The sequence below is a fragment of the Kocuria sp. UBA1838 genome, assembly GCF_002338785.1.
GTDB classification, from domain to species: Bacteria; Actinomycetota; Actinomycetes; order Actinomycetales; family Micrococcaceae; genus Kocuria; species Kocuria marina.
The window spans coordinates 22,964-78,483 of the sequence record NZ_DDIY01000019.1 but is presented as its reverse complement, the minus strand read 5'-3'; the positions used below and the strand labels follow the sequence as shown (position 1 = coordinate 78,483).

55 protein-coding genes, 1 tRNA gene, 1 pseudogene and 1 riboswitch are annotated in these 55,520 nt (G+C 68.9%); of the genes and pseudogenes, 10 read left to right on the top strand and 47 right to left on the bottom strand.

Annotation, left to right across the window (positions count from 1 at the left end; genetic code table 11):
- Positions 1-225 (top strand): annotated as a pseudogene (locus B3I25_RS12065) (16S rRNA methyltransferase); the annotation flags it as partial.
- Positions 226-432: 207 nt separating this feature from the next.
- On the opposite strand, the gene dapF reads toward B3I25_RS12065, so the two are convergent.
- The 17 genes from dapF to rpsO all read right to left on the bottom strand — a co-directional run bounded on the left by dapF (position 433) and on the right by rpsO (position 19,352).
- Entirely contained in the window at positions 433-1,377 is a 945-nt protein-coding gene (dapF, locus tag B3I25_RS12060) for a diaminopimelate epimerase (RefSeq protein ID WP_242670443.1), read from the bottom strand.
- A complete protein-coding gene (gene miaA / locus B3I25_RS12055; protein WP_144998833.1) occupies positions 1,370-2,311 on the bottom strand; it encodes a tRNA (adenosine(37)-N6)-dimethylallyltransferase MiaA in 942 nt (313 codons plus the stop codon). The genes dapF and miaA overlap by 8 nt, the downstream gene beginning before the upstream one ends.
- A gap of 7 nt (positions 2,312-2,318) precedes the next feature.
- Complete coding sequence (miaB, locus tag B3I25_RS12050) at positions 2,319-3,824, bottom strand: tRNA (N6-isopentenyl adenosine(37)-C2)-methylthiotransferase MiaB (RefSeq protein WP_131333964.1); 1,506 nt, start codon at positions 3,822-3,824, stop codon at positions 2,319-2,321.
- Positions 3,825-3,898: 74 nt separating this feature from the next.
- Complete coding sequence (locus B3I25_RS12045) at positions 3,899-4,663, bottom strand: regulatory protein RecX (protein WP_349676545.1); 765 nt, start codon at positions 4,661-4,663, stop codon at positions 3,899-3,901.
- Positions 4,664-4,680: 17 nt separating this feature from the next.
- Positions 4,681-5,826 (bottom strand): recombinase RecA, encoded by a 1,146-nt coding sequence (recA, locus tag B3I25_RS12040; protein ID WP_064845951.1) that lies wholly within the window; start codon positions 5,824-5,826, stop codon positions 4,681-4,683.
- 167 nt (positions 5,827-5,993) lie between these two features.
- Positions 5,994-6,215: a DUF3046 domain-containing protein gene (locus B3I25_RS12035; RefSeq protein ID WP_064845952.1), complete on the bottom strand. Its 222-nt coding sequence runs from the start codon at positions 6,213-6,215 to the stop codon at positions 5,994-5,996.
- A gap of 161 nt (positions 6,216-6,376) precedes the next feature.
- Positions 6,377-6,802 carry a helix-turn-helix domain-containing protein gene (locus tag B3I25_RS12030; protein WP_064845953.1) on the bottom strand — a complete coding sequence of 142 codons (426 nt, stop codon included), beginning with the start codon at positions 6,800-6,802 and terminating at the stop codon, positions 6,377-6,379.
- Between the two features lie 149 nt (positions 6,803-6,951).
- Positions 6,952-7,449 carry a CinA family protein gene (locus B3I25_RS12025; RefSeq protein ID WP_064845954.1) on the bottom strand — a complete coding sequence of 166 codons (498 nt, stop codon included), beginning with the start codon at positions 7,447-7,449 and terminating at the stop codon, positions 6,952-6,954.
- The gene (gene pgsA / locus B3I25_RS12020) at positions 7,446-8,078 is read right to left on the bottom strand and encodes a CDP-diacylglycerol--glycerol-3-phosphate 3-phosphatidyltransferase (RefSeq protein ID WP_064845955.1); all 633 of its coding nucleotides are present in this window, start codon (positions 8,076-8,078) and stop codon (positions 7,446-7,448) included. Before pgsA ends, B3I25_RS12025 begins: the two co-directional genes overlap by 4 nt.
- Complete coding sequence (locus tag B3I25_RS12015) at positions 8,075-11,014, bottom strand: FtsK/SpoIIIE family DNA translocase (RefSeq protein WP_286739404.1); 2,940 nt, start codon at positions 11,012-11,014, stop codon at positions 8,075-8,077. The genes pgsA and B3I25_RS12015 overlap by 4 nt, the downstream gene beginning before the upstream one ends.
- 82 nt (positions 11,015-11,096) lie before the next feature.
- On the bottom strand, positions 11,097-12,791 hold the full coding sequence (locus B3I25_RS12010) for a ribonuclease J (RefSeq protein ID WP_193519680.1): 1,695 nt from the start codon (positions 12,789-12,791) through the stop codon (positions 11,097-11,099).
- 15 nt (positions 12,792-12,806) lie between these two features.
- Positions 12,807-13,742, bottom strand: a complete 936-nt coding sequence (gene dapA / locus B3I25_RS12005; protein WP_167318654.1) for a 4-hydroxy-tetrahydrodipicolinate synthase — start codon at positions 13,740-13,742, stop codon at positions 12,807-12,809.
- Positions 13,743-13,751: 9 nt separating this feature from the next.
- Positions 13,752-14,387 (bottom strand): hypothetical protein, encoded by a 636-nt coding sequence (locus B3I25_RS12000; RefSeq protein WP_286739401.1) that lies wholly within the window; start codon positions 14,385-14,387, stop codon positions 13,752-13,754.
- Positions 14,384-15,142 (bottom strand): 4-hydroxy-tetrahydrodipicolinate reductase, encoded by a 759-nt coding sequence (gene dapB, locus B3I25_RS11995; protein ID WP_206399328.1) that lies wholly within the window; start codon positions 15,140-15,142, stop codon positions 14,384-14,386. Before dapB ends, B3I25_RS12000 begins: the two co-directional genes overlap by 4 nt.
- An 11-nt stretch (positions 15,143-15,153) precedes the next feature.
- Positions 15,154-16,557: a M16 family metallopeptidase gene (locus B3I25_RS11990; protein WP_082943244.1), complete on the bottom strand. Its 1,404-nt coding sequence runs from the start codon at positions 16,555-16,557 to the stop codon at positions 15,154-15,156.
- A 21-nt stretch (positions 16,558-16,578) separates the two neighbouring features.
- Complete coding sequence (locus B3I25_RS11985; RefSeq protein ID WP_064845961.1) at positions 16,579-18,837, bottom strand: polyribonucleotide nucleotidyltransferase; 2,259 nt, start codon at positions 18,835-18,837, stop codon at positions 16,579-16,581.
- A gap of 245 nt (positions 18,838-19,082) precedes the next feature.
- A complete protein-coding gene (rpsO, locus tag B3I25_RS11980) occupies positions 19,083-19,352 on the bottom strand; it encodes a 30S ribosomal protein S15 (RefSeq protein WP_035963435.1) in 270 nt (89 codons plus the stop codon).
- A gap of 326 nt (positions 19,353-19,678) precedes the next feature.
- On the opposite strand from rpsO, the gene B3I25_RS11975 reads away from it, so the two are divergent.
- From B3I25_RS11975 to B3I25_RS11965, 3 genes are read left to right on the top strand one after another with little or no spacing between them, the layout of a single operon-like run.
- Positions 19,679-20,137, top strand: a complete 459-nt coding sequence (locus B3I25_RS11975) for an S-ribosylhomocysteine lyase (protein ID WP_035963447.1) — start codon at positions 19,679-19,681, stop codon at positions 20,135-20,137.
- Entirely contained in the window at positions 20,134-20,910 is a 777-nt protein-coding gene (locus B3I25_RS11970) for a 5'-methylthioadenosine/adenosylhomocysteine nucleosidase (RefSeq protein WP_231885512.1), read from the top strand. The genes B3I25_RS11975 and B3I25_RS11970 overlap by 4 nt, the downstream gene beginning before the upstream one ends.
- On the top strand, positions 20,903-21,775 hold the full coding sequence (locus B3I25_RS11965; RefSeq protein WP_286739389.1) for an aldo/keto reductase: 873 nt from the start codon (positions 20,903-20,905) through the stop codon (positions 21,773-21,775). Before B3I25_RS11970 ends, B3I25_RS11965 begins: the two co-directional genes overlap by 8 nt.
- Before the next feature lie 19 nt (positions 21,776-21,794).
- Here the strand turns inward: B3I25_RS11965 and B3I25_RS11960 are convergent, their stop codons facing one another.
- From B3I25_RS11960 to rimP, 9 genes are all read right to left on the bottom strand, one after another.
- Positions 21,795-22,808, bottom strand: a complete 1,014-nt coding sequence (locus B3I25_RS11960) for a bifunctional riboflavin kinase/FAD synthetase (protein ID WP_131333207.1) — start codon at positions 22,806-22,808, stop codon at positions 21,795-21,797.
- Positions 22,809-22,856: 48 nt separating this feature from the next.
- Complete coding sequence (locus B3I25_RS11955) at positions 22,857-23,327, bottom strand: hypothetical protein (RefSeq protein ID WP_193519683.1); 471 nt, start codon at positions 23,325-23,327, stop codon at positions 22,857-22,859.
- Between the two features lie 41 nt (positions 23,328-23,368).
- Positions 23,369-23,740 (bottom strand): hypothetical protein, encoded by a 372-nt coding sequence (locus B3I25_RS11950; RefSeq protein WP_035963481.1) that lies wholly within the window; start codon positions 23,738-23,740, stop codon positions 23,369-23,371.
- Complete coding sequence (gene truB, locus B3I25_RS11945; RefSeq protein WP_286739385.1) at positions 23,740-24,942, bottom strand: tRNA pseudouridine(55) synthase TruB; 1,203 nt, start codon at positions 24,940-24,942, stop codon at positions 23,740-23,742. Before truB ends, B3I25_RS11950 begins: the two co-directional genes overlap by 1 nt.
- Before the next feature lie 4 nt (positions 24,943-24,946).
- Positions 24,947-25,402 (bottom strand): 30S ribosome-binding factor RbfA, encoded by a 456-nt coding sequence (gene rbfA / locus B3I25_RS11940; RefSeq protein ID WP_098053303.1) that lies wholly within the window; start codon positions 25,400-25,402, stop codon positions 24,947-24,949.
- Between the two features lie 218 nt (positions 25,403-25,620).
- Entirely contained in the window at positions 25,621-28,539 is a 2,919-nt protein-coding gene (infB, locus tag B3I25_RS11935) for a translation initiation factor IF-2 (protein WP_193519685.1), read from the bottom strand.
- A gap of 116 nt (positions 28,540-28,655) precedes the next feature.
- The gene (locus B3I25_RS11930; protein ID WP_064845966.1) at positions 28,656-28,988 is read right to left on the bottom strand and encodes a YlxR family protein; all 333 of its coding nucleotides are present in this window, start codon (positions 28,986-28,988) and stop codon (positions 28,656-28,658) included.
- A gap of 125 nt (positions 28,989-29,113) precedes the next feature.
- A complete protein-coding gene (gene nusA / locus B3I25_RS11925; RefSeq protein ID WP_035963501.1) occupies positions 29,114-30,091 on the bottom strand; it encodes a transcription termination factor NusA in 978 nt (325 codons plus the stop codon).
- A gap of 146 nt (positions 30,092-30,237) precedes the next feature.
- On the bottom strand, positions 30,238-30,729 hold the full coding sequence (gene rimP, locus B3I25_RS11920; protein ID WP_035963505.1) for a ribosome maturation factor RimP: 492 nt from the start codon (positions 30,727-30,729) through the stop codon (positions 30,238-30,240).
- Between the two features lie 96 nt (positions 30,730-30,825).
- Between rimP and B3I25_RS11915 the strand changes: the two genes are divergently transcribed.
- Complete coding sequence (locus B3I25_RS11915; RefSeq protein WP_286739375.1) at positions 30,826-31,836, top strand: hypothetical protein; 1,011 nt, start codon at positions 30,826-30,828, stop codon at positions 31,834-31,836.
- Positions 31,837-31,855: 19 nt separating this feature from the next.
- Here B3I25_RS11915 and B3I25_RS11910 read toward each other — a convergent pair whose 3' ends face one another.
- The 17 genes from B3I25_RS11910 to rpsB all read right to left on the bottom strand — a co-directional run bounded on the left by B3I25_RS11910 (position 31,856) and on the right by rpsB (position 48,956).
- Positions 31,856-32,662, bottom strand: coding sequence for a sulfite exporter TauE/SafE family protein (locus B3I25_RS11910; protein ID WP_064845970.1), 807 nt, complete (start codon positions 32,660-32,662; stop codon positions 31,856-31,858).
- Between the two features lie 21 nt (positions 32,663-32,683).
- A complete protein-coding gene (locus B3I25_RS11905; protein ID WP_064845971.1) occupies positions 32,684-34,510 on the bottom strand; it encodes a proline--tRNA ligase in 1,827 nt (608 codons plus the stop codon).
- 98 nt (positions 34,511-34,608) lie between these two features.
- A complete protein-coding gene (locus tag B3I25_RS11900; protein ID WP_231885514.1) occupies positions 34,609-35,427 on the bottom strand; it encodes a GNAT family N-acetyltransferase in 819 nt (272 codons plus the stop codon).
- Positions 35,428-35,465: 38 nt separating this feature from the next.
- Entirely contained in the window at positions 35,466-36,632 is a 1,167-nt protein-coding gene (gene ispG, locus B3I25_RS11895; RefSeq protein ID WP_064845973.1) for a flavodoxin-dependent (E)-4-hydroxy-3-methylbut-2-enyl-diphosphate synthase, read from the bottom strand.
- 175 nt (positions 36,633-36,807) lie between these two features.
- Positions 36,808-37,464, bottom strand: coding sequence for a methionine ABC transporter permease (locus B3I25_RS11890; RefSeq protein WP_035963525.1), 657 nt, complete (start codon positions 37,462-37,464; stop codon positions 36,808-36,810).
- Positions 37,464-38,516: a methionine ABC transporter ATP-binding protein gene (locus B3I25_RS11885; RefSeq protein ID WP_064845974.1), complete on the bottom strand. Its 1,053-nt coding sequence runs from the start codon at positions 38,514-38,516 to the stop codon at positions 37,464-37,466. Before B3I25_RS11885 ends, B3I25_RS11890 begins: the two co-directional genes overlap by 1 nt.
- On the bottom strand, positions 38,513-39,397 hold the full coding sequence (locus B3I25_RS11880; RefSeq protein ID WP_286739367.1) for a MetQ/NlpA family ABC transporter substrate-binding protein: 885 nt from the start codon (positions 39,395-39,397) through the stop codon (positions 38,513-38,515). Before B3I25_RS11880 ends, B3I25_RS11885 begins: the two co-directional genes overlap by 4 nt.
- A 96-nt stretch (positions 39,398-39,493) precedes the next feature.
- Positions 39,494-39,608: riboswitch (SAM riboswitch) on the bottom strand.
- 53 nt (positions 39,609-39,661) lie between these two features.
- The gene (gene dxr, locus B3I25_RS11875; protein WP_064845975.1) at positions 39,662-40,921 is read right to left on the bottom strand and encodes a 1-deoxy-D-xylulose-5-phosphate reductoisomerase; all 1,260 of its coding nucleotides are present in this window, start codon (positions 40,919-40,921) and stop codon (positions 39,662-39,664) included.
- Between the two features lie 162 nt (positions 40,922-41,083).
- Positions 41,084-41,347, bottom strand: a complete 264-nt coding sequence (locus tag B3I25_RS11870) for a GlsB/YeaQ/YmgE family stress response membrane protein (RefSeq protein WP_035963529.1) — start codon at positions 41,345-41,347, stop codon at positions 41,084-41,086.
- A 161-nt stretch (positions 41,348-41,508) separates the two neighbouring features.
- Positions 41,509-43,149, bottom strand: coding sequence for a solute symporter family protein (locus tag B3I25_RS11865; protein WP_064845976.1), 1,641 nt, complete (start codon positions 43,147-43,149; stop codon positions 41,509-41,511).
- Entirely contained in the window at positions 43,146-43,535 is a 390-nt protein-coding gene (locus B3I25_RS11860; protein ID WP_193519692.1) for a DUF485 domain-containing protein, read from the bottom strand. Before B3I25_RS11860 ends, B3I25_RS11865 begins: the two co-directional genes overlap by 4 nt.
- A 161-nt stretch (positions 43,536-43,696) precedes the next feature.
- Positions 43,697-44,440: a DivIVA domain-containing protein gene (locus B3I25_RS11855; protein WP_286739363.1), complete on the bottom strand. Its 744-nt coding sequence runs from the start codon at positions 44,438-44,440 to the stop codon at positions 43,697-43,699.
- Positions 44,441-44,525: 85 nt separating this feature from the next.
- The gene (locus B3I25_RS11850) at positions 44,526-45,500 is read right to left on the bottom strand and encodes a phosphatidate cytidylyltransferase (RefSeq protein WP_064845979.1); all 975 of its coding nucleotides are present in this window, start codon (positions 45,498-45,500) and stop codon (positions 44,526-44,528) included.
- Positions 45,500-46,057 carry a ribosome recycling factor gene (gene frr / locus B3I25_RS11845; protein ID WP_035963538.1) on the bottom strand — a complete coding sequence of 186 codons (558 nt, stop codon included), beginning with the start codon at positions 46,055-46,057 and terminating at the stop codon, positions 45,500-45,502. Before frr ends, B3I25_RS11850 begins: the two co-directional genes overlap by 1 nt.
- 119 nt (positions 46,058-46,176) lie before the next feature.
- Positions 46,177-46,953, bottom strand: coding sequence for a UMP kinase (gene pyrH, locus B3I25_RS11840; RefSeq protein WP_064845980.1), 777 nt, complete (start codon positions 46,951-46,953; stop codon positions 46,177-46,179).
- 200 nt (positions 46,954-47,153) lie between these two features.
- Positions 47,154-47,984, bottom strand: a complete 831-nt coding sequence (tsf, locus tag B3I25_RS11835) for a translation elongation factor Ts (protein WP_286739360.1) — start codon at positions 47,982-47,984, stop codon at positions 47,154-47,156.
- 114 nt (positions 47,985-48,098) lie between these two features.
- Positions 48,099-48,956 (bottom strand): 30S ribosomal protein S2, encoded by an 858-nt coding sequence (gene rpsB, locus B3I25_RS11830; RefSeq protein ID WP_286739358.1) that lies wholly within the window; start codon positions 48,954-48,956, stop codon positions 48,099-48,101.
- A 367-nt stretch (positions 48,957-49,323) separates the two neighbouring features.
- Between rpsB and B3I25_RS11825 the strand changes: the two genes are divergently transcribed.
- On the top strand, positions 49,324-49,941 hold the full coding sequence (locus B3I25_RS11825; protein ID WP_349676544.1) for a M23 family metallopeptidase: 618 nt from the start codon (positions 49,324-49,326) through the stop codon (positions 49,939-49,941).
- A 30-nt stretch (positions 49,942-49,971) separates the two neighbouring features.
- On the opposite strand, the gene B3I25_RS11820 is transcribed toward B3I25_RS11825, so the two are convergent.
- The 4 genes from B3I25_RS11820 to B3I25_RS11805 all read right to left on the bottom strand — a co-directional run bounded on the left by B3I25_RS11820 (position 49,972) and on the right by B3I25_RS11805 (position 53,392).
- Positions 49,972-50,045, bottom strand: a tRNA-Ile gene (locus tag B3I25_RS11820).
- Positions 50,046-50,114: 69 nt separating this feature from the next.
- Positions 50,115-51,269 (bottom strand): glycosyltransferase, encoded by a 1,155-nt coding sequence (locus B3I25_RS11815; protein ID WP_286739353.1) that lies wholly within the window; start codon positions 51,267-51,269, stop codon positions 50,115-50,117.
- A 21-nt stretch (positions 51,270-51,290) separates the two neighbouring features.
- Positions 51,291-52,241 (bottom strand): DMT family transporter, encoded by a 951-nt coding sequence (locus B3I25_RS11810; RefSeq protein WP_286739352.1) that lies wholly within the window; start codon positions 52,239-52,241, stop codon positions 51,291-51,293.
- 239 nt (positions 52,242-52,480) lie between these two features.
- Positions 52,481-53,392: a phage holin family protein gene (locus B3I25_RS11805; protein WP_082943366.1), complete on the bottom strand. Its 912-nt coding sequence runs from the start codon at positions 53,390-53,392 to the stop codon at positions 52,481-52,483.
- Between the two features lie 241 nt (positions 53,393-53,633).
- On the opposite strand from B3I25_RS11805, the gene B3I25_RS11800 reads away from it, so the two are divergent.
- From B3I25_RS11800 to B3I25_RS11785, 4 genes are all read left to right on the top strand, one after another.
- Positions 53,634-53,927 carry a hypothetical protein gene (locus tag B3I25_RS11800; RefSeq protein WP_064846729.1) on the top strand — a complete coding sequence of 98 codons (294 nt, stop codon included), beginning with the start codon at positions 53,634-53,636 and terminating at the stop codon, positions 53,925-53,927.
- Positions 53,924-54,319, top strand: coding sequence for a M20/M25/M40 family metallo-hydrolase (locus B3I25_RS11795; protein WP_064846730.1), 396 nt, complete (start codon positions 53,924-53,926; stop codon positions 54,317-54,319). The genes B3I25_RS11800 and B3I25_RS11795 overlap by 4 nt, the downstream gene beginning before the upstream one ends.
- Before the next feature lie 90 nt (positions 54,320-54,409).
- Positions 54,410-55,024 carry a hypothetical protein gene (locus tag B3I25_RS11790; protein ID WP_286739349.1) on the top strand — a complete coding sequence of 205 codons (615 nt, stop codon included), beginning with the start codon at positions 54,410-54,412 and terminating at the stop codon, positions 55,022-55,024.
- Positions 55,025-55,069: 45 nt separating this feature from the next.
- Positions 55,070-55,321, top strand: coding sequence for a hypothetical protein (locus B3I25_RS11785; RefSeq protein WP_286739347.1), 252 nt, complete (start codon positions 55,070-55,072; stop codon positions 55,319-55,321).
- Positions 55,322-55,520 lie beyond the last annotated feature (199 nt).

Sequence of the window (55,520 nt, the reverse complement as noted above, 5' to 3'; positions counted from 1 at the left end):
TGGTCCAACCCGCCGATCCGCGTGGGGAAGCAGGAACTGCACGACATCCTCATGATGTGGCTCCCCCGCCTCGCGCCCGGTGGTACGGCGTGGCTCGTGGTACAGAAGAACCTGGGTGGGGACTCACTGCAGCGCTGGCTCGCGGCCACCCTGGGTGAGGGGTATTGCGTGGACCGGGCCGCAACCGACAAGGGCTTCCGCGTCATCACCGTCCAGCGCGCCTGAGGCGCGCGGAGGCACGCATGCCGGGCCGGGAACCGGGGTTGCGTGTACGGCGTTGGAAGCCACACCCCCGGGCGTTGGGTCGGAAACAGGAGCCAGGGGAGTCGGGCTGGGAGCCGGCGCGCAGCGTCGTCGTCGGACGATGCATGCAACAGGGCCGCGCGGCGAGGCCCTCCCGACTCAGCCCACCGCGGCACGAACGCGACCGACTCAGACGAGCTCGGCGGTGGCCACCACGCGCACCGGACCCGCGAGGACGACATGCTCGGTGCCGTCCGGAGCGGGCACGAACGTCACGGACAGCACGCCCCCGGGGACACGCACGAACCAGCGGTCCGGGGAGTCGGGACCGCCCCAGAACCGGGTGGCCGCCGCGGCCGCGCACGCTCCCGTGCCGCACGAGTACGTCTCGCCGACACCCCGTTCGTGGACGCGCATCTCGAGGCGACCGAACTCGGAATCGCCATCGTCCGAGGGCACCACGAACTCCACGTTGGTCCCCTCGGGAGGGGTGGGTTCCACGACGGGCGCGGTGTGTAGGTCCAGCCCGTCCAACTTCTCGCCCTCGGACAGGGCCACGACCGTGTGGGGATTGCCCATGCTGATGGACACCCCCGGGCGCGGGACCGTGAGGCCCTCCGCATTCACGAGGCAATCCGAACCGCGCTCGCGCGCGGCGTCCCCATCCTCGAAGCTCCACGGACCCATGTCCACGGCGTAGCCGTCGGACGTACGCGCTACGGTGCGCATCCCCGCGCGCGTGCCGATGCGCAGTTGGGAACCGCGCGGGAGGCTCACGAGCCCCTCGCGCACGAGGTGGTCCACGAACACCCGCACCCCGTTACCGCACATCTGCGCCACGGAACCGTCCCCGTTGCGGTAGTCCATGAACCACTCGACGTCCGGGTGCGCTTCGGCGAGCTCGCCGGCATCGGCCACGTGCTCGGTGCGCACGGCGCGGATCAGGCCGTCACCGCCCAGCCCGAGGTGTCGGTCGCACACCGCCGCGACCGTGTCCGGTGAGACGTCCAGGGTGCCGTCCCGGTCCGTGAAGACCACGAAGTCGTTTCCCGTGCCGTGCGCCTTGGTCACGCGCACGCCCGCCAGTTCCTGCCAGTTCACGCTGCCTACCGTCCCCTCGGTCGTGTCAGTCATCGCCGCCATCATACTGAGCCCGGACGACGTCCATTGCCCGTTCCGGCAGCGCGGACGGTCCCGCGGGATCGTCCGCCCGCAACCAGTGCACGCGAGGATCCGCCCGGAACCACGTGCGCTGGCGCTTCACGAACCTGCGGGTGGCGGTCACGGTCTCGTCCCGGGCGCGCTCGAGCGTACTCGTGCCGTCGAGCACCGCGAGCAACTGGGGGTACCCCAGGGCCTTCCCAGCGGTGGGGCTCTCGCGCAGCCCCCGGGCCGCGAGCGCTCGTACCTCGTCCAGCCACCCCCGCTCGAGCATGGTGTCCACGCGGCGGGCCACCCGCTCGTTAAGCACGTCCCGCTCCATGGCGAGACCGATCTGCACCGTGGGCCGCACGTACCGGCGCTCGGGCATGAACGACGTGAAGGGCCGTCCGGTCAGCCGATGCACCTCGATCGCCCGGACCAGTCTGCGGTCGTCCTTGACCGTGGCCGCCGATTCGGGATCCACGTCCGCGAGCCGCTGCAGCATGCGGGCATGCCCGTGCTCGTGCAGCTCGGCTTCGACCCGCGCTCGCAGCTGCGGATCGGTTCCGGGGAATTCGATGTGGTCGAGCACCGCGCGCACGTACAGTCCCGAGCCGCCCACGAGGACGGGCACGTTGCCGCGTTCCTCGATCTCGGCGATGACGGTGCGAGCGCGAGTCTGGAACGCGGCGACCGACGCTTCCTCATGCAGGTCCAAGATGTCGAGCAGGTGGTGCGGCACTCCCCCGCGTTCCTCCGGGGGCAGCTTGGCGGTCCCGATGTCCATGCCCCGGTAGAACTGCAGGGCGTCCGCGTTGACGATCTCCCCGCCCACGCGCTGGGCGATCGCGATCCCGAGGTCCGACTTCCCGGTCCCCGTGGGCCCCACGACCGCCACGACCGGGCGTTGCGTCCCCCGGGTCATACCGCGCTCAGGGCTTTCGCAGCGACGGCATGCCCAGCCCCACGGCGGCGGGTTTGCCCGAGGACGACGGCGCACCACACGATTCCGCCTGAGCGGCCTCCCACGCGTCCCCGCCGCGGGAGCGCCGCACGCTGTACTCGTTCGCGTCCCGCGGGTCCGCGAGCAGGTGGTACGTGGCGGCCCCGGTCACCGGAACCGTGACGAAATCACCCGGGCGCGGTTGTGCGGCTCCGTCCGGGACACTGAAGTGCACGAGCCGCTGATCCGGGCCCCGCCCGCTCAGTCGGTGCGTGGCTTCGGACTTCCGCCCCGATTGGGCGCTCACGAGCACCTCCGTGCGCGTGCCCACGAGCTCGCGGTTCAACTCCGCGCTGATCCGGTCCTGCAGGGCGGTCAACCGTTCGAAGCGTTCCTGCACCACGGGGGCGGGGACCTGGTTCGCCATCTCCCCGGCGGGAGTGCCCGGGCGCACCGAATACTGGAAGGTGAACGCGGAGGAGAACCGGGAGGCCTCCACGACGTCCAGGGTGTCCTGGAAGTCCTGCTCGGTCTCCCCTGGGAAGCCCACGATGATGTCGGTGGTGATCGCGGCGTGCGGGATCCGCTCACGCACCCGGTCCAGGATGCCCAGGAACTTCTTGGAACGGTACGAGCGCCGCATGTCCTTGAGGATCCGGTCCGAACCGGACTGCAGCGGCATGTGCAACTGAGGCATCACGTTGGGGGTCTCCGCCATGGCATCGATCACGTCGTCCGTGAAGGCCGCGGGGTGCGGACTCGTGAAGCGCACCCGCTCCAACCCCTGGATGTCCCCGCAGGCGCGCAGCAGTTTGGCGAACGCCCCGCGGTCACCGAACTCCACGCCGTACGAGTTCACGTTCTGCCCCAGCAGGGTCACTTCCACCGCACCGGAGTCCACGAGCGCCTGGACTTCGGCGAGGATGTCCCCGGGACGGCGGTCCTTCTCCTTGCCGCGCAGCTGGGGGACGATGCAGAACGTGCACGTGTTGTTGCACCCCACCGAGATGGACACCCACCCCGCATAGGCCTGTTCCCGCTTGGTCGGCAGTGCCGACGGGAACGTCTCGAGGGCTTCCAGGATTTCCACCTGGGCCTGCTCGTTGTGCCGGGCGCGTTCCAGCAGGACCGGCAGGGACCCGATGTTGTGGGTCCCGAAGACCACGTCCACCCACGGGGCCTTATCGACGATAGTGGCGCGGTCCTTCTGGGCGAGGCAGCCGCCCACCGCGATCTGCAACCGTTCGTTGCGCCGCTTGACGGGGGCCAGCTGACCCAGCTGGCCGTACAGCTTGTTGTCCGCGTTCTCCCGGACGGCACACGTGTTGAACACGACCAGGTCCGGATCACGGTTCACCGCGGGAACGTATCCGGCGCTCTCGAGCAGTCCCGTGATGCGCTCGGAGTCGTGGGCGTTCATCTGACATCCGAGAGTGCGCACCTCGTAGGCGGGTGCATCGGTGGCGATCACGGGTTCCTGCACGGCATGGGGCATCTGAGTCACCTCACCATTTTAGGGACGGGGTCAAATTGCTGGAACTCGGCCGTCCACGGCCAAAGGGGCACCGATCAGGGCGTGTCCCACACGTGGGCGTCGTCCGGGTCCGGCCGATCGCGCCCGCCCACTGTGGACCCGCCCGCGGCGTAGTCATCTCCCGAGAAGCCGTCTCCTGGGAACCCGTCTGCGGAGAACTCGTCGCCGGCGAACTCGTCACCCGCGGACTCCTCCGATTCGAACTCCTCCGCCGAGGACTTCAGCGCGCCCAGCTCCTCCTTGACCACGGCGAACGCGAGTCCCGGCGGATACCCCTTGCGTCCGAGCATGCTCACGAGCCTGCGGATCAGCCGGTCGCGTTCCTTGCGGTCCGACGGGTCCACGGAGGCGGGCAACTTCTTGCGCACGAGGACGTGGGCGTCCCGCAGTTCGTCGTGGTCGGAGCGCTGTTCGAGGGCCTCGTCCGCGATCTCACCCGTGATCCCGCGCTGCGCGAGTTCCCGGCGCAGAGCCGAGCGGGACAACCGGCGGGTCTCGGCGCGGGACCTGACGAACATCCCCGCGTAGGCCCGATCGTCCACGAGGTTCACTTCCTCGAACCGGTCGAGCACCTCCCGGGCGACGTCCTCGGGGACGTTGCGGTCCGCGAGTTTGTCCTCGAGCTGGCGCCGCGACTTGGCCGATGCGCTCAACTGGCGCAGGACGATCGCGCGGGCGACCTCGCGGGGATCGGCCTCCGCCTCACCCGGTGACTCCGTGGACGCGGGCGGCGCCGCCGGGCCCCAATGGGAATCGGAGGCCCGGCGGCGCCGGGAACCATAGCGTTCGGACTCAGTCATGAAGGGACGGCGTCAGCTCAGAATGCCGGAAGTTCGGTCTCGTCCTTGGCCGGTGCGAACGGGGCATCCGGATCCAGGTCCTGGGGATCGTCGCCGAACCCCTCCATGTCCTGGGAGGCCTGGTCCGGGTCCTCGCTGATCCCGAGCTTGACCAGGATCTTGCGTTCGATCTCCTGGGCGAGTTCCGGGTTGTCCTTGAGGAAGCGGCGCGAGTTCTCCTTGCCCTGGCCGAGCTGGTCCCCCTCGTAGGTGAACCACGCACCGGACTTCTTCACGATGCCGTGTTCCACGCCCATGTCGATCAGGCCGCCCTCGATGGAGATGCCCTGACCGTAGAGGATGTCGAACTCGGCCTGCTTGAAGGGCGGGGCCATCTTGTTCTTGACGATCTTGGCGCGGGTGCGGTTACCCACGGGGTTCGCACCGTCCTTGAGGGTCTCGATCCGGCGGACGTCCACGCGCACGGAGGCGTAGAACTTCAGCGCCTTACCACCCGTGGTGGTCTCCGGGGAGCCGAAGAACACGCCGATCTTCTCGCGCAGCTGGTTGATGAAGATCGCGGTGGTGTTGGTGTGGGACAACCGACCCGTGATCTTGCGCAGAGCCTGGGACATCAACCGGGCTTGCAGACCCACGTGGCTGTCGCCCATTTCGCCCTCGATCTCCGCCTTGGGCACGAGGGCCGCCACGGAGTCGATCACGATGATGTCGATGGAGCCCGAACCCACGAGCATGTCCATGATCTCGAGCGCCTGCTCACCGGTGTCCGGCTGGGACACCAGCAGGTTGTCCGTGTCCACACCGAGCTTCTCGGCGTAGACCGGGTCCAGCGCGTGCTCGGCGTCGATGAAGGCGGCGATCCCGCCGGCCTTCTGGACGCTGGCCACGGCGTGCAGGGCCACGGTGGTCTTACCCGAGGATTCCGGGCCGTAGATCTCCACGACACGGCCGCGGGGGAACCCGCCGATACCCAGTGCGACGTCCAGCGCGATGGAACCGGTGGGGATGGTCTCGATCTTGTTGGCGGGGCGATCCCCCAGCCGCATGACCGATCCCTTGCCGTAGTTCTTGTCGATCTGGGACAGGACGGTGTCCAGTGCCTTCTGACGATCGGATCCGGCCACCTGAGAGGGTGCCGGTGCGCCCTTGGACTTGGCTGCCATGTTTCACCTCGGTTCTCGGGGGCCGGGGCGGCCCTGTCGATGTCTTCACGTTCCACGGTACAAAGGGGGTCCGACAGCCATAAGCGACCGGACGGGTTGTGGAGCGCGCGTGAGCTGATTCGAATATACCTTCGAAGACGGCGTGGCGCACGCCGCCCACGGCGAACTCAGCGCCGGGGCGGTTGATCCGGACCCCACCACCGGGACTCGGGGATCTCCTGGGCGCGGCACACCGCGAACCACACCGTCTTGGGGTCCGTCCCGGACTCGAGGGCCTCCGCGGCCGTGCGCTCACCCAACTCGGTTAAAACCAGATCTCGAGCGAGAACCCGGCTGTACACCGCCCCGAATTCGTGGGACATCAGGTCCCAGAACGCACTGACTCGCATGAACGACTTCTCCTCGGTATCGACGCTGCATAGATCCGCTAACTCTCCACGCTGTGCGGACCCCACGGTGCTGCGATGAGCAACGGACCCGCCCACAGGGCGGGTCCGTTCGTTGGTCTGGTGCACCGCGGCCGGTTCGGCCGCAGCGAGCGGGGTCTGACTCAGTGCGCGCCGGCGGCGGTGCCACCGCGCAACTGACGCATCTCCCGCGTGAACTCCTCCGTGAGCTCGGACGGCACGGTGTCAGGGATGAACGTGCCCTCGGCGTAGGCGAGACGGTCCGCGACCTCGCGCAGCATCTGGGACATCGGGATGTCCAGTGCCGCACAGATGGACGCGAGCAATTCGGAGGAGGCTTCCTTCTGTCCTCGCTCCACCTCGCTCAGGTACCCCAGCGAGACGCGGGCACTGTGCGAGACCTCGCGCAGGGTCCGGCCCTGACGCTGGCGGACGTTGCGCAGCACCTCGCCTATCTCCTGACGCAGGACACCGACCTTGACATCATTGGTTTTCCCGTGAGCTTCATCGGACACACCCACGTCCTTCCAACGGACAACACCATTGACAGACACGGGTTGCTTCGTCATGTGAATTGCTTCTCCTCGTACGAATTGACGGGGCCTTCTGCATCGCTGACGACGCAGTGGTCGAGGCCTCTTGAGCCCATCGGGCTCAACCTCTGATATGCATAACGGGCTTACGTGTTCGATTGTTCCCGCTCGGCGGCCTAAAAACACTAGGCGTTGGCTGGGAATGAGATTTGAGTCGTCAATGCGTCAAGCGCGCGGCCCACGGTGGCTTGCCGGATCTCGGCCCGGTCACCGCTGAGATCCAAACGCTCCACCCGCTCCACACCCGGACCCGCGATCCCCACGAAGACGGTTCCCACGGGGTGTCCGTCGTGCGGTTCCGGCCCGGCGACCCCGGTGGTGGACACGGCCCAGTCCACGCCCAGGCGCTCGCGCGCACCGCGGGCCATGGCCACCGCGACCTGCGGGTCCACCGCGCCGCGTTCCTCGAGCAGCTCGTGGGACACACCCAGCACGCGTTCCTTGACGGCGTGCGAGTAGCTCACGACCGCTCCCTCGAAACACGCCGAGGCACCCGACACGGTCACGATCGCGGATGCGAGCGCGCCCCCGGTGAGGGATTCGGCCGTGCCCACCGTGACCCCGCGAGCGACGGCGCGGCGCACGAGCTCCGCGGCGTCGTACCCCGGCCGGTTCTCTGTCACGCCGCATCCCCGCGCACGGCCCGGTTGCGCAACTGCACGGCCTTGATCACGTAGTCGATGCCCGTGATCACGGTGGCGAGCAACGCGAGCGCGGTGAGCACCCATGCGAACCACAACCACCACTGCCCCACGAAGGGGGTGAGCGGCAGCAGCAGGGCGATCAGCGCCGCGGTCTGCAGGACGGTCTTGGTCTTGCCGCCCTTGGACGCGGCCATCACGCCGTAGCGGATCACCACGAATCGCATGAGCGTGATGCCCCACTCGCGCACCAGGATCACGATCGTGACCCACCACCACAGCTCCCCGAGCATGGACAGCACCACGAACGCGGCACCCGTGAGCAGTTTGTCCGCGATGGGATCGGCGATCTTGCCGAAACTCGTGATGAGGTTGCGCGCCCGGGCGATGTCCCCGTCGAGCTTGTCCGTGAGCATCGCGAGCCCGAACGTGACCACGGCGGCCCAGCGCATGCCCATGGAGTCCTGGCCGTGGGTCCCCCCGGCCACCAGGAACCACACGAAGAACGGGACCATCACGATCCGCAGTGCCGTCAGGGCATTCGGCAGGTTCCAGTTGGAGGCGTTGGGGGCGGGCGCCCCGGGCGCCGCCGCGCCGTCGTTAACCGTCATCGTCCCGTCAACTCCCATGCATCCTCGGATTGGTCGGACCCGTCGTGGTAGTCGTGGGCCACGTTCGACAGCGACGCCGCCACGAGGTCCTCGCCGGACGCCGACGCCGCGAGCGCACCGTCTGCGGCGCCCGGTGCACTCTGCGCGGGTGGTTCCTCGCCGCGGATCAGGGCGAGGGTCGCGGCGAGGTCATCCGGCTTGACGAGGACGTCACGTGCCTTGGACCCCTCGGACGCCCCGACCACGCCGCGTGACTCGAGCAGGTCCATGAGCCGCCCGGCCTTCGCGAAACCCACGCGCAGCTTGCGCTGGAGCATGGACGTGGACCCGAACTGCGTGGTGATGATCAGCTCGGCGGCCTGCAGCAGGACGTCGAGGTCGTCCCCGATGTCCTCGTCGATCGTCTTCTTGGGCGCTTCCTGCACGACGTCGTCGCGGTAGTGCGTGCTCATCTGCGACTTCACGTGCTCCACGACCTTGTGGATCTCCGACTCGGAGACCCACGCGCCCTGCACACGCATGGGCTTGGACGCACCCATGGGCAGGAACAGGGCGTCACCCTGGCCGATCAGCTTCTCCGCACCGGGCTGGTCCAGCACCACGCGGGAGTCGGTGACCGAGGACGTCGCGAACGCCATCCGGGACGGGACGTTGGCCTTGATCAGACCGGTCACGACGTCCACCGAGGGCCGCTGCGTGGCGAGCACGAGGTGGATGCCTGCGGCACGCGCGAGCTGGGTGATCCGCACGATCGCGTCCTCGACGTCCCGCGGGGCCACCATCATGAGATCCGCGAGCTCGTCCACGATCACCAGCAGGTACGGGTAGGGGCGGATGGTGCGCTTGGACCCGGGTTCGGGTTGCACCTTCCCGTTGCGCACGGCCTTGTTGAAGTCGTCGATGTGCTTGTACCCGAAGTGGGAGAGGTCGTCGTAGCGCGCGTCCATCTCCCGCACGACCCACTGCAGGGCCTCGGCGGCCTTCTTGGGGTTGGTGATGATCGGGGTGATCAGGTGCGGCACGCCCTCGTACGCGGTGAGTTCCACACGCTTGGGGTCCACCATGACCAGGCGCACCTCGTCCGGGGTGGAGCGCATGAGGATCGAGACGATCATGGAGTTCACGAACGAGGACTTACCCGCACCGGTAGCACCGGCCACGAGCATGTGCGGCATCTTGGCGAGGTTCGCGAGCACGAAGCCGCCCTCCACGTCCTTGCCCACGCCCATGATCATGGGGTGTTCGGACGCCCGGGCCTTCTGCGAGCGCAGCACGTCCCCCAGCGCCACGGTCTCACGATCCGTGTTGGGGATCTCGATGCCGATCGCGGACTTGCCCGGGATGGGCGAGAGGATCCGCACGTCCGCGGACGCCACCGCGTACGCGATGTTCTTGGACAGCGCCGTGACGCGCTCCACCTTGGTCCCGGAGCCCAGTTCGATCTCGTAGCGCGTGACCGTGGGCCCGCGCGAGAAGCCGGTGACCTCAGCGTCCACCTTGAACTGTTCGAGCACGCTCGTGAGCGCCCGGACCACCTGGTCGTTCGCCTCGGAGCGTTCCTTGGCGGGCGGGCCCTGCACGAGGTCCGCCACGGGCGGGAGGCTGTAGGCGACGTCGCCCTGCAGCTTGAGCTGCTCGGAGCGGGCCGGGATGGGTGTCGCGGGCGTGTGGGTGCGCGGCTGGGCGTCATCGTCCACCTTGAGGGCGGGCGCGTCCGACGCCGCCGCGGTGTCCGCCGCGGGCGCGATCCCCTGCTCCTCGCGTAATTTCTGGGCGGCGCGCTGGGACTTGGTGGGGCGCTTCTCGCCGGGGCGCAAGGCGACCTCCGGGTTCGGGATCGCGTCGGTGTCCTGGACCTCGGACGCCGCGGTAGAGCCCTCCGCCTGCGCGGCGTCGCGCACGGAGGAGGACCCACCGGCAGAACCCCGGCGCGCGGAGCGTTCCGCGTGCGAGCCGACGTCGAACACGCTCGTCGATCCCGCGTCCCGTGCCTCGCGGCGGTTGGCCTCGCCCACGACAGCGCGCTCGAACGCCTCGTCACCGTCGTAGCGTTCCAGCTCGTGGCGCTGCTTGCGTCGCTCGGAGCGCCGGGAGCGCTTCTCGCGTGTGGGCCGGGTGGGATCGAGGTAGGAGCGGTCGTGCGCGGGATCGGTGACGTCGGTCGCGCGGGGCTCGTACTGGCCCGTGAGACGGCGGTAGAGCTCGCGCAAGCGCGGCCCGATCTCCCCCACGGGCGTGGCGGTCATGACGAGCACGGCCAACGCCGCGAGCAGCACGAACACCGCGAGCGCGCCCCATCGGGTGATCAGGGACGCCAACGGGTCCGCGGCCAGGAAGCCCACGAAACCACCCGCGCGCCACACGGCGTCGAACCCGTCACCCAGACCGGGCGCGCCACCCAGCAGGTGCGCGGTGCCCGCGCCGGCGACGGACAGCGCGAGCAGACCGATTGCGATGCGGTTGTTGGCCTGCGTGGCCTCGGGGTGACGGAAGACGCGGATCGCGAAGAAGAAGCAGAAGATGGGCAGCACGAGGGCCATGAACCCGAAGGTCCCGCCCACGATCGCGTGCACCCAGGACGCGGGGATCGCCACGAGCGCGAGGTCCACGCCGCGCAGGTTCCACCACTCGACCGCGGCGATCACGACGGCGAGCACGAGCCACACGAGCGCACCACCGTCGCGGCGCTGTTGGGGAGCCATGTCCGTGCGCACGGTCCCCACGCGGCGCACCGCGGCCCCCACCACGTGTCCGGCGCCGGACCACGCGTTGACCACCCCGTGCAGGGCGGTGGAACCGGCCGAGGGCCCCGTGGATCCGGAGCGTGCGGACGTGGACCGTGCGGGGGCCTTCTTGCCGTTCTTAGGGGAACGCGCGGAACTCGAGGACCTGCCGGAGGCCTTCGAGGAGCGCGCGGGGGAAGTTCGAGACGCCATGCCCCCAGGGTACCCGGACGCGCAGCGACCCGCCCGGAGTCGGATCCGGGCGGGCCGCTGCGCAGTGCGGTGGTCCGGGGCGTCAGGCCTCGACGACCACGGGCACGATCATGGGCTTGCGCCGCAGCTTGCGGGAGACCCACGAGCCCACGGTGCGCCGCACGATCTGCTGCAACTGGTGGGTCGTGTGGTTCTTGCCGCTCTCGCCGAGCGCGTCCTCGAGGGCCGCGGAGATCCGGGGGCGGATCTCGTTGAACACGGTGTCCTCCTCGGCCACGCCGCGCGCGTGGATGTCCGGGCCGGAGACGATCTTGCCGGTGTCCCGGTTGACCACGGTGATCACGGAGATGAAGCCCTCCTCGCCGAGGGTCATGCGGTCCTTGAGGTCCGCGTCCGTGATCTCACCCACGGAGGAGCCGTCCACGTAGATGAACCCGCACTCCACCTGCCCGGTGATTTTGGCCGCGCCGGAATGCATGTCCACCACGGTGCCGTTCTCCGCGAGCAGCACGTGGTCCGCGGGGACGCCGGTTTCCTGGGCCAGGTTGCCGTTGGCGATCAGGTGCCGGATCTCGCCGTGGACCGGCATGACGTACTCGGGTTCCACGATGTTGTAGCAGTACAGCAACTCGCCCGCCCCGGCGTGACCCGAGACGTGGACCTTGGCGTTTCCCTTGTGCACCACGTCCGCGCCCAGGCGCATGAGCCCGTTGATCACGCGGAACACGGAGTTCTCGTTGCCCGGGATCAGTGAGGACGCCAGGATCACGGTGTCCCCGGCGTTGACCTGGACCTTGTGGTCCCCGTTGGCCATGCGGGACAGCGCGGCCATGGGCTCACCCTGGGAACCGGTGCACATGATGACGATCTGGTCGTCCCGGTAGTCGCCCACCTTCTTCTGGTCCACGAGCACGTTGGGCGGCACGTCCAGGTACCCGAGCTTCTCGGCGATCGCCATGTTGCGGATCATGGATCGGCCCATCAGGGCGACCTTGCGACCACTGGCCACGGCGGCGTCGAGCACCTGCTGCACGCGGTGGACGTGGGAGGAGAACGACGCCACGATCACGCGCTGCTTGGCGCGGGCGACCACGTCTGCGAGCACGGGACCGATGGCCTTCTCGGACGCGATGAACCCGGGAACCTCGGCGTTGGTGGAGTCCGTGAGGAACAGGTCCACACCCTCCTCGCCCAGGCGGGCGAAGTGACGCAGGTCCGTGATCCGCCCGTCCAGGGGCAGCTGGTCCATCTTGAAGTCACCGGTGTGCAGCACGGTCCCGGCCTTGGTGCGCAGGAACACTGCCAGGGCGTCCGGGATGGAGTGGTTCACGGCCACGAATTCGCACTCGAACTCACCGAGGCGCTCCACCTGGCCCTCGCGCACGGCCATGGTGAAGGGCTTGATCCGGTGCTCCTGCAGCTTGGCCTCGATCAACGCGAGCGTGAGCTGCGAGCCCAGGATGGGGATGTCCGGGCGGCGCTTGAGCAGGTACGGGACCGCGCCGATGTGGTCCTCGTGCCCGTGGGTGAGCACGATCGCGACGATGTCGTCGAGGCGCTCACGGATGTGGTTGATGTCCGGCAGGATCAGGTCCACGCCGGGCTGGGTTTCCTCGGGGAACAGGACACCGCAGTCGACCACGAGCAGCTGCCCGTTGATCTCGAACACGGTCATGTTCCGACCGACCTCGCCCAGACCGCCCAGGGGGATGACTCGCAGGGTGTCCTTCGCGAGTGCCGACGGTTCGGAGAGGTCGGTGGTGTTCCAATGGGTCATGAGACCCCTTTCATCTCAGGTGGTCAGCGTGTCGGCGATGACCGACGTGCTCAGGTCCGAGCGGATCTGCTCCAGCTCGGCCTGTGTGGGTGTCACGTGCGGCAAGCGCACCGTGTTGTTCGGCAGGCGGCCCTGCCAATGAAGAATGGTCTTCGCGGCCACGGCCCCGGGGATCCGGGTCATGGTGGCACGCACGAGCGGCAACAACTCCTCGTTGAGCCGCTGCGCGGTCTCGAGGTCCCCCGCCAGGGAGGCGTCCACGAGTTGGCGGTAGCGCGGGGTGTCGATGTGGGTGGTCACACCCACGAGCCCGGACGCGCCGAGCGCGATCCACGGGAGGGTGAGACCGTCGTCGCCGGAGTAGAAGAGCAGGTCCGTCTCGGCCATGACCCGGGCGGCGGCCATGAAGTCCGCCTTGGCGTCCTTGACGGCCACGATGTTCGGGTGGGAGGCCAGGGAGATCATGGTCTCGGGCTCGATCGGGATCCCCGAGCGCCCGGGGATGTCGTACACCATGACGGGCGTGTCCACGGAGTCCGCGAGCGAACGGAAGTGCGCCTCGACCCCCGCCTGGCTGGGCTTGTTGTAGTACGGGGTGACGATCAGCAGGCCGTCCATCCCGATCTTCTGCGCCTCGAGGCACAGGAAGCGAGAGTGCTCGGTGTCGTTCGAACCGGTCCCCGCGAGCAGCGGCACGCGCCCGCCCACGGCATCCTTGACGGCACGGAAGACCGAAAGGTTCTCCTGGTCGGTCATGGTGGAGTACTCACCGGTGGTGCCGCACACCACCAGACCGTCACAACCGTCGTCCACGAGTTGCTCGGCGAGGCGACCCGTGGCCTCGAGATCCACCGAGCCGTCGTCGTGGAAGACCGTGACCATGGCAGTGAGCAGGGACCCGAACATGGGCGCGGACCGCTGCGTCCGCGCAGGTGCGCTGTCGTGTGTCATATCCACAGGTTACCGCCCAGAGCGGGCGAGCACCGTTTCCGGATCCGTCCCCCGATGTAGGGCTATGGCGGTGCGCATGGACCTGCGGGCCCGCCGGCCGTCGCCGCTCGCGGAGTACGCGAGGCTCAGTCGGTACCACCCGCCCCAGTCTGCGGGGAACGCCTCGACCTCGCGGCGCACGACGTCGAAGTGCTCGTCCGCGGCGGCCCGCACGTACCGTCCGGACGGGGTCCTCGGCAGATCGTCCGCGGGAAGCTCACCGCGCGCGGCGAGTTCCCGGCCGAGGCGTTCTGTGCGGGCGCCGAAGACGATCTCGCGCACCATGGCCCACGTGCCCACCGCGGGGATCACGAGCATGGCCACGCCCAGCAGGGTGGGCAGCCAGCCCCCCGTGCCGAGCAACAGGACCGCCCGGTGGAAGGCCAAGGCGAGGTACAGGGCCAGCAGCCCGATCATGAGCGCGGCCAGGATACGACCCTTCGCACCCACCTCGAGCACGGTGAACACCGCGGCGAACGCGAGCATGGCGACGAGCCAGATCTTGGAGCCCACGGAGATCGGCAGGATAAGCACCGTGATCACGAGCAACACGATCACGGCCGTGGCCCACCAGCGCAGACCAGAGAAGGAACGGGCGCGGCTCACAGCCCCAGGTCCATGTAGCCGTCCAAGCCGTGGGTCAGCCCCGGGTGCTTCGCGACCGAGCGCACGCCCAACAGCACACCCGTCATGAAGGACACGCGGTCGAAGGAATCGTGGCGCACGGTCAGCTGCTCCCCCGTGTTGCCCAGCAGGGTCTCCTGGTGGGCCACGAGCCCGCGTAACCGCACCGAGTGCACGTGCACACCGTCCAGGTCCGCACCGCGTGCGCCGTGCGGATCGGATTCCGTGGCATCCGGCGACGGCGCCACACCGGCCCGTTCGCGCGCGGCGGCCACGAGCGCAGCGGTTCGCGCCGCGGTACCGGACGGGGCGTCGAGCTTCTGGGGGTGGTGCAGCTCCACGATCTCCACGGACTCGAAGAACGCCGCGGCCATCTCGGAGAACCTCATGGCGAGCACCGCACCCACCGCGAAATTGGGGGCGATCAGCACACCCGTGTCCGGGGAATCGGCGAGCCACGACTCGAGCTCGGCCAGAGTGGCGTCGTCCCAGCCCGTGGTCCCCACGACCGCGTGGATACCGTGTTCCACGGCGAAGCGCACGTTCTCCCGCGTGGCGCTCGGGACCGTTAGGTCCACGACCACCTGGGCGCCGGAGCTCACGATCTCCTGCAGGTCGTCACCGCGACCGAGGGCCGCGACGAGTTCCATGTCCGAGGCGTCCGTGATGGCCTTCACTGCCTCGGAGCCCATGCGTCCGTTGCGGCCCAGTACGGCCACCTTGATCTGCTCGTTCATTTGATCCCGCCTCATTCCTGGTTCTGCTCGACGTGCGGCCCCACCACGGTGCGCACCGTGGCGTCCGCGGACAATTGCGCGGCCAGTGCCTGCACGTCCTCGGACGTCACGGCGCGGATGCGCCGCAGGGACTCGTCCACGTCCATGAAGATGCCCGTCTTCAGTTCCGCGGACCCCAGCCGGGACATCCGTGACCCTGTGTCCTCGAGGGCGAGGACCGTGGCACCGCTGAGTTGGCCCTCGACCTTCGCGAGTTCTGCCGCATCCATCCCGTCCTGGGCGAGCCGGTCCAGCTCGGCGCGCATGAGCTCGCTGACCTGGTCCACGCGCTCGCCCGTGCACCCCGCGTACATCCCGAAGAACCCGGCGTCCGAGTAGGAGCCCGAGAAGGAGAACGTGGAGTACGCGAGCCCCTTCTGCTCCCGGATGGTGTGGAACAACCGCGAGGACATCCCGCCACCCAGGGCGGCGTTGAGCACGGTCATCGCGAAGCGACGCTCGTCCCCCGACTGCAGTCCGGCGCCGCCCAGCACCACGTGGGCCTGCTCGACCGGGCGCTCGAACGTGTGGGTCCCCACCAGGGGCGTCAGCTGCGCCGGCGAGGAGTCCCGCCGGGCACCGGCGTGACCGGTCGCGTCCGGGTCCCAGCCCGCGCGGGCCAGGGACTCGCGCACGAGTTCCACGACGCGGTCGTGGTCGAGGCCCCCGGCCACCGTGACCACGAGGTTCTCGGGGCGGTAGGAGCCGCGGTAGTGCTGCCACACCGCGTCACGGGTCACGGAGCGGATCTCCTCGGGGGTGCCCGCGATGGGCCGCGCGAGCGCGGACCCGTGGAGCACCTCGGCGTTGAACTGTTCGAACGCGAAGTCCGTGGGATCGTCCCGGTCCATGGCGATCTCCTCGAGGATCACACCGCGTTCGCGGTCGAACTCCTCGGGGTCCAGGACGGCACCGGTGAACATGTCCGCGAGCACGTCCACCGCCATGGGCAACTGCTCGGAGAGCACCCGTGCGTGGTAGCACGTGTGTTCGTGGGCCGTGAACGCGTTGGACTCCCCGCCCACGCGGTCGAAGGCCTCCGCGATCTCGAGCGAACTGCGCCGGGAGGTGCCCTTGAACAGCAGGTGCTCCAGGAAGTGCGTGGAACCGAGCATGCCCGGGGCCTCGTCACGCGAGCCCAGGCTCACCCAGAACCCCACGGACACCGAACGCTGCCCGGGCATCTTCTCGGTGAGCACCCTGGTCCCGCACGGCAGGACGGTGCGCATGATCACGGCGCCCTCGGCGTCGTCGTGCACCACGTGGGTGAAGCCCGGCGCCTGCGCCGTGGCCGAATAGGCCCGAAGGCGGGCGGCCCCGCCGGAGACGTGCTCCGCGGGATCGCCCGCCCTCAGGGGAAGGTGAACAACTGTCATCTAGTAACGAACACCCTCTGCTCAGTTCTCGTCGTCGGAGGACTCGGCCGGGGCCTCGGACTCGGCCACGACGGGCGCGAGGGACAGCTTGCCGCGGTCGTCCACCTTGGTGATCTCCACCTGGACCTTCTGGCCCACGGACACGACGTCGTCGACCTCGTTTACGCGCTTGTTGTCGTTGAGCTTGCGCATCTCGGAGATGTGGAGCAGACCATCCTTGCCCGGGGTCAGGGACACGAACGCACCGAACGTGGTGGTCTTGACCACGGTGCCCAGGTAGCGCTCGCCCACCTCGGGGACCTGCGGGTTGGCGATCGCGTTGATCGCCGAGCGCGCGGCCTCCGCGGAGGGGCCATCCGTGGCGCCGATGTACACGGTGCCGTCGTCCTCGATGGAGATGTCGGTGCCGGTGTCCTCCTGGATCTGGTTGATCATCTTGCCCTTGGGGCCGATCACCTCACCGATCTTGGACACGGGCACGTTCACCGAGATCACGCGCGGCGCGAACTCGCTCATCTCGTCCGGGGCGTCGATCGCGGAGGTCAGCACGTCCAGGATGTAGAGCCGGGCCTCGCGCGCCTGGGTCAGGGCCGAGGCCAGGACCGAGGCGGGGATACCGTCCAGCTTGGTGTCCAGCTGGATCGCGGTCACGAACTCGGACGTACCGGCGACCTTGAAGTCCATATCACCCAGCGCGTCCTCCGCACCGAGGATGTCGGTCAGGGCCGCGTACTGGACCTCGCCGTTGACGGTGTCGGAGACCAGGCCCATGGCGATACCGGCCACGGGAGCGCGCAGCGGCACACCGGCGTTGTACAGCGACAGCGTGGACGCGCACACGGAACCCATGGACGTGGAGCCGTTGGATCCCAGCGCTTCGGAGACCTGACGGATCGCGTACGGGAACTCCTCCCGAGAGGGCAGCACGGGCGTGATCGCACGCTCGGCGAGCGCGCCGTGACCGATCTCGCGGCGCTTGGGCGAACCCACGCGGCCGGTCTCACCCGTGGAGTACGGGGGGAAGTTGTAGTGGTGGATGTAACGCTTGTGCTTGACCGGGGCCAGCGAGTCGATCTGCTGCTCCAGCTTGAGCATGTTCAGCGTGGTGACACCCATGATCTGGGTCTCTCCGCGCTCGAACAGCGCGGAACCGTGCACGCGCGGGAGCACGTCCACCTCGGCGCTGAGCTGACGGATGTCCGTGAGACCGCGGCCGTCGATGCGCACCTTGTCCTTGAGGATGCGCTGGCGCACGGTCTGCTTGGTTAGGGCCTGGTAGGCACCGTTGACCTCGTCCGCGCGGCCCTCGAAGGCCTTGCCCTCGCCCGTGAGCTCGGACAGCGTGGACTGGTGCAGTTCGTCGGTCGCGGCCTCGCGCTCCTGCTTGCCGGCGATCGAGTAGACCTCCGCCATGCGCTCGCCCACGAAGTCCTTGACGGCCTCGGCGGCGTCGTCCCCGTACCCGCCGAAGCGAGGCAGGTCCAGCTCGGGCTTGGCGGTGCGGGAGGCGAGATCCGCCTGGGCGTCGCACAGGGCCTTGATGAACGGCTTGGCGGCCTCGAGGCCCTCGGCCACGAGCTCCTCGGTCGGTGCGACCGCGCCCTGGCCCTTGATGAGCTCCCAGGCGTTGTCGGTGGCCTCGGCCTCGACCATCATGATCGCGACGTCCGAGCCGCCGTCCTTGGTGCTCACCACGCGGCCGGCCACGGCCATGTCGAACACGGCGTTCTCCAGCTGCGAGTGCTTGGGGAACGCAATCCACTGATGGGAACCGTTCTCCTGGGCCATGAGCGCCATGCGCACGCCGCCCACGGGGCCCTGGAAGGGCAGCCCGGACAGGGTCGTGGACATGGACGCGGCGTTGATCGCCACGGTGTTGTAGATCTCGTCCGGGGCGATGGACGTGACGGTCACGACCACCTGCACCTCGTTGCGCAGGCCCTTGCCGAACGCGGGGCGCAGCGGGCGGTCGATCAGACGGCACGTGAGGATCGCGTCCGTGGACGGGCGACCCTCACGGCGGAAGAACGAACCGGGGATGCGACCCGCGGCGTACATCCGCTCCTCGACGTCCACCGTGAGCGGGAAGAAGTCGAAGCCCTCCCGCGGGTGCTTGCCCACGGCCGTGGCCGAGAGCATGGAGGTCTCTTCGTCGATGTAGACCATGGCCGAACCCGCGGCCTGGCGGGCGAGTCGGCCGGTTTCGAAGCGCACGACGCGCTTGCCGTACGAGCCGTTGTCGATGACGGCTTCTGCACTCTGGATTTCGGGACCCTCCAAGGGTCACCTCCGTTTCTTCGTGGTGCGCGATCCGCGCGACACACCGGTCTTCGATCGAGGCGCTCGCAGCGCGTGAGCGTTGCGAAGGCCACTGTCGAGGACCGCGACATGCAGCGCGGTCACGCCATGACGTGATTTCTCGTTGGACTGTCCGGACAGGCGGTCCGGGTGGCGGTGTTCGTCACGAACAGCGCCGGTTGCGGCGGTTCCCCGCGCTCCGACAGGGGCACGGGGAACCGGTCACATCACTTGCGCAGGCCGAGGCGCTCGATGAGCGCACGGTAGCGGGCGATGTCGGTGCGACGCAGGTAGTCCAGCATGCGACGACGCCGTCCCACCAGGGCCATGAGGCCACGGCGGGTGTGGTGGTCGTGCTTGTGCATCTTCAGGTGCTCGGTCAGATCGGAGATCCGACGGGACAGCACCGCGATCTGCACCTCGGGCGAACCGGTGTCACCCTCGTGCGTCGCGTACTCGGTGATGATCTGGTTCTTGATCGTGGCATCCAGGGCCATGTGTAACTCCTCGAGTCAGTACCGTGACCGCCCGGTGCGAGAGATTCTCGCCCGGGGTCCGGGAGCGAGCTCCCGGGGTCGGACCGCCACGGACCGCAGTCAGACCAGCGTCCATCCTAACCGATCCTCCGCCGGGGCACCGTAAGGACCGTCACCACTCGGCATACGACGGCGCGGCGCACCGCTGCAGGGCCCCGCACCCACACGGTGCGGCAGCGCCGTCGCAATCCCGCGGGAGGGCCAGCGCCGTCCAACGAGAGCGACGTCGCCGCCCCGCGGGAGCGCCCCGGACGTGCGAAGCGGGACCGACCTGGAACAATGGGGGCATGCAGAAGATGAACGTCGAATCATTCAACCTGGACCACCGCAGCGTGGCCGCCCCCTACGTGCGGATCGCGGATCGGAAGGAACTGCCGGGTGGTGACACCCTCGTGAAGTACGACGTCCGCTTCACCCAGCCCAACCAGGCGCACCTGGAGATGCCGGCGGTACACTCGATCGAGCACCTCACCGCGGAGCACATGCGCAATCACACGGACGCCCTGATCGACTTCTCCCCCATGGGCTGCCAGACCGGTTTCTACGCGCTCATGCTGGGAGTGGAGACCGAGGAGTTCGAGCGCCTGCTCGAGCGCACCTTCCGGGACATCCTCGAGGCGGACGAAGTCCCGGCCGCGAACGAGGTGCAGTGCGGCTGGGGCGCCAACCACAGCCTCGAGGCCGCCCAGGACGCGGTGCGCGGATTCCTGGCCGAGCGCGAGCACTGGGACGAGGTCACGCGGTGACGGACGACGCCGCACGGTTCGCCGCGTGCGTGGGCGCACCGGCCGTCGTGGTCGCCATGGCGGAGGAGGCCGAACCGTTCCTCGCGGACGCCGACTCCCGCTGCGAGAACCCCCACGTGATCGGCGGTGCCGAGCTGTACGCCGTCGAGGCCGCGGGGCGCCCCGTGCTCGTGGTGCGTACCGGGATCGGATTGGTCAATGCCGCGTCGACCCTGAGCGTGATGCTGGAGCGGTTCGAACCGAGCGCCGTGATCTCCGCCGGTTCCGCCGGGGGCCTGCGCGCGGACGTCAACGTGGGTGACCTGGTGATCGGCACCGAGTTCCGCTACGCGGACGCGGACGCGACCGCCTTCGGGTACGAACCGGGACAGGTGCCCGGGATGCCCCCGGCCTTCGCGGCGTCGTCGGAGCTCGTGACGGCCGCGAGCAGCCTCGTGGCCGCAGAGGGCTACGCCGCGTGGCGCGGGACGATGCTCTCGGGCGGTGCGTTCGTCACGGCGCGCAACGTGGGGGCGACCCGCGAGGTGTTCCCCGAAGCCCTGAGCACGGACATGGAGACCACGGCGCTCGCGCACGTGTGCCACGACCGTGGCGTGCCCTTCCTGGCCGTGCGCGCGATCTCGGACCTGTGCGGTCCCGCCGCGGACCAGCAGTTCCACATGGAACTGGACATCGTGGCCCGGATCAGTGCCCAGGCCGTGACCGAACTGCTCGGCGGGCTCCCGCCCGTCCAGCCACCCACACGTCGAGAAGAACGAGGAACGCATGAGTGACGACAAGACCAAGGACCTGAAGGACGCCGCCCCGGACGTCGCCAAGCACGTGCTGCGCGACGGTCACGAGATCCCCCAGCTGGGGTTCGGCACGTACCCCATGGACGACGCCGAGGCCGAGGCCCTGATCCCCGAGGCCGTGTGGCGCGGCTACCGGCTCATCGACACCGCGGTGAACTACGGCAACGAACGCGGCGTGGGCCTCGGTGTGCGCTATTGCGACATCCCCCGCTCGGACCTGTTCCTCACGTCCAAGCTCCCGGGCCGGGATCACGGTACGGACAGCGTGCGGCGGTCACTCGAGGGCACGCTCGAACGGCTCGGCACGGACTACCTGGACCTCTACCTGATCCATTGGCCCAACCCCAGCGTGGACCGGTACGTGGACACGTGGCGCGCCATGATGGCCGCGCGCGACGAGGGCCTCATCCGCTCGATCGGTGTCTCCAACTTCCTGCCCGAACACCTCCTGCGCCTGAAGCGGGAGACCGGGGAGATGCCCGTGGTCAACCAAGTGGAGCTGCACCCGCAGTACCAGCAAGAGACCCTGCGGGCGTTCCACGAGGAGCACAAGATCCTCACCGAGGCGTGGTCCCCGCTGGGGCGCAAGACGGACCTCCTGCAGGACCCGTGGCTCGTGGAGATCGCACGCAAGGTGGGACGCACCCCGGCCCAGGTGGCGCTGCGCTGGCACGTGCAGTCGAGCATCGTGGCGATCCCCAAGTCCTCGAACACCGAGCGCATGGCGGAGAACATCGACGTGTTCGAGTGGGAACTCACGGACGAGCAGATGGAACGGGTGCGCATGCTGCACACCGGCATCAGCGGTTCGGGGTTCGACCCCTCCGTGCACGAGGAGATGTGATCAGCCCCACCGGGTGAGCTCAGTCGGTCCCGCGCGCCTGTTCCCGCAGGATGTCGCGGGACCGATTCACGTCGTCGCGCATCTGGGACACGAGCGCGTCGATCCCCCGGTAGGCCACCATCCCGCGCAGGCGTTCCACGAATTCGACCACCACGGTCTGCCCGTAGAGGTCGAAGTCCTCCACGGCCTCGTCCGGGCGGTCGATCACGTGGGCCTCGACCTGGCGGTTCACACCGTCGAACGTGGGATTCGACCCCACGGAGATCGCCGTGGGCCAGCGGGTGCCGTCCTGGTCCACGAGCCAGCCCGCGTAGACCCCGTCCGCCGGGATGAACCCCGTGGCCTCGGGTGCCAGGTTGGCCGTGGGGAAGCCCAGTTCACGCCCGCGTGCGGCCCCGTGCACCACTTCCCCGCGCATGCGGTGGTGCCGGCCGAGCAGTTTGGCAGCACCGCGGATGTCCCCCGCCTCGAGACACGAGCGCACCCACGTGGACGAGCAGCGACGGTCGTCGCTCCAGCCCACCAGACCGTTGAGTGCATCCGTGTCCTCGGGGACCAGACCCGCGACGTCGTCCACGACCTCGACCTCGAAGCCGTGTTCACGGCCGAGCTCCCTGATCACCGGCAGGTCCCCCGTGTTGTCACGCCCGAGCCGGACGTCCGACCCGATCACGAGACACACCGCGCCCAGCGGTTTCACGAGGTAGTCGACCACGAACTCCTCGGGGCTCAGCTCGGAGAACTCGAGGCTGTACGGCAGCACGAGGACGGCGTCCACGCCTGTGGCCTCAAGGGCGTCGAGCTTGTCCTCGAGACCCATGATGAGTCCGGGGTGAGATTCGGGCCGGTGCACGAGAGCCGGGTGCGGATCGAAGGTCACGACCACGGAGCGGGCCTCGAGACGCCGGGAGGTCTCGAGCAGCCGCGCGAACACGTGTTGATGACCGCGGTGGACACCGTCGAAGTTGCCGATGCTCACCACGGAGGGACCGAATCCCGGGGTGACCTCGTCCAGGCTTCTCCAGCGAATCACTGTTCTCCTCGATGTCTTCTGCGTGGTCAGGGTGTGTGCGGGCGACGTCTAGAGCCTACCGCTCCGCCGGGAGGGCCGTGTCAGCCACAACCACACGAGCCCCACGATCGGGAGCACGAGCGGCACGTAGCCGTAGCCGGCACCGAAGTGGGACCACACGCTCGCCTTGGGGAACAACTGCGGTTCCAGGACACTGAGCAGGCCCACGCCCAGCACACCCACGAGCTCCACGACCACGGCCACCGTGGCGACCCTGTGCCAGCCCGGACCGGACTTGGCCAAGGCGATCGTCGCCAGGACGTAGATCGCGGCGGAGATCGTGGACAGGATGATCGCGAGCGGGGCCACGGAGAACTCGGTGGCGAGCTGGTAGAGCGAGCGCACCCCCGCGGAGAGCGAGAAGACGGCGTACACCACGATCAGCAGCCGCCCGAACCCCGAGTTCTTCCGGTCGGATCCCGCGCGGGGCCCCGACCGCCCGAAACGGTTCTGCAGCGTGGTGCGTGAGGGCTCAGCCATGCTCGTCCTTCCCCCGGCGGCCCGTCCCGGCCGCTGCGGCGTCACTGGTAGTAGTAGATGAAGTTCATGCGGTAGACCATCACGGCCACCACGGGACCGGCGGCGGCCAGGATGAGGGTGGACCACCGCGAGCGTTCCACGAGGGACCACACGAACGTCCCCGCGGGGATCAGCAGCGCCGTGAGCAAGTAGCCCCAGTACTCGAGCAGGCTCCCGGAGGGATCCGGACCCAGCACGGGCAGGAACACTGAGCCCACCGCGTAGACCAGCAGGAACGCCTCGAGCACGAGCACGGAACCCTGGGAGAAGTCGTCCGGCGCACGGCCGCGCGCGGCCTGCACGAGGCAGATCACGCACGAGAGCGCACCCAGGACCACCGATGCCCAGAACCACCCGTCATAACCCCACAGCATCAGTCGTGCGTCCGTTCCGTTCGCTTGGTTCCGTCCTGTCCCGCTCCGGGGTCACCCGCCCCGGGTTTTTTCACGCCTGTATCATCTGGCGCCGCGGCAGCCGTGAACGTCACCCCCGCCGCGATCCCGAGCACCGACGTCGTGTACCGGCGGTCGGCGGGGCCACGGTCCTCGGCGAGGGCCACGAGTGTCCCGTCCGGTGCGAAGCATGCGACGGGCAGCTCCGCCCGGGATCCCTCGCGCCCCTCGGAGCCCGACGCCGCGGCGTCGCCGGCGGATGCGGTGTCGCCGGCGCCTGCCCCGGAACGAGACGCGGCGCCGTCGACCTGCGACGCGCCGCCAGGATGAACCTGCGTCGCGGCGATCCTGCGCCCGTGCGACAGGTCCGTGGCCTCCCGGGCGGTGAGCTCGCGCACGGGAAACAGTCCGCGGGCGGCGTCGTCGATCGGCAGCGTCGAGACCGTGCCGCCGGCGCGCACCTGCTCCGTGAGCTCGTCGAGCGTGTGCGACTGCTCGAGCGTGAACGACCCCACGCGCGTGCGCCGCAGCGCCGTGAGGTGCCCGCCCACGCCCAGGGCCTCCCCGAGGTCGCGCGCGAGGGCGCGGATGTACGTCCCGGAGGAACACGTCACGGTCGCATCGACATCCACCGCGGTGGGCTCAGCCTCGGTCGGCTCGCGGGAGATCCCGTGCACCGTGAACTCGTGGACGGTGACCGGTCGCGCGGGCAGCTCCACGTCCTCACCCTTGCGCACGCGGGCGTACGAGCGCTGCCCGTCCACCTTGATCGCGCTGACCGCGGACGGGACCTGCTGGATCTCACCGGTCAGCTCGGCGACCGCGGCCAGGACGGCGTCATCGGTGAGCGCGGCGAGCCGCTCGGGCGCGGCCGTGCTCGTGACGTCCCCCTCGGCGTCGTCGGTCACGGTCGCGGCACCCAGGCGGATGCTCGCCCGGTACGTCTTGTCCGTGCCCGTGACGTAGGTCAGCAGCTTGGTGGCCTTCTCGATCCCCACGACCAGCACGCCCGACGCCGCGGGGTCCAGCGTGCCCGCGTGACCCACCTTGCGGGTCCCCGCGAGACGGCGCATGCGCGAGACGACGTCGTGCGAGGTCCAGCCGAGCGGTTTGTCCACGACGACGAGCCCGGCCACCCTCGGGAGCGAGGGTGCCGGGCTCGGGATCTGCTGGCGATCGGTCACCGGGTCAGTCCCGCGACCGGCTCTCGGGGGCTTCGTCATCCGCGTCGGACGTGCGGTAGGCGTCCTCCCCCGCGGCGTACTGAGCGCCCTGGGCCTGTTCAGCCACCTGGGCGTCCTTCTCACGCGCGGTGCGCAGCAGCGACTCGAGACGTGCGGCGTCCGCGGGGATCTCGTCCGCGACGAAGGTGAGCGTGGGGGTCAGGCGCGCGGTGATGTTCCTACCCACCTCGGAGCGCAAGATGCCCTTGGCGGACTCCAGGGCCCGCGCGGTCTCCTGACGCTGCGTCTCGTCCCCGTAGACGGTGTAGTACACGGTCGCATGCTGCAGGTCGTTGGTGACCCGCGCGTCCGTGACGGTCACGAAACCCACCCGGGGGTCCTTGATCCTGCGTTCGAGCGCCTGGGCCACGATCACCTTGATGCGATCGGCCAGTCGAGCGGCGCGGGCGGCGTCGGCCATGGTGGTACTCCTCGTGTCCGGGCAACGCCGGGGCGTTGCACTGTGCGGGGATGGTGCGCCGTGACGCGCCACCCGGTGCGATCCGCCCATCACGGAACGGATCGCGGTGCGGGCGGGGTGCCCGCGTGATCCCCGTGGGAATCACACGGGCACCCGGACCCGCTGTCACATGGTCGCGGCCGGTGCGCTCGCGTGAGTGCACCGGCCGCGGGAACCCGTCAGTCGCGCGGCTTCTCGCGCATCTCCCAGGTCTCGATGAGGTCGCCCTCGCGGATGTCGTTGAAGGAACCGAGTCCGATACCGCACTCGTAACCCTCGCGCACCTCGGTGGCGTCGTCCTTGAACCGGCGCAGCGAATCGATGGTGAGGTTGTCCTGCACCACGTTGCCGTCGCGCACCAGGCGGGCCTTGCCGTTGCGGCGCACCACACCCTTGGTGATGTACGCACCGGCGATGTTGCCCCACTTGGACGAGCGGAAGACCTCGCGGATCTCGGCGGTACCGAGCTCCACCTCCTCGTACTCCGGCTTGAGCATGCCCTTGAGCGCGCTCTCGACGTCGTCGATCGCGTTGTAGATCACGGAGTAGAACTTCATCTCCACGCCCTCGCGCTCGGCCAGGTCCGTCACGCGCTCGGCGGGACGAACGTTGAAGCCGATGATCACGGCGTTGTCCACCGTGGCCAGGTTGACGTCGTTCTGGGTGATCGCGCCCACGCCGCGGTGGATGACCCGCAGCTGGACCTCTTCGCCCACGTCGATCTTGAGCAGCGAGTCCTCAAGCGCCTCCACGGCACCGGACACGTCACCCTTGATGATGAGGTTGAGGGTATCGATCTTGCCCTCGGCCACGGCCTCGTCGAAGGACTCGAGCGTGATCCGCTTGCGGCGCTTGGCGAGTTGGGCATTGCGGTCCGCGGCCTCACGCTTCTCGGCGATCTGACGCGCGGTGCGCTCCTCCTGGGTGGCCAGGAACGTGTCACCCGCGCGCGGCACGGAGGACAGACCCAGCACCTGCACCGGGCGGGACGGCAGCGCCGCCTCCACGGTGCGGCCCATCTCGTCGAACATGGCACGCACGCGACCGTACGCGGCACCGGCCACGATCGAATCGCCCACAGTGAGGGTGCCGGACTGGACCAGCACGGTGCACACCGCGCCGCGGCCCTTGTCCAGGTTGGCTTCGATGGCGACGCCGCGGGCGTTCTTGTCCGGGTTCGCCTGCAGTTCCAGAGCGCCGTCCGCCGTGAGCACGATGGCGTCCAGCAAGTCGTCGATGTGCAGGTTCTCGCGGGCGGAGACGTCCACGAACATGGTGTCGCCGCCGTACTCCTCGGGCACCAGGCCGTACTCGGTGAGCTGACCGCGGATCTTCTCCGGGTTGGCGTCCGGCTTGTCGACCTTGTTCACGGCCACCACGATCGGCACGTTCGCCGCCTGGGCGTGGTTGAGTGCCTCGACGGTCTGCGGCATCACGCCGTCGTCCGCGGCGACCACGAGCACGGCGATGTCCGTGACCTGCGCACCACGGGCACGCATCGCGGTGAACGCCTCGTGACCCGGGGTGTCGATGAACGTGATGAGCCGTTCCTGACCGTCCACCTCGGTGGAGATCTGGTACGCACCGATGTGCTGGGTGATGCCGCCGGCCTCACCCTCGATCACCTTGGTGTTACGGATCGCGTCCAGCAGGCGGGTCTTACCGTGGTCCACGTGACCCATGACGGTGACCACCGGCGGGCGCGGTGCCAGGACGTCCTCGCCCTCAGCCTCCAGTTCCGCCTCGAGGTCGATGTCGAAGGACTCGAGCAGCTCGCGCTCCTCGTCCTCCGGGGAGACCACCTGGATTTGGTAGCCGAGCTCGGCACCTAGCAGCTGGAAGGTGTCCTCGTCCAGGGACTGGGTCTGCGTGGCCATCTCACCCAGGTGGATGAGCACGGTCACGAGCGACGCCGGGTTCGCGTTGATCTTCTCCGCGAAGTCCATGAGCGAGGCACCGCGGCGCAGCCGCACCACAGTGCTGCCGTCGCCGTGGGGAACCGACACGCCGCCGACGGCGGGTGCGCTCATCTGCTCGAGCTCTTGGCGCTTCGCCCGCTTCGACTTGCGGTGCTTGCCGCGGGCACCACCGCGACCGAAGGCACCCTGCGTGCCACCGCGGCCACCGCGGCCGCGGAAACCACCGCCGCCACCGGTACCACCGCCGCCGGCGCCACCACCGCGGCGGGGTCCCCCACCGGGTGCCGGGCGGCTACCGATCGGAGCCACACCCGTGGTGTGACCGGGCATCATGTTCGGCGAGGGGCGGGGTCCACCGGGACGGGGGCCGCCCTGACCCGTTCGCGGTGCACCCGTACGGGGCGCACCGGGACGCGGGCCACCCTGGCCCGCCTGAGCGGGACGGGGGCCACCCGGACGGGGACCGCCGGGACGGGGTCCGCCCTGACCGGCATTGCTCGAACGCATCCCCTGCTGGGACGCGAACGGGTTGTTACCGGGACGCGGTGCTCCGGGCTTGGCCGAGCGCTGCTGGCCGGGGCGCGGCGCACGCTGACCACCGTCGGAACCGCGGCCCATGCCCTGCTGGGACGCGAACGGGTTGTTCCCCGGACGCGGTGCGGACTGACCCGGCTTGGCACTACCGGGCTTGGGGGCGTTGGCACGGGGGCCCGGGGTCGCCGCACTGCGCGGCGTGGCCGAGTCGGAGGCAGCTGGCTTGGAGGCAGCGGGCTTCGCGACCGGGGTCTCGGAGGCCTGGGGCTCGGACGCCGACTTCGCGGGGGCCTTGGGGGCACCCGGGGTCGGCGCGGCGGATCCGGCAGCGGGCTTGGCCGCGGCGTCGGAACCGGCGGGCTTGGACTGGACCCTGCCCCCGGGCTTGGGCGCGGAGGACTTCTCCGCGGGCTTCCTGGCGCCCTGCTGCGCGGGCTTGCCGGAGTTGCCCCCGGCGGAGTTCTTGGACTGCGCGGCGGAATCGCCACCGGCGGGGTACGCCGAACGCAGCTTCTTGGCCACGGGCGGTTCCACCGTGGAGGACGCTCCGCGAACGAATTCGCCGAGTTCCTGAAGTTTGGAAATAGCTTCCTTGGACGTGATTCCGAGCTCTTTCGCGAGCTCGTGGACACGGGGCTTGGCCACTGTTCTCCTGTCTCGGTCCGCACCGAAACAGGTACGAACCGCTTATTTTCCGTTGACGTGGCCACCGGACGCACACGTGCGTCCCGCGTGGCCGCGGGTTGAGTACTCGAAGGCACTCATCGGCCGGCACTCATCGGTTTTCCATGGGCTTCTGACTCGCTTTCCTGGTGTTCGTCCTCCTGCACCGGCAGGAGGACGCGCAGCTGTTGCTCGAGGTCGTCCGTGGTCACGGCGGTACGGAACGAGCGATGGAACGCCCGTTTGCGCACCGCGGTGGCAACGCACTGCCGGGTGGCGTGCACCCAGGCTCCTCGGCCTCCCGCTCGGCGGTGAAGATCCGCCACGACCCGGGGGCCCTGTGGCGTGTCCTCCATCGTCACGCGGACGAGTTGATCAGGGGGGCTCACCTCTCGGCACCCCACACAGGTACGAAGACTGTTGACGCTCATCCCCGCTCCTCATGACCCGTCGTCCGGTTTTCAGGCGGCACGGAACCGCGCGGAAGGACGATGGTCGACCTGATCAGAGCAAAGTCTAGCGCGCCGCGCGGGATTCCCCCGAATCCTGGGGTTGTTCAGCGATCCGTCGCGCGGGATTCGGGGACGATGTCGATGCGCCACCCCGTGAGCCGCGCGGCCAGGCGGGCGTTCTGCCCCTCCTTGCCGATCGCGAGGGACAGCTGGGCATCCGGGACGACGGCGCGCGCGGAGCGGGCACCCTCGTCCAGCACGTTCACCCGGGACACCCGCGCCGGGGACAGGGCGTTGCCAATGAACCGGGCGGGATCGTCCGAGTAGTCGATGATGTCGATCTTCTCGTCTCCGAGCTCGTTCATCACCGCGCGCACGCGCGAACCCATGTCACCGATGCACGCACCCTTGGCGTTGGCCCCGGGGCGCTTGGCGGCCACGGCCATCTTGGTGCGGTGCCCGGCCTCGCGCGCCAGGGTCACGATCTCCACGGAACCGTCCGCGATCTCGGGGACCTCCATCTCGAACAGTCGGCGCACCAGATCCGGGTGGGAGCGGGACAGCGTGATGGACGGGCCCTTGAACCCGCGCTTGGCCTCCACGACGAACGCGCGGATCCGCTGACCGTGCTCGTAGCGCTCCCCGGGGACCTGCTCGTGCGGCGGCAGCAGTCCCTCCACGGTGCCCAGGTTCACCTGGACCATCTTGGGGTTGTTGCCCTGCTGGATCTGACCGGAGACGAGTTCCCCCTCGCGGCCCTTGAAGTGACCCAGGACGTTGTCGTCCTCGACGTCGCGCAGTTTCTGCAGGATGACCTGGCGCGCGGTCGCGGCGGCGATACGACCGAAACCGGACGGGGTGTCGTCGAACTCGCCCACCCGCTCGTCGTTCTCGTCCAGCTCGGGAGCCCAGATGGTCACGTGTCCACTGCGACGCTCGACCTCGGCGCGGGCGCCGTTGATGGCCCCCGGCGAGCGCATGTACGCGAGCAGCAGGGCCTGTTCGATCGTGGGGATCAGCACGTCCACGGGGATGTCGCGCTCGCGTTCCAGCAAGCGCAGGGTGCTCATGTCGATGTCCATGTGTCCGGCCTTCCTTCACACCACGCGGGGGTTCCGCACCGTATTCGGAGCCGGGAACCAAACAGCGCGCCGCACGCGGGGTGCGGAGCGCTGCTGCATGGGTCTGTCTCGTGTTCTTCCGGCTATCGTACATCCCCGCGGGGACGTCAGATCTCCACCTCCACCTTGGCACCGCGCACGTCCGCGTAGGCCACGCGCTCGGGGTCCAGGTACTTCACCGGCATTCCCTTCTTGGGTTGGTGCCAGCGCTGGACCACGGCGTGGTCCTCGTGCGCCTCGAGCAGCCGCGCCGAGTAGCGCTCCCCCTCCGCGGGCCGGATCCGCACGAGGTGACCCACGCTGCGCCGCCAATGCCGCGGCGTCTCCAGGTCGCGTGTGGCCCCCGGCGAGGAGACCTCGAGTTCATACGGCGGGCCGGGCACGGGGTCGTCGCGGTCCAGGGCGTCGGAGACCTGCCGCGCCACCTCCGCCACGCGGTCCAGGCTCAGAGAGTCCGTACCGTCCGGCAGGTCCACGAGCACGCGCAGCATCCGGTTCCCGCCCTGGCCCGTGAACTCGCACTGCTCCAGGAAGAGCCCGGCGGCCTCGACCACCGGTTCCACGCTCGCGCGGATGCGCGTCTCGTCCACTGTCGTCATGTCCGTCCTCCTTGTGCGGCTCGCGGCGTCACCGCGCCGCGTTCGTCCTGCGTGCTGCTCCCTATCATGGAACAGACCCGTCCCCCGGAGGAATTCGTGAGTTCTCGCCCGCCCGCACCCCCCGCCAGCGCCTGGCGCGTCCTGGCCGTGGCGCTCACCCTGGTCCTGGTGCTCGTGCTCGCCGCGGGTTTGTGGGCTCGTTGGCGTTCGTTGTCCAACGACGACGCCGCACGCCTCGGCGCGCGCGCGACCGTCGCCTCCGTGCGCACGGGCCTGCGCCCCGATCCCTCGGTCCTTCCCGACGCCGTCCTGGCGGATCAGGAGGCCGCATTCGGCCCGGCGGCAACTCCCTCCCAGGCCCGCCACCTCGAGGCACGCGGTACCGGGGCCCCGCCGGGTTCACTGGCCGACGCCGCAGCCTGGCTCGAAGACGTCGCCAGGACCTCGCCGAACGGGGAGCTGGCGGCCACCGCCGCGAGCGTCGCGGCGTCGTGGTGGGCGGCGGAGCCACCACCGGCTGGCGCGGACCCCACCGCACGCCGAACAGAAGAGAGCGAGGCGGGTTCGGGGGCCGGTTCCCCCGCAACGTCGGACGGATCCGCAGGGGAACGGGACGGTGACGGCCCTGGCAGCGGAGCGGCATCGAAAGTACCCACCGAGGAAGGGGACGGCGAGGACACCGACGACGACGCGGCGTCGTCGTGCGAACCTGCGCAGCTCGCCGCGGTCACGGCCCTGGACCGTGCGCGGTTCACCGCCGAGGCGGCCGCTGCGCGGATCCCGGCCGACGCCGCACAGAGGGGCACCATGGACGCGGTCACGGACACGCTCGATGCCACGCTGCGTGAGCCGGCGGTGACTCCGATGTTGTCGTGCGATCCCGCACCCGTCGCGGGCGGTCACGTCCTGCCCGCCGGCTTCGCGGAGGACCCCACCCGAGCGGTGGGCGGGACACTGCGCGAGGCGAGCGCCGCCCTCGTGTCCGCCGTGGGGGCGTCGTCGCCCGAGGACCGGGACTGGCTGCTCACGGCGCTGCTGGAGACGGCCGTCGCAGCGCAGCGCCTGGACCCCGAACACCCGGTGCCCGCCCTGCCGGGGAGGGACTGACGCGCGGCGCACGCGCCGGTCAGCGACCCGTGAGGACGTCCCACCCGAGCTTGGCGATCAACACCGTGACCACTGTAAAGAAGACCACGCGGATGAACGCGCTGCCCCGGGCCACCGCGGTGCGTGCGCCGAGGTAACCCCCGGCCATGTTGCTGAGCCCGAGCACGAGACCCAGCCCCCACAGGACGGAACCGTGCGCGGCGAAGACCGCGATGGCGCCGATGTTCGTGGCCAGGTTGACGATCTTGGCCTTCGCGCTCGCCGCGAGGAAGCTGTAGCCCAGTAACGATACGAGCCCGATGATCAGGAACGACCCCGTTCCCGGGCCCATGACGCCGTCGTAGAAACCGATCAGGGCGCCCAGCGCGACAGCCAGTCCGTAGTGCCGCGCGCCGGTGTGTCGCAGCGCGGTCAGCTGACCCATGGACGGCTTGGCCACCGTGAACACGAGCACGGCGATCAGCGCGAGCACGATGATCGGCTTGAACACCGCGGCCGGGAGTGCGGCGGCCACGGCCGCACCCGCCCCCGACGCGACGAGGGCCACGACGGCCATGGGCAGCGCGGTGCGCAGGTCCGGGTGGACGCGACGGTAGAACGTCACCGCGGACGTGGTCGTGCCGAACACCGAGCCCATCTTGTTCGTCGCGAGCGCCTGGACCGGTGTGATGCCCGGGATCAGCAGCATCACGGGCAGTTGGAGCAACCCTCCACCGCCCACCACGGCGTCGATGAACCCCGCGGCGAAACCCGTGAGCACCAGCAGCACGACGAAGCCGGAGGCGGCGGAGTCCAGACCGGAGCCCGCGAGGGAGGACAGGTCCATGACGGAACACCCGGGCCAGGACTACAGGGTGTCGTCCGCGGGGGTATCCGATCCGCGCAGTTCGGCGGTGAGTTCGGCAACCACGTCCTCGCGCGCGATGTCCCGGGACTGCCCGCTGCGGCGGTCCTTGAGCTCGAGCATCCCGTCCTTGAGCCCGCGGCCCACCACGAGCACGGTGGGTACGCCCAGCAGCTCGGCGTCGCCGAACTTCACACCCGGGGAGACCTTGGGACGATCGTCGAACAGGACGCTGATCCCGGCGTCCTCGAGGTGCGCGACGATCTCCTCCGCGGCCTCGAGCACCTCCGTGCCCTTGCCCGTGGCGACCACGTGGACGTCCGCGGGGCTGAGGTCGCGCGGCCACAACAGGCCCTTGTCGTCGTGGTAGAACTCCGCCACGGCCGCGAGCGCGCGGGTCACGCCCACACCGTAGGAGCCCATGGTCACGGTCACGAGCTTGCCGTTGCTGTCCAGCACCCTGAGCCCGAGGGCATCGGCGTACTTGCGCCCGAGCTGGAAGACGTGGCCCATCTCCATGCCACGCGCGATCTCGAGGGGCCCGGAACCGTCCGGTGCGGGGTCCCCGTCACGCACCGTGCAGGCCTCGAGGGTGCCGTCCCACGAGAAGTCGCGCTCGGCGACCAGGTGGTAGACGTGGGTCTCGGCCACGTTCGCGCCGGTGATCCACGAGGTGCCCGGCACCACGCGGGGGTCCACGAAGTACGGGATGCCCGTGCGGGACTCGGAACCGAGCAGGGCGTCGTCGCGGCTCAGACCCGGACCGATGTAGCCCTTGACGAGTTCGGGCACGGCACGCAGCTCGTCCTCGGTCGCGGCGGCGACCTCGAGTTCACCGCCCTGTCCGAGGGCCTCACCGATCCCGGCTTCCACGCGCTTGAGGTCCACGTCGCGGTCCCCGGGAACGCCCACGGCCACGAGCTGACGCTTACCACCGGGCAACGAGACGGACAGCACGACGTTCTTGAGCGTGTCCGCGGCGGTCCACGGCTCGCCTTCGCGGGGGTGCAACTCGTTGGAGCGCTCCACAAGCGTCTCGATCGTGGGGCTCGCGGGGGTACGGTGCACGTGGGCCGCAGGAGCGTCCGCGTAGTCGATCGGTTCCGGGACCACCGTCGTCACGGCTTCCACGTTCGCGGCGTAGCCTCCAGCCGAGCGCACGAAGGTGTCCTCACCCACGGACGAGGGGTGCATGAACTCCTCGGACCGGGATCCGCCCATGGCCCCCGAGGTCGCGGACACGGCCACGACCGGCAGGCCGAGGCGTTCGAAGATCCGCACGTACGCCGCGCGGTGCTTAGCGTAGGACTCGTCCAACCCCGCGTCGTCGATGTCGAACGAGTAGGAGTCCTTCATGATGAACTCCCGCCCGCGCAGCAGACCCGCGCGGGGGCGGGCTTCGTCCCGGTACTTGGTCTGGATCTGGTACAGCGAGACCGGGAGGTCCTTGTAGGACGAGTAAAGATCCTTCACGAGCAGCGTGAACATCTCCTCGTGCGTGGGCGCGAGCAGGTAGTCCGCGCCCTTGCGGTCCTGCAGCCGGAAGAGGTTCTCACCGTACTCGGTCCAGCGGTTGGTGGCCTCGTAGGGTTCGCGCGGCAACAGCGCCGGGAAGTGCACCTCCTGGGCGCCGATCGCGTTCATCTCCTCGCGCACGATCCGCTCGACCTTCCCCAGGACGTTCAGCCCCAGGGGCAACCACGTGTAGATCCCGGGCGCCGCGCGGCGGATGTACCCGGCGCGCACCAGGAGCTTGTGGCTGTCCACGTCTGCGTCCACGGGGTCTTCGCGCAGCGTGCGCAGGAACAAGGAACTCAGGCGAAGGGGCATGAAGGGATCCTATCCACCCGTGAAGGGATCGATCGAAGCGGCGGGTATCCCCGCGAGTCTATCGCTGCGCGGCACCGGCGCACGCCGGGCCCGGGGGCTCACAGGAGGACCGTGGCGAAATCCCCGTGCCGCCGGAAACCCACTCGGCGGTATGTGGCCAGGGCGGGTGCGTTGAACGAGTTCACGTAGAGGCTCACGGTCGGGACGTACTGCCGGGCGAGCGCCACGGTCGCGGCCATACACGGCACGGCCAGTCCCCTCCCCCGGTGCTCGGGGTCCACCCACACGCCCTGGATCTGGCACACGGACCCGTGCAGCGACCCGATGTCCGCCTTGAAGATCACGGTGCCGTGCTCGTCGGTGAGCACCGCGGTCCTGCGATCGCGCACGAGGGAGCGCACTCGCTGGCGGTAACCCTCCGCCCCGGTGGTGAAGGGGGAGTACCCCACTTCCTCGGTGAACATGGCCGCGGCCGCGGGCAGCACGCGAGGGAAGTCCTCGTCCTGCGCCCATCGCACATCGCGGGCGGGCCCCGTGAACAACTCGGGTGCGGGATCACGGTCCATCACGAGCAGCGGTTGCACGGGACGGACGTCGAAGGGTTCGGGCCACGTGTCCCGCAATCGTTCCCACAGTCCGAGCACGGGATCGGCGGGACCGAAGAACGAGGCGAAGCGGGGGCCGCCGCGGGCCAGGACGTCCGCGACGAGGTCCGTCCCGGTCTGGTCGAGCACCACGGGGACCACGTTGGTTCCCGCCCAGCACGCGCCCACGAGCTCGCCGGAGGAGTCCACCACACCGATCACGGGCGGCTGCCGCCGACCGCGGGCGGCCCGGATCCGGGCCACGTGCGCCGCGACGAACACCCCGGACACCGCGTGCCGCGCCAGCAGGCGGTCCAGTGCCGACTGGTTCACGGCGGCGGGTGAGAGCACCCGCGGGGCGCGGCGCAGGATCACCCGGCGGTCACAACCGGCGCGCCCTCGACCGGCTGGCCGTTCTCGTCCAATTCCATGCTCTCGGCCATCTCATTGGCCTGGGCGAGCAGGGTCTCCACGATCTGGTCCTCGGGAACGGTCTTGATGACCTCACCGCGCACGAAGATCTGGCCCTTACCGTTGCCCGAGGCCACGCCCAGGTCCGCTTCGCGGGCTTCCCCCGGGCCGTTGACGACGCAGCCCATCACGGCCACGCGCAGCGGCACGGTCAGGTGGGCCAGGCCCTCGTTGACCTCCTCGGCGAGCTTGTAGACGTCCACCTGCGCGCGCCCGCACGAGGGGCACGAGACGATCTCGAGCTTGCGCGGGCGCAGCCCAAGCGACTGCAGGATCTGATTGCCCACCTTGACCTCTTCGACCGGAGGCGCGGACAGGGACACGCGGATGGTGTCCCCGATGCCCTGACCGAGCAGGATGCCGAAGGCGGTCGCGGACTTGACGGTGCCCTGCAGGGCCGGGCCGGCCTCCGTGACACCCAGGTGCAGCGGCCAGTCTCCGCGCTCGGCGAGCAACTGGTAGGCGCGCACCATGGTCACGGGGTCGTTGTGCTTGACGGAGATCTTGAAGTCGTGGAAGTCGTGCTCCTCGAACAGCGAGGCCTCCCACACGGCGGACTCCACGAGCGCCTCCGGGGTGGCCTTGCCGTACTTCTGCAGCAGGCGCTTGTCCAGTGAGCCCGCGTTCACGCCGATCCGGATGGACACGCCCGCGGCCTCCGCCGCACGGGAGATGCCCTCGATCTGGTCGTCGAACTTGCGGATGTTGCCCGGGTTCACGCGCACACCGGCGCACCCGGCGTCGATCGCGGCGTAGACGTACTTGGGCTGGAAGTGGATGTCCGCGATCACCGGGATCGGGGACTTCATGGCGATGATGGGCAGGGCGTCGGCGTCGTCCTGGGACGGGCACGCCACGCGCACGATGTCGCAACCGGCGGCGTTGAGCTCGGCGATCTGCTGCAGCGTGGCGTTGATGTCCGTGGTGGGGGTCGTGGTCATCGACTGGACGCTGATCGGGTGCTCCGACCCCACACCCACCGCACCCACCTGGATCTGGCGGGTCTTGCGCCGGGGCGAGAGCACCGGTTGGGGCGCGGCGGGCATACCGAGATTGACCGAGGTCACGAATTGCCTCCCAAGGAAGTGGCGTCCGGGGCCCGTGACGCGCGCCCCGCGATGTTGCACTGTCCATTGTGCCCCACTCCTCCCACGTGCTACAGCCGCACGTGATGCGCCAAACACGACGCCGCCCCCGGAATGTTCCGGGGGCGGCGTCGCCATGGTACGGGGCGCGTGAGCGTCAGCGGCGCATGATCCTGCGCGCGAGCCAGTTGCCGAAGAACTGTACGAGCTGGACCAGGATGATGATCACGATCACCGCGGCCCACGTGACCTGGTCGTTGAAGCGTTGGTAGCCCAGGCGCAACGCGAAGTCACCCAGACCGCCGGCACCGATCGCACCGGCCATCGCGGACATGTCCGTGATGCCGATGACCAGGAACGTGTACCCCAGCACGAGCGGGCCGAGCGCCTCCGGAAGGATCACCGTGGTGATGATCTTCCAGCGCGAGACCCCCATGGACCGCGCGGCCTCGATCACCCCAGGATCCACCGTCATGAGGTTCTGCTCCACGATGCGGGCCACCGCGAACGTAGCGCCGATGGTCATGGTGAAGATCGCGGCGTTGGGGCCCAGGCGCGTGCCCACGACCGATTCCGTGACCTGACCCAGGGCGGCCAGCAGGATGATGAACGGGATGGGACGCACGAAGTTCACCAGGAGGTTCAGCGCGGTGAACAGTGGACCGTTCTCCAGGATGCTGCCCCGCCGGGTCACGTAGAGCCCCATGCCCACGGCCAGGCCGATGAGCCCGGCCAGCACGAGGGTCACGGAGACCATATACAGCGTCTGCCCGGTTGCGTCCAACAACTGCGGGCCCAGAGCAGACCACTCCATCACTCACTCACCTCCCGCACCGTGGTGACGGCGCGCAGACTCTCGACGGCGCGGTCCACGGACTCGTCCGAACCGGTCAGGGACAGCGTGAGCGTTCCGAAGGACTGTGACTGCAGGATGGAGATCCCCCCGAAGGCAATGTTGAAGCTGACACCGTCACGGGCGGCGTCCGAGAGCACGTCCCCGATCCGGTTCTGGTCGGTGACGTCCACCAGCACGAGCCGCCCGGGGTGTTCCCGGCGCAGCTTCTCGATCTCGTCCGCGCGCGGCACGGTGCGCGTGACCGAGGAGACGAACTTGCGCGTGGTCTGCGCCCGCGGGTGGGCGAAGACCTCCGCGGTGGTCCCGGTCTCCACCACCCGACCGCTGTCCATCACGGCCACGCGGTCCGCGGTGGCCCGCACCACGTCCATCTCGTGGGTGATCAACACGATGGTGATCCCCAGCTCACGGTTGACGCGCTTGAGCAGACCCAGGACCTCCTGGGTGGTCTCCGGGTCCAACGCCGAGGTGGACTCGTCCGCGAGCAGCAGTTCGGGATTGCTCGCGAGCGCGCGGGCGATCCCCACGCGCTGCTTCTGACCACCCGAGAGCTGCTCGGGGTAGTTCCCGGCGCGCTCGGTCAAGCCCACGAACTCCAACAGTTCCGCGACCCGCGCCTTGCGTTCCTCGGGCTTCCACCCGGCACGCTTGAGCGGGTACTCGATGTTGCCCGCCACGGTGCGTGACGTGAACAGGTTGAACTGCTGGAAGATCATCCCGATCTTGCGGCGGATGGGCGCCAGCTGGGACTCGCTGCGCCCGTCCACACGGTTACCGGCGACCTCGAGCGTCCCGGACGAGATCGGTTCCAGGCCGTTGATCAGCCGCACGAGGGTGGACTTGCCCGCCCCCGAGTAGCCGATCACCGCGAAGATCTCACCGCGGCGGATGTCCAGGTCCACGGAGTCCACCGCGGTCACGGTGCGCGGGCGGCGTTTGGACCCCGTGACGAAGACCTTGCTCACGTCCCGGAAGCTGACCAGGGTGTCCGCCGTGGCGGACGGGCTCACTTGGTCTGCTCCTTGAGGTCCTGCGAGTAGCGGGCCAGCAAGTCCTTGAGCTCCTGCTGGTCCACCTTGGTGGGCACCGCGGTGCCCTTGGTCTCGGTCTTCTCGGCGTCCTGGACCTTGTCGTCGTAGTAGAAGCTCGCGACCTTCTTCAGGGTCTCGTTGTCCGCGTTCGCCTCGGTCGCGGCGAAGAGGTTGTCGTACACCTTGGCACTGTCCGCGGTGGGATCGTCCTGAGCCAGCGCGGACTCGGGATCGATGTTGGCGCGGTCCAGGAAGTCGTTGTTGACCACGGAGGCGGCCACGGAGTCCATGGACAGCACGGTCTGCTCGGCGGAGACCGGGCGGACCGTGACCTTGGACTTGGCGGTGTCGATGTCCTGCTCGGTGGGGGCGATCGTGTCCTTGGTGAACTCCACGAGACCCTGCTGGTGCAAGAGGTTCAGGGCGCGGGACAGGTTGATCGAGTCGTTCGGCACGGCGATCTCGTCACCCTGCTTGAAGTCACCCACGGATTTCACGCTCTTGGAGTACAGCCCCAGCGGGAAGATGGACGTGGAGCCCACGGGAGTGATGGTGTCCCCGGAGTTGTTGTTGTAATCGGCGAGGTACGCGATGTGCTGGAACCAGTTCATGTCGATGTCACCGCTCTTCAGAGCGGGGTTCGGCTGGCTGTAGTCACTGAAGTCCACGTACTCGACCGTGATGTCGTTGTCCGCGGCGACCTGCTTTAACGCGTCCTGCACGGGGGTCGAGCCCACGATCCCGACGGTGATCTTGCCGTCCGCGGCCGGGTCCGAGTTGTCGGAGCCGCCGCCGCACGCGGTGAGGGTGAGGCCCAGGGTGGTGGCCAACACGACGGGAATCAAACGCTTGGTTCGCATGATCATGCCTTTCCAGGGGTCTGTGACGGGGACTCGCGGGGCGAACAGTCCCCCCTGGATGAGGGCACACGGGACGGGCACGTGCTGATTTCCGGGGAACCGCACTTGCCGTGATCTGTTGCAACCGCGACCGGATGGTCATCTGGGGCACCCCGCTACGGGAGAGGGTTGCCGTCCGGCCAGCCAGAGCTACGCGCCGGATCTCGTCATCCACTCGGAATTTTAGCACGGCCCTGCCATGGGCCGGCGACCGCCGGAAGGGCCCTATGCCATCCCGGCGATACGTTCGTCCGCGCGGGCCCGGGCCCACTCCTCCGCCCCCAGGACGTCCTCGAGGGTGGGCCGCGTGACGCCGTCGTGATCCTCCAGCACACGCTCGACCATGTCCACGATCTGCATGAAGCCGAGCGCCCCGCGGTGGAACGCGTGCACGGCCTGCTCGTTGGCGGCGTTGAACACCGCGGGCCACGTCCCGCCGCGCGAACCCGCGTGCTTCATGAGCTCCACGGCGGGGAACGCCTGCGAATCGAGCGGTTCGAACGTCCACTGTGCGGCCCGGGTCCAGTCGCACCCCGCGGCGGCGCCGGTCACGCGGTGGGGCCAGCCGATTCCGAGCGCGATGGGCAGGCGCATGTCCGGCGGGGACGCCTGCGCCAGGGTGGATCCGTCCACGAACTCCACCATGGAGTGCACGACCGATTGCGGATGCACCGTGACGTCGATCCGGTCCAGGGGGACGTCGAACAGTAGGCTCGCCTCGAGCACCTCCAGTGCCTTGTTGACCATGGTCGCGGAGTTCGTGGTGACCATGACCCCCATGTCCCACGTGGGGTGCTGCAGGGCCTGTTCGGGTGTCACGCGCGTGAGCTGCTCGCGCGTCATGCCGCGGAACGGTCCGCCGGACGCCGTGAGCACGAGCCGGCGCACCTCGGAGGCCGTCCCGGAGCGCAGGGCCTGGGCGATCGCCGAGTGTTCGGAGTCCACGGGGATCAGCGCGTCCTGGAGGCCCGTGTCCGCCGCGGCGCGCAACACGAGCGGACCGCCCGCGATCAGGGACTCCTTGTTCGCGAGCGCCACCCGCCGACCCGCTCCCAGCGCCGCCAGGGTGGGTGCGAGCCCGATGCTCCCGGTGATCCCGTTCAGCACGAGGTCCGAACCCTCCCACTGCGCGATCCGGGTTGCAGCGTCCGGCCCATACAGGACCTCGGGTGCCGCCGACGACGCCGCGCGTGACCGGTCCGCAATCAGCTCACGCAACCGGGTGGCGTCGTCCGCCGTACCGCTCGTGCCCACCGCACGGACACCGAACGTCACGGCCTGCTGCGCGAGCAGCTCGAGGTGACCCGCGCCCGCGGCGAGCGCCACGACCTCGAAGGGCTCGTGGGTGGCATCCGAGACGGGCCGGCGCAGCCCCGCGGCCTCGGACACGACGTCGAGCGCCTGCGTCCCGATGGATCCCGTGGACCCCAGGATCACGAGGCGCCGGGGGGCCTGCCGGGTGGCGGAGTCGAGATCGGGGGTCATGCCGGTGGAGGAAGTCATGACCCCAGTATCGCGTGAGCGCCGCACCCCGCACGCACGGCACCGAGCACACGACTCCGGACGCACGACACGGGAGATACGACAAGGGCGCCACCCGGAGGTGACGCCCTTGTGCGGATGGCCCGTTCAGGACCCGCGGATGATTCAGCGACGGCGGCCGACGACGGCGCCGTAGATGAGCAGCACGATGATCGCGCCGATCACGGACGTGATGATCGTGCCGATGCTGAAGCTGTTGATCCCGTCGCTCAGGCCGGGGATGAAGCTACCCAGCCAACCGCCCAGGAAGGCCCCCACGATGCCGAGGATGATGGTGACGATGATCCCGCCACCCTGCTTGCCCGGAAGGATCAGCTTGGCGAGCGCGCCGGCGATCAGACCGAGGATGATCCAGCTAATGATGCCCATTTCTCCACCTCTGGTTCTCGTTGTGCGCGTTTGCGGTGTTCCGCAACCGCATGTGGTCAGCGAACTGGTTCACAGTGTAGTACCAGACATCAACGCTACACGGGCCGCCGCGTCCGGATGAAACCGGACACGGCGGCCGTGTCAAGGGGCGGTGAACCAGGTCAGTGCGAGACGGCCTTCTCCGCTCCCACTCCCGTGAGGGAACGCACTTCCATCTCGGACTGCTTGCGCGGGTCCTCCGGCCGGCGCTCGCTGAGCGAGCCCAGGAAACCGAGCAGGAAGGACGCCGGGATCGAGATGATGCCGGGGTTGGACAGCGGGTAGAACGCGAAGTCCGCGCCGGGGATCATGGAGGTCTCCGATCCGGACATCACCGGGGAGAAGATAATGAGCACCACGGAGATGATCAGCCCGCCGTACATGGACAATACCGCGCCGCGCGTGGTGAAGCGCTTCCAGTAGAGCGAGTAGAGGATGGTGGGCAGATTGGCGGAGGCCGCCACCGCGAAGGCGAGGGCCACGAGGAACGCCACGTTTTGACCCTGCGCGCCAATGCCGCCGGCGACCGAGATCAGGCCGATGACCACCACGGTGGTCTTGGCCACGCGCAGTTCCTGACGCGGGTCCGAGGTGCCCTTCTTGATCACGGACGTGTAGATGTCGTGTGCGAAGGACGCGGAGGCCGTGATGGCCAGACCGGCGACCACGGCGAGGATCGTGGCGAACGCGACCGCCGCAATCAGACCCATGAGGATGGACCCGCCGAGTTCGTACGCGAGCAACGGAGCCGCCGAGTTCACACCACCAGGCGCGCCCTTGATCCGGTCCGCACCGATCAGCGCGGCCGCACCGAACCCGAGCACCAGGGTGAAGAGGTAGAACAGGCCGATCAGAGTGATCGCCCAAACCACGGACTTGCGGGCCTCCTTGGCGGTGGGCACCGTATAGAAGCGCATGAGCACGTGCGGCAGGCCGGCGGCGCCCAGGACGAGGGCCAGACCCAGCGAGATGAAGTCCAGCTTGGAGATCTCGCTCACGCCGTACTTCAGTCCGGGATCGAGCATCGCGGGGTTGTTGTTCGTCTCCACGGCCGCGCCGAGCATGGTCGAGAAATTGAACCCGAACAAGACCAGGATCCACACGGTCATCACGGCGACGCCGGATACGAGCAGGCACGCCTTGATGATTTGCACCCATGTGGTGCCCTTCATGCCGCCCACGAGCACGTAGACGATCATGATGACGCCCACGATCACGATCACCAGGGACTGCCCGGCCCGGGAGCCGATCCCCAGCAGCAGGGACACCAGGGCCCCCGCCCCGGCCATTTGCGCCAGGAGGTAGAAGAACGTCACGGCCAGGGTGGAGATGGACGCCGCGACCCGCACGGGCCTCTGCCGCAATCGGAACGACAGCACGTCCGCCATGGTGAACTTGCCGGTGTTGCGCAGCGGCTCGGCGATCAGTAGCAGGGCCACGAGCCACGCGACGAAGAAGCCGATCGAGTACAGGAACCCGTCGTAGCCCTGCAGGGCGATCGCGCCCACGATGCCCAGGAACGACGCCGCGGAGAGGTAGTCACCCGCGATGGCCAGACCGTTCTGGGTCCCGGAGAACGAGCGCCCACCCGCGTAGTAGTCCGCGGCCGTGGCGGTGGACTTGGACGCCCGGATCACGACCACGAGCGTCACGAGCACGAACGCCAGGAAGATCGAGATATTGATCGCGGGGTTGCCCACGGTGGACGTGGCGGTCTCCGCCAGGTGCACCGCGGGTGTCGAGAGGGCGGGGACGGCGATCATGGCCGGGCCTCCTGGTGGTCGCCGGCCCGGTGGCCGGAAGTGGATTCGAGGTCCTCACGCAACGCGGTGGCCTGCGGATCGAGCTTGCGGTTGGCGAAGCTCACGTACGCGGCGGTGATCCCGAATGTGGTGACGAACTGCAGCAGACCCAGGATCAGACCCAGGTTGACGTTGCCCACGACCCGCGTGGACATGAAGCCCGGCGCGTAGATGGCGAGGACCACGTAGAGCAGGTACCAGACCAGGAACGCGATGGCCAGGGGGAAGACGAAGGATCGGTGGGTCGAGCGCAGCCGTTGGAACTCGTGCGAACGCTGGACCGCGGGGAAGTCGATGCCCTGGGTTGCCGTGGAACCGTTGGGGTCGACAGGGGGCGTGGACGCCATGTGTGCCTCCTTGCGTGATGGTCATCACAGTACGCACTGTGTATCCAATGACACAAGACATGCCCGTCACAACGTCGAAAAACCCCTGAAATTCGCGGTTTGGTTAGCCCACCTTACAATTTTAATCGATCTGTGTATACATTCAGCGTCATGGCGCGCCGCTACGGCCGCATGGCCAGGACGAACTCCACGGCCCGGTCCAGGAACGCGTCCACCTGTTGTTCCTCGTAGCTGCGCTGACCCTGGGCGGATCGAAAGACCGCCGTCCTCACGAGCCGCGGGTCCACCTCGGGTTCACCGCGCAACGCGTCCATGAGCCGGTCGCACAGCACGTCCACGTCCGCCGCCGCGTAACCCAGCGTGCGGTGCGAACTCGGCCGGCGGAAGCGTTCACCGTGCGGGCGGTTGAGCCGCCCCAGCAACAGCCCGGCCAACAGCTCCAGGTGCTCCTCCCAGCGCCGGGCGCCGTGCTCGGCCACGAACGCGGCCTTCTCCCGCGCGAACAGCTCGTCCTCCACGGCGTCCAGGTGGGCGTCCACCGCTCCGGGGTCGTAACCGCCCTTGACGCGGTCGAACACGCGCTCGCGCACCTGCCGGCTGCCCAGCCGACGACGCCGCTGCGCCGCCTCCGCGCTCTCGGGTTCACGGTCCGCGTCGGTCGCCCCGGCGGTGTCCGCGGACGCAGCAGAGTCCTCGGCGGTGACGGGGTCCGTGACATCGGCCGGGTCAACGACCGGCTCAGCGACCGTCCCGGGGCCCGCGACCGGGTCCGCGTGGCCACCGGGGGCGGGCGGCGTCGTCGTATGCATGACCGCGGCGAGGCGGTCCAAGAAGTCGTCCACCTGGGCGGGGTCGTAACCCCAGGCCCGCTCGCCGAGGCGATCGAAACGTTGCTGAGTAGTCATACCCGCCCTTCCGCGGCCGGGACGCAACCCGCGAGGGGCGGCGTCCGTGCGTCCCGGGCGCGCGGGCGGTCGGCCCGCGACCGCGTCACCCCAGGACGGTGAACAGTTCGAAGATCACGTAGCCGGTGATCACGGCGAAGACGATGGAGTCGATGCGATCCATCACTCCGCCGTGACCAGGCAGCAGGGTCCCCATGTCCTTGATCCCGATCTCCCGCTTGATCATGGACTCGGAGAAGTCGCCCACGGTGGCCACGACGACGATCGCGACCGCCAGGACCGCGCCCTGCCACCACGGCATCTCCACGAGGAAAAGCGCGCACAGTACGCCCACGACCACGGCACCGCCCACGGATCCGGCGAAACCCTCCCACGACTTCTTGGGAGAGATCTTGCGGGCCATGGGGTGTTTGCCCCATACGACCCCCACCGCGTAGCCGAAGGTATCGGAGCTGACGGCCAGCAGGATGATCGTGAGGACCTTGTGGGGGCCGTCCGGGGAGTGGTAGAGCAGCACCGCCGTACTCAGCAGGAACGAGGCCCACACGAGCGCGAACACCGAGCCCATGATGGACAGCATCATCCCCTGCTTGGGCCCGAAGGCCCGCCACACCACCACGAGCGTCACGGCGAGGACGAGCGCCATGGACAGCGCCTCCGCCCCGCCGAAGAATGCCGCGAGCGGCATGAGCACCGCCGCGATCACCGCGGGGACCTGCGGGATCTGCACGCCCTTGTAGGTCAGTGACCGCGCGATCTCCCACACCCCGATACCCGCCGCGGTCCCGGCCAGCAGGGCCAGTACGAGCGGGACGAAGAACAGTCCCGTGACGAGCGCGCCGATGAGCACGACGGCCACGGCCACGGCGGCCGGGAGGTTACGGCCCGCCCGCGAGGGGGCCTTGTGCTCGGTGCTGCGCTGTAAGGGGCGGGTGAGGACCTGCCGCAGCGAGCCCGTGGTGACCAGGGGGTCGTGCGCCCGCCCCTGCTCCCCCGCCGGGGCGGGAGACGGCTGGCGGGTGTCGCGGTGCGGGGAGCCGGGGGAATCAGCCGATGCCATCAGGCGCCGAGCAGTTCGGCTTCCTTGTTCTTAAGCAGATCGTCGATCTGGTCGATGTGTTTCTTGGTCGCAGCGTCCAGGTCCTTCTCGCCGCGCTTGCCGTCGTCCTCGCCGACCTCACCGTCCTTGACGAGCTTCTCGATGGCCTCCTTAGCGTGGCGGCGCACGTTGCGCACGGACACCCGGCCCTCTTCCGCCTTGTTCGAGACAATCTTCACGTACTCCTTGCGGCGCTCCTCGGTGAGCTCGGGCATGACCACGCGAATCACGTTGCCGTCGTTGGCGGGGTTCGCGCCGATATCCGAGTCCCGCAGGGCCTTCTCGATGTCGTTGAGAGCGCTGCGGTCGTAGGGGGTGATCAGCAGGGTGCGGGCCTCGGGGGTCTGGAACGACGCGAGCTGCTGCAGCGGGGTGGGCGTGCCGTAGTACTCCACGAGCAGGCTCGAGAACAGCGCCGGGTTGGCCCGGCCGGTACGAACCGTGGAGAAGTCCGTCTTGGCGGCGTCCACCGCCTTACCCATCTTGGTCGTGGCATCCGAGAGGACATCTGAAATCACGGGTGTTTCTCCTTATGAGCTGGCCGGCCGGCGGTACTGACGCCGGTGGCGACGGTTCGTTCTCCCCACTCTAACGGGCAGGGGGTGGCTGGTCGCGCGATGCGACGGCCCGCGAGACCTTACGGGGTGACCAGGGTCCCGATCTCCTCGCCCAGCACCGCGCGGGTCACGTTGCCCGCGCCCTCCATGCCGAACACGCGCATGGTCACGTTGTTGTCGCGGCACAGCGCGAACGCGGTCTGGTCCATCACGCGGATGTCCCGCGCGATTGCCTGGTCGTATGTGAGGCTCGCGAGACGCTGCGCGTCCGGGTCCTTACGCGGGTCCGCGGTGTAGACGCCGTCCACACCGTTCTTGGCCATGAGGACCTCGCTCGCGTGCACCTCCAGGGCGCGCTGCGCGGCCACGGTGTCCGTGGAGAAGTAGGGCAGGCCCGCACCCGCACCGAAGATCACCACGCGGTCCTTCTCCATGTGGCGGATCGCACGGCGGGGGATGTAGGTCTCCGCGACCTGCTCCATCTTGATGGCGGACTGCACGCGCGTGTCCACGCCGCACTGCTCCAGGAAGTCCTGCAGCGCCAGGCAGTTCATCACGGTGCCCAGCATGCCCATGTAGTCGGCGCGCGAACGGTCCATCCCGGCCTGGGAGAGCTCCGCGCCGCGGAAGAAGTTGCCGCCACCGACCACCACGGAGGTCTCCACGCGGCCCACGGTCGCGGCGATCTGTTCGGCGATCTCACGCACCACCGAGGTGTCCACGCCCACGCTGCCGCCACCGAAGACCTCGCCCGAGAGCTTGAGCAGGACCCTGCGACGTGCCGGTTCGGTGCGCCGCAGCTGCCGGTCCCCGCCGAGGGCCTCGTCCTGGGGTTCCGATTCGATGATGCTGGGCATGGATCCTCCCGGGGGCCGATTCGTGGTCATGAGGCGGCCCGCCCGTGGCAGACCGCCCTCCAGCATACAGAAGCGGCGGGGCACCCCCGGTCCCCCAGTGGTGCCCCGCCGCTTCAGTGCGGGACGCGCGACGGTCTCCCGTCGAGACGTCGCTGTGGGCCTCACGTGCTCGGCGCACGCGGGACCCCGCGAACGGGTGCTCAGGCCCCCACGCGGAACCGCGCGAACGCGGTGGCGGTGGCGCCGGCCTCGGACAGCACCTGGCCCACGGACTTCTTGGCGTCCTTGGCGAAGTCCTGGTCCACGAGCACAACGTCCTTGTAGTAGCCCTTCAGGCGACCCTGGACGATGTTCGGGATGATCTTCTCGGGCTTGCCCTCGTTGCGAGCGGTTTCCTCCGCGACGCGCTTCTCGTTCTCCACGGTCTCCGCGGGGACGTCCTCCTCGGAGAGGAAGGACGGGGACATCGCGGCGATGTGCACGGCAACGTCGTGCGCGGCGGTCTCGGCGTCAGCACCGGACACGGCCAGCAGGACACCCACCTGGGCGGGCAGGTCCTTGGAGGTCTTGTGCAGGTACACGGCCACGTGGTCACCGGCCACACGGGCCACACGACGCACGACGACCTTCTCGCCCAGCAGCGCACCGGTCTCGGTCACGATATCGGAGATGGTCTTGCCGTCCACCTGGGCGGCCAGCAGGGACTCGAGGTCCGCGGCGTCGGAGGCCACGGCGGCGTCGAGCACCTTGTTGCCGAACTCCACGAACGGGGCGGACTTGGCCACGAAGTCGGTCTCGGAGTTGACCTCGACCATGTAGCCCACGTTGTTCTCGGTGCGGGCCACAATGATGCCCTCGGCGGTCGAGCGACCCTCGCGCTTGGTCACACCCTTGAGGCCCTTGACGCGGATGATCTCCTGGGCCTTCTGGGCGTCACCGTCGGCCTCATCCAGGGCCTTCTTGACGTCCAGCATCCCGGCACCCGTGCGCTCGCGCAGGGCCTTGATGTCGGCAGCGGTGTAGTTCGCCATGTGAACTCCTCTGTTGTCGGTTCGTCCGTGCCGGACGCCTCAGGACGCCCGGCACGGTTCCGGTCACCACGATGGGTCACCGGGAAGAATGGAAGGTGAACTCGCTCACCGGCCTTACTCGGCGGCGGGGGCGTCCTTCTGCTCGCTCTCGGCGGGCTGCTCGGCGGCGGGCGCGGCCTGCTCGGCCGGGGCCGCCTGCTCGGCGGTCTGCTCCTTGTGCTGTTCCAGCAGCTCGCGCTCCCACTCGGCCATGGGCTCCTCGACGGCGTTGGACTTGCCGTTGTTGCGCTCCATGAGGCCCTCGGCCACGGCGTCGGCGATCACGCGGGTGAGCAGTGAGACGGAGCGGATGGAATCGTCGTTACCCGGGATCGGGAACGCGACCTCGTCCGGATCGCAGTTGGTGTCGAGGATCGCGACGATCGGCACGCCGAGCTTCTGCGCCTCGTCCACCGCGAGGTGTTCCTTCTTGGTGTCCACGATCCAGACCAGGGACGGGGTCTTGGTGAGGTTGCGGATGCCGCCGAGCGTGCGCTCCAGCTTCTCCTTCTCGCGGCGCAGCAGCAGCAATTCCTTCTTGGTGTACTGCGAGCCGGCGACGTCGTCGAAGTCGACCTCTTCCAGTTCCTTCATGCGGTCGATCCGCTTGGAGACCGTCTGGAAGTTGGTGAGCATGCCACCGAGCCAACGGTGGTTCACGTAGGGCATGCCCACGCGGGTCGCCTGCTCGGCGATCGCTTCCTGCGCCTGCTTCTTGGTGCCGACGAAGAGGATGGTGCCGCCGTGGGCCACGGTCGACTTGACGGCCTCGTAGGCCTTGTCGATGAAGCCCAGCGACTGCTGCAGGTCGATGATGTAGATGCCGTTGCGCTCGGTGAAGATGAAGCGCTTCATCTTCGGGTTCCAGCGACGGGTCTGGTGGCCGAAGTGGACGCCGTTGTCGAGCATCTGGCGCATGGTAACGACAGGCATGTCGTCTCCTCATGAATAATGGACGGCCCGCGGGCCGTCTCGGTGTTTACGGTTGTCGACCGGCCGTGCCGGTCCCTGGCGCGATTCGTGAGTCCTACTCGTGGAGCAGGCTCCCGTGGTTCCATACCGCGACCACCCGGTAACCGGGGCCTCGGACCGAGGACCACGCACCCGGGCGGACCGTGTCCGCCGTGGGTTCCCTCGCGCGCGAAGTCAGCCATCCCGCATTGGCGCGCACCCGCGAGCGGGCACGGCGAACCAATGGCAGAGTGACTGCACCCTGTAGGATACAGCATCGCGCGGCGTCCTCGCTCCACATCGGAGCGCCTCCCCGCCCCTTCGGACCGAGCTGCCGCACGCTGTCGTCATGTGTTCCTCCGGTCACGACGACGCCGCCCCGCCCATTCCTCGTCACCCACCCGTTCCAACGGTCCCACCCATTCCCGTGCACCCGCCGTTTCCCGCACGCCCGCCCGGACGGTCCCCGCACCACGCCGTGTACTGCGCTGTGATGGCCGCGGTCCTCGCGCTTGGCTCGCTGCTGACCCACCCCGCGGCGTGGGCCTCTCCCGACTGGGCCTGGCCCGTGTCCCCGCGCCCGTCGGTGAGCCGGCATTTCGAGGCTCCCGCACAGAAGTGGCTGCCCGGCCACCGGGGTGTGGATCTACACGCTCCCCCGGGCACACCCATACGTGCACCGCAGGACGGGGTCGTGAGTTTCGTGGATGTCGTCGTGGACCGGGAGGTCCTCACGGTGGACCATGGCGAGGGGCACAAGTCCTCATTCGAGCCGGTGTCCTCGTCCGTGCGAGTGGGTGACCGGGTGACCCGGGGGCAGGTGATCGCCAACGTGGCCACTCTCGGCCACGGCCCGGGCGGGGATGCGGTGCACTGGGGTGTGCGGGAGAACGGGGAGTACGTGAACCCGTTGCAATTCGTGGCGGACCTGCGGCCGTCGGTGTTGTTGCCGGTCCCCGGTGAGTGAGACCACAGTGAGCCGGCGTGGCATGTCTTGTAGGGCGGGTGGGGCTTGAACCCACGACCAAAGGATTATGAGTCCTCTGCTCTGACCAGCTGAGCTACCGCCCCCTGTGCGACCGCGAACGGATGTCGAGGTCGCCGCCCTACGCTACCGCATGCGCGGCGTCGCAGGGCCCGTCACGACTCCGCGCCGGTGTAGAGCCGCTCGAACGTATCCAGTGTCTTGGCGAAGGAGTGGCGGGACACCATGTCCCGGCTGCGCTCGCCCATGGCCCGCCGCTGTTCGGGCGGGGCATCGAGGACCAGTTGCAGCTTGGTCGCGAGGTCCCCGGAATTGCCCGGGGAGAAGAGGTACCCGTTGCGCCCCTCGTCCGCGAGGTGGGGCAGCGCGCGGGCGTTGGCGAGCACCACGGGGGTCGAGGCGCTCATGGCCTCCAGCGTCACGAGGGACTGCAGTTCCGCTGTCCCGGGCTGGCAGAACACGTCCGCGCGGAGGTAGGCCGTGCGTAGCTGCTCGTCCGTGAGGAACCCCAGGAAGTGGACCCGGTCCGCGACACCGTGTTCGTGTGCGAGTTTCACGAGCCGGTCCAGCTGTTCCCCCTCCCCCACGATCTCGGCGTGGACGTTCTTCTCCCGCGGGATCAGGGCCACGGCCTCGATGAGTTCGTCCACGTTCTTCTCCACGGCCAGGCGTCCGCAGAACAGTACGATCGGGTGGTCCGGGTGCTCGATCTGCTCCCCCGCGGCGGCTTCGTAGTCACCGGCCTGGATCCCGTTGGACACCGCGATCGCCCGATCGGGGACACCGTTGTCGACCATGGTGCGCACCGCGAGCGGCGTGGGTGCGGTGATGACGTCGCAACGGCCGTACACGCGGGCGATGTCCCACCACGAGACCTTGCGGTAGCCGCGCACGAACCACTGCGGGAACGGCAGGAACGGCTCGATGTTCTCGGGGATGAAGTGATTGGTCCCCACGACCCGGACACCACGGCGCACGGCCTCACGGACCACGAGTCGGCCCAGGATGTAGTGGCACTGGACGTGGACCACGTCCGGGCGGACGTCGTCGAACAACCGCGCGACCTCCCGCACGATCTCCCACGGGAAGCACAACCGGAAGTAGGGGTGGGTGAACGCGTGGTGGGAGCGGAACCGGTGCTCGGTCACCCCGGCGTCGTCCATGATCCGGGACGGGCCGCTCGTGGGCATGGGTGCTGCGACGTGGACCTCGTGACCCCGTTCCAGCATGCCGCGCGCGAGGCGGCGGGCGAACTGCGCGGAACCGTTGATGTCGGGCGGATAGGTCTCAGCGGTGATCAGTATTCTCAAGGCCTTGTGTTCCGTAGGGGATCAGCGATCGGTGGCGCGTTCGGTTCGTCGGGGTGTCGCCGTGTCTGCAACCGCCCCGCTGGTCACCGCGTCCTGCTGGGCGCGTGCGGCCGCCCGGCGTTGCAGGACCTCGGGGTGGTGTCGCGAGAGCACGACCACGCCGACTATAGCAACGAGACCCGCGAGCCCCATGGCCGTGCCGAGTGCCCCGGTGAAGGAGTCACCGGCCTCTCCCAGGACCACGAGACCCAGGGCCACACCCACCATGGGGTCCACCACGGTGAGCCCGGCGATCACGAGATCCGGTGGTCCGCACGAGTACGCGCACTGCACCATCCACCCGCCCAGCGCGGCGGCGACCACGATCATGAGCACGCTGGTCCACCGGATGTCCGCGAACCCGCTGGACGTGATGGTGGTGGCGGTCAACCGGACGAGCACGGCCACGAAGCCGTAGAGGAGCCCCGCTCCCAAGACGTAGAACATGCTGATCCGGTGCCGGCGCACGAATAGCTCGCACACACCGATGAGCACCACGAGGCCCACGAGCAGGGCGACCACCGTGTTCTCGGCACGCGTTCCGGGTACGTGGGTGGGATCCGTCCCGATCACGGCGCACACCACGAACGTGGCTCCACCCACGCTGCACAGGGCTACGGCGAGCCACGTGCGACGGTTGATGATCAGGTGGCGGTGCCGGGCGTGCAACAGCGTGGTGATGACGAGTGCGATCACCCCGATGGGCTGCACCACGGTCACGGTCGCAAGCGAGAGCGCCGCGACGTTCAGCACCGTTCCGAGGCCCAGCAGCGCGAGTCCGCTGAGCCAGCGTAGATTGCGCACGAGGGGCCACAGCCCCCGCGGCGTCAACGGTCCCTCGGTGTGCCCGGTGACCGCCACGGATTGCGTCTGCGTACCGAGCGCGAGGCACACCGCCGAGCTCAGTGCCAGAGCCACCGCGATCCACTGCATCACCGATTCATCACGTCCTCCGTCACGGTCTCATCGTAGAGCTCGGGGGCGCGGCGGGCCTGGGAGTTCACCGCATGTTCGCACCGGGGCACGAGGGATCCCATACCGCCGGATGAGACGCACCGGAGCCGGAGGAGTCGCGCACCCGAGTACGCCCCCGGACACGGTGGAGGCCGGGTCGCGACGATGGCGACCCGGCCTCCGGCACGGCTGGCGACTCACGCGAGCCGCGTACCCGGTTACTTCTTGAGCAGCTTGCGCAGGAACACCAGGAACGCGGACCCGGCGGCCACGGCGACCGCGAGGGGCTGCCAGCGCTCGCTCAGGACGTCCTGGGCGGACGTGGAACCGGCGGGACGGACCCCCTGGGAGCCACCCTTGGACGCGAAGGTCCGCTTGACCGTCTCCTGGGTCTCGGTGAACGTGCGCTGGGTGCGGCCCACGAAGCCCTGCGTGGCGGCCTGGACGGAATCGGCGCGGTTCTGGGCGTCGTCGCGCAGGCTCTTGAGGTGTTCGCGGCGCAGCTTGAGGCGGTGGCGCAACTGCTCCTCGGTGGGCTTGACGGGCTTGACCTGGTTGGGGTCGTTGGCCGCCTCTTCCTTCTCCCGCTGCTTCTTCTGCTCGGTCTCGTTCATCTCACGCTGGACACGGCCCTCATTGTACGCGGAGCCCTCCTTGACCACACCGAGGTCGTAGCGCAGCCCGAAGATGGCCTTCTTGGGCATTAGTGGCAACGCACTCTTGATCTTGGCGATCCCGATCAGCGCGAGCACGGCCAGGATGATGAGGAACAGCAGGGCGAGCAGTAGCGCGGCCAGCCACGCCGGCATCACGTGGGACAGGCCCGCGATGGCGGCACCGATCAAGGCGATGACGGCGAGGCCCAGGAACACGAGACCGACCACCGCGAGCGCGGCGCCCACGCCCACCTTGATGCCCTTCTCCTTGAGCTCCAGGAACGCGAGCTGGGCCTCATCTTTGAGCTGCTTGGGGAGCAATCGGGTGAAGACCTTGACGACGTCCGTGATGGACGCGGCACCCGGCTTCGTGGTGGTGCGAGTTCTTGCCCCGGACGTGTGTCCTGTGTGGCCGGATGAATGCCCGGTGCTGCCGGACGAGTGACCGCTGTTGGGGTCCACTGCATGGCTCATGCCGCCTCCGATGAGTACGTGGTGGTGCTGAACGGTTGATCTGATTTCAAAATACCATTCGGCCGCGCGCCCAGCGGGCAGGGACGGGCGCGACACCTCGGTCGTGACGAGGCTCGGACCTTGTCAACCACCGGGGGCTGTGGAAAACTGAAGGCGTTCATTGAAAGCAGATTCCTTTACATAAGTCAACATTGTAATCTCTTCAGAATCACGCATGATTCACAAAAGATCTTATTGTTGGGTGATTTCTTCGAGAGGGTTCACGGCCCCGCAGATCGAGGCTCCCGCGTCCGACGTCATCGACTGGCGCCGCCGCATCCACGCCCACCCGGAGCTGTCCTACAAGGAGCACGCGACATCCGACTTCGTGGTGGAGACACTCCCGAGCTTTGGCCTCTCCCCCGAGCGCCCCACCGAGACCTCGGTGACGGTACTGATCCAGGGCCGGGGGCCGGGTAGCACAGTGGCGTTGCGCGCGGACCTGGACGCCCTGCCTTTGCAGAGGAGACCGGGGACTCCTTCGCCTCCACGGTGAACGGTGTCATGCACGCGTGCGGTCATGACGGCCACACGGCCATGCTGCTGGGCACGGCCCGGGTGCTGGGCACGGCCCGGGTGCTGAGCGGCCTCACGGACAGTTTCGACGGCGCCGTCACGCTGATTTTCCAGCACGCAGAGGAGACTCCCCCGGGCGGCGCCAAGGAGCTCGTGGGTCAGGGCGTGCTCGAGGGCGGGGACGCGATCTTCGGGGTGCACATGGCGAACCAGGCCACCTGCACGATCTCCGTGCGCAAGGGTGTCACCTCCACAGTGGCGGGCGGCTTCTTCGCGACCATCAAGGGCCAGGGTTCCCGCGCTTCCATGCCGCAGAACTGTGCGGACCCGGTGCTGGTCGCCGCGCAGATCGGCTACGACGCCGCGGTGTAGGCCCTGGGCGAGGACAAAGTCTCCTGGGGCCCGGGCACGTCCGCCTCCGACGACTTCGCGTACTTCGCGCGGGAGGTCCCCGCGTGCTTCGTGTTCCTGGGCGGTGGCATGGCCGAGGACCGGCTGCCCTCCATGAACCACCACCCCAAGTTCGGCATCAGGGAAGAGGCCCTCGAGGCCGGCGTGCGCACGGAGGTGCAGATGGCCCTGAATGATCCACGTTCCACTCCCCCGTACGACGGACACCCGACCATGAATCTCACGAGCACCCAGAAAGGCATCTTCGTCACGCTCGTGCCGGCGGCGCCGGAGCTGCCGGGCGACGGCGCGGCGTCGTCCTCTGCCGCTGCAAGCACCGAGGAGGGTGCCAACTCGAGTGCGAAGAAGGACGTCTCGATCCTCGACGCCTGGAAGAATCGCAACTCCCTGGTGCTGGGGCTGTGCCTGCTGCTCAACAACCTGGTGGGCGTGGGGCTGCTGACGTGGCTCGCCACGATGTACTCGCAACAGTTCTGGATCACCCCTGCCGGGTGGCAGTACATGGTCGTGATCCTCGGTTACGGGCTCTCGCTGTGGGTCGCCACCTCCACCGGGCCCGGCGTAGTGAAGAAGTGGTTCGAGAACAACGAGAAGGTGTTCATGCTGATCATGTCCGTGATCGGCGCGGAGCTCATGATCGTGGCCGTGATCATCCCCAATCTGTGAGGCTCCGCGTTCGCGGCCATCAACACCGGGGCGTTCGTGGGCGGCATGACGCAGGGCGCGCTGATCGGCGCCGTCGTGGACGCCGGGGGGGGCACGACCGCGTTCGTGGTACTGGGTGCACTGCTCGTGCTCGGTGGTCTCGCTCCGTTCCTGCTCCGGGAACCCCGCACCCCGCTCGATCCGCAGGGTCCGCGCGCGGCGGGGCCCGATGCGGACGCCACGACACCCCCGGGCGAACCCCACGCGGGCGTGGACGCGGCCGCGGGCACCACGGGCCGACCCGACTCCCGGCGGTGAGCCCCGCCGGGAGAGGGCCCGTCAGGCCACGGTGGCAGCGACGCGACCGCTCGCCGTCGTGGCCTGTTCCGTGTCCAGGTGACCGTCCTGCATGCTCACGCATGCGTCCGCGAGGGGGACGAACTCGGTGTCGTGCGTGACCACGAGGGACGCCAGGCCGAAGGTGTGGGTCAGATCCGCGAGCAGTTCCATGACGCTG

What these genes read in the sequence shown, in the direction of transcription:
- B3I25_RS11785 (WP_286739347.1), top strand. Translation starts at nt 55,070, where the DNA reads ATGACGCAGGGCGCGCTGATCGGCGCCGTCGTGGACGCCGGGGGGGGC.
- B3I25_RS11860 (WP_193519692.1), bottom strand. Translation starts at nt 43,535, where the DNA reads ATGGCGTCCACGCCCCCTGTCGACCCCAACGGTTCCACGGCAACCCAG.
- B3I25_RS11950 (WP_035963481.1), bottom strand. Translation starts at nt 23,740, where the DNA reads ATGCTGTGGGGTTATGACGGGTGGTTCTGGGCATCGGTGGTCCTGGGT.
- dxr (WP_064845975.1), bottom strand. Translation starts at nt 40,921, where the DNA reads ATGACCCCCGATCTCGACTCCGCCACCCGGCAGGCCCCCCGGCGCCTC.
- dapF (WP_242670443.1), bottom strand. Translation starts at nt 1,377, where the DNA reads ATGACTGACACGACCGAGGGGACGGTAGGCAGCGTGAACTGGCAGGAA.
- B3I25_RS11975 (WP_035963447.1), top strand. Translation starts at nt 19,679, where the DNA reads ATGCAGAAGATGAACGTCGAATCATTCAACCTGGACCACCGCAGCGTG.
- B3I25_RS11880 (WP_286739367.1), bottom strand. Translation starts at nt 39,397, where the DNA reads ATGCGAACCAAGCGTTTGATTCCCGTCGTGTTGGCCACCACCCTGGGC.
- dapA (WP_167318654.1), bottom strand. Translation starts at nt 13,742, where the DNA reads ATGACACACGACAGCGCACCTGCGCGGACGCAGCGGTCCGCGCCCATG.
- B3I25_RS12045 (WP_349676545.1), bottom strand. Translation starts at nt 4,663, where the DNA reads ATGACTGAGTCCGAACGCTATGGTTCCCGGCGCCGCCGGGCCTCCGAT.
- nusA (WP_035963501.1), bottom strand. Translation starts at nt 30,091, where the DNA reads ATGGACATCGACATGAGCACCCTGCGCTTGCTGGAACGCGAGCGCGAC.
- recA (WP_064845951.1), bottom strand. Translation starts at nt 5,826, where the DNA reads ATGGCAGCCAAGTCCAAGGGCGCACCGGCACCCTCTCAGGTGGCCGGA.
- B3I25_RS12010 (WP_193519680.1), bottom strand. Translation starts at nt 12,791, where the DNA reads ATGACCCATTGGAACACCACCGACCTCTCCGAACCGTCGGCACTCGCG.
- rbfA (WP_098053303.1), bottom strand. Translation starts at nt 25,402, where the DNA reads ATGGCCGACGCCGCCCGCGCCGCTCGACTGGCCGATCGCATCAAGGTG.
- B3I25_RS12015 (WP_286739404.1), bottom strand. Translation starts at nt 11,014, where the DNA reads ATGGCGTCTCGAACTTCCCCCGCGCGCTCCTCGAAGGCCTCCGGCAGG.
- miaB (WP_131333964.1), bottom strand. Translation starts at nt 3,824, where the DNA reads ATGCCCCATGCCGTGCAGGAACCCGTGATCGCCACCGATGCACCCGCC.
- B3I25_RS11890 (WP_035963525.1), bottom strand. Translation starts at nt 37,464, where the DNA reads ATGGAGTGGTCTGCTCTGGGCCCGCAGTTGTTGGACGCAACCGGGCAG.
- B3I25_RS11930 (WP_064845966.1), bottom strand. Translation starts at nt 28,988, where the DNA reads ATGAGCGTCAACAGTCTTCGTACCTGTGTGGGGTGCCGAGAGGTGAGC.
- B3I25_RS12030 (WP_064845953.1), bottom strand. Translation starts at nt 6,802, where the DNA reads ATGACGAAGCAACCCGTGTCTGTCAATGGTGTTGTCCGTTGGAAGGAC.
- pyrH (WP_064845980.1), bottom strand. Translation starts at nt 46,953, where the DNA reads ATGCCCAGCATCATCGAATCGGAACCCCAGGACGAGGCCCTCGGCGGG.
- B3I25_RS11825 (WP_349676544.1), top strand. Translation starts at nt 49,324, where the DNA reads ATGTGTTCCTCCGGTCACGACGACGCCGCCCCGCCCATTCCTCGTCAC.
- B3I25_RS11870 (WP_035963529.1), bottom strand. Translation starts at nt 41,347, where the DNA reads ATGGGCATCATTAGCTGGATCATCCTCGGTCTGATCGCCGGCGCGCTC.
- rimP (WP_035963505.1), bottom strand. Translation starts at nt 30,729, where the DNA reads ATGACGACAGTGGACGAGACGCGCATCCGCGCGAGCGTGGAACCGGTG.
- B3I25_RS11810 (WP_286739352.1), bottom strand. Translation starts at nt 52,241, where the DNA reads ATGCAGTGGATCGCGGTGGCTCTGGCACTGAGCTCGGCGGTGTGCCTC.
- dapB (WP_206399328.1), bottom strand. Translation starts at nt 15,142, where the DNA reads ATGAACGAGCAGATCAAGGTGGCCGTACTGGGCCGCAACGGACGCATG.
- B3I25_RS11965 (WP_286739389.1), top strand. Translation starts at nt 20,903, where the DNA reads ATGAGTGACGACAAGACCAAGGACCTGAAGGACGCCGCCCCGGACGTC.
- B3I25_RS11910 (WP_064845970.1), bottom strand. Translation starts at nt 32,662, where the DNA reads ATGGACCTGTCCTCCCTCGCGGGCTCCGGTCTGGACTCCGCCGCCTCC.
- B3I25_RS11955 (WP_193519683.1), bottom strand. Translation starts at nt 23,327, where the DNA reads ATGGCTGAGCCCTCACGCACCACGCTGCAGAACCGTTTCGGGCGGTCG.
- B3I25_RS12035 (WP_064845952.1), bottom strand. Translation starts at nt 6,215, where the DNA reads ATGCGAGTCAGTGCGTTCTGGGACCTGATGTCCCACGAATTCGGGGCG.
- B3I25_RS11855 (WP_286739363.1), bottom strand. Translation starts at nt 44,440, where the DNA reads ATGACTACTCAGCAACGTTTCGATCGCCTCGGCGAGCGGGCCTGGGGT.
- B3I25_RS11805 (WP_082943366.1), bottom strand. Translation starts at nt 53,392, where the DNA reads ATGAGCCATGCAGTGGACCCCAACAGCGGTCACTCGTCCGGCAGCACC.
- B3I25_RS11990 (WP_082943244.1), bottom strand. Translation starts at nt 16,557, where the DNA reads ATGACAGTTGTTCACCTTCCCCTGAGGGCGGGCGATCCCGCGGAGCAC.
- miaA (WP_144998833.1), bottom strand. Translation starts at nt 2,311, where the DNA reads ATGACCCGGGGGACGCAACGCCCGGTCGTGGCGGTCGTGGGGCCCACG.
- B3I25_RS11865 (WP_064845976.1), bottom strand. Translation starts at nt 43,149, where the DNA reads ATGATCGCCGTCCCCGCCCTCTCGACACCCGCGGTGCACCTGGCGGAG.
- rpsB (WP_286739358.1), bottom strand. Translation starts at nt 48,956, where the DNA reads ATGCCTGTCGTTACCATGCGCCAGATGCTCGACAACGGCGTCCACTTC.
- tsf (WP_286739360.1), bottom strand. Translation starts at nt 47,984, where the DNA reads ATGGCGAACTACACCGCTGCCGACATCAAGGCCCTGCGCGAGCGCACG.
- rpsO (WP_035963435.1), bottom strand. Translation starts at nt 19,352, where the DNA reads ATGGCCCTGGATGCCACGATCAAGAACCAGATCATCACCGAGTACGCG.
- pgsA (WP_064845955.1), bottom strand. Translation starts at nt 8,078, where the DNA reads ATGACGGTTAACGACGGCGCGGCGGCGCCCGGGGCGCCCGCCCCCAAC.
- B3I25_RS11905 (WP_064845971.1), bottom strand. Translation starts at nt 34,510, where the DNA reads ATGCCCCTTCGCCTGAGTTCCTTGTTCCTGCGCACGCTGCGCGAAGAC.
- B3I25_RS11850 (WP_064845979.1), bottom strand. Translation starts at nt 45,500, where the DNA reads ATGGCATCGGCTGATTCCCCCGGCTCCCCGCACCGCGACACCCGCCAG.